We start from the raw sequence: 56,821 nt of genomic DNA on the forward strand, positions 1-56,821 counted from the left end.
GGGCGGGGCGGTCGGGGCGGGGGGTGCGTCGGGGAGGCGGGCGGAGGCAGGGGGGGGGGGCGGGGCGTCCTGGGCGTCCGGCCCGGGGGGTGCCGCGGGCCCGGCGGCGGGGCGGTCCGGCGCGGCGGCGGGCGCGTCGTCGGTCTCGGCCGCGCTGGAGTCGGCACCGGCGTCCGGCTCCGCCGCGTCCGCTTCCGCCGTGTCCGCTTCCGCCGTGTCCGCTTCCGCCGTGTCCGCTTCCGCCGTGTCCGCTCCCGCCTCAGCTGCTTCTGCCGTGTCCGCCTTCGCGGCCGCGGAGCGCGCGACCCGGTCGAAGGGCGCGAGCAGGTCCGCGACCGCGGCCTCGTGCTCGGCCGCGGCCGGGGCGTCGGGCCCGGTCGCGGGTTCGTCGGCGGCGTCCGGGGCCGGGCGGGGGCCGCTGAGCACCCAGTCGCGGTCCACGGGCGGCCGTACGTCGGGAAAGCGCGCGCTCGCGGGCGGCGGGGGCGGCTCGGCCGGGCCGGACGTGGTGGAAGCCTTGGGCGACTTGGACGCCTTGGGCCCGGCGGCCGCCTTGGAGCCGATGGACGGCGCGGACGGCGTAGGCGTCTTGGACGGCGGGTCCGGGGCGGCGGGCCCGCCGGGAGCGTCCGGGGTGCCGTCGGCCTGGGCGGGCAGCCGTGGCGGAGTGCCGGGACGTGGGGGGACGGGGGGCCGTCGCGCCTCCGTGCTCATGCACCCCCCGTTCCGTCGCGTCGCGCGCTCCCTGCGTGCGCGTCACTTTACGGGTTGACATGAGCCCCACGGGAACCGAGTCCGAGCCACCGGGCGATCTGCCCGGAACGTCCCCCTACCCTCGGGTAGCGGTGTCTGGCAGGCTGCGCCCATGACAGGCGGAGCCGCTGACTTCACCCGGGACAGGGCCGCGGACCGGGCCCGTTACGACCGGGCCACCGCGCACCTCGACGCGCCGCTGGCGATCGTCGACCTGGCCGCGTTCGACGCCAACGCCGAGGACTTGGCGCGCCGGGCGGGCGGGAAGCCCGTCCGGGTCGCGAGCAAGTCCGTGCGGTGCCGGGCCCTGCTCGAACGGGTCCTCGCCCGCGACGGGTTCGCCGGGATCATGTCGTTCACGCTCGCGGAGTCGCTGTGGCTCGCGCGCTCCGGCTTCGACGACGTGCTGCTCGCGTACCCGTCGGCGGACCGTACCGCCTTCGCCGAGCTCGCGGCCGACCCGAAGCTGGCGGCGGCCGTGACGGTGATGGTCGACGACCCGGCGCAGCTGCGGCTCGTCGAGGAGGCGCGCGGCGACGGGCGCGAAGAGGTGCGCGTGTGCCTGGAGTTGGACACGTCCCTGAAGCTGCTCGGCGGGCGGGTGCGGATCGGCGCGCGGCGCTCCCCGCTGCACGAGCCGACGCAGGTCGCCGCGCTCGCGCGGGCGATCGCGCGGCGGCCGGGCTTCCGCCTGGTCGGCGTGATGGCGTACGAGGGGCACGTCGCGGGCGTCGGGGACGCCGTCGCGGGGCACCCCGCCAAGTCCCGGGCGGTGCGGCTCATGCAGGCCGCCGCGCGCAGGGAGCTGGCCGTGCGGCGCGCGGAGACGATCCGGGCGGTGCGGGACGCCGTGCCCGGTCTGGAGTTCGTGAACGGCGGCGGCACCGGCAGCGTGCAGCACACGGCGGCCGAGGGCGCGGTCACGGAGGTGGCGGCCGGATCGGGCCTGTTCGTGCCGCGCCTGTTCGACAACTACACGTCATTCAGCGGGCGCCCGGCGGCGCTCTTCGCCCAGCCGGTCGTGCGCAGGCCGGGCCGTGGCGTGGTGACGGTGCTCGGCGGCGGCTATCCGGCGTCGGGGGCGGCGGGCACGGACCGGTCGCCGGTGCCGTATCTGCCCCAGGGGCTGCGGTACGACGCCCAGGAGGGCGCGGGCGAGGTCCAGACGCCGCTGCTCGGGGCCGCCGCGGACGATCTGCGCATCGGCGACAAGGTGTGGTTCCGGCACGCCAAGGCCGGTGAGCTGTGCGAGCGGTTCGCGGAGCTGCACCTGGTCGTGGGCGACCGGGTGACGGAGACCGTGCCGACGTACCGGGGCGAGGGCCACACGTTCCTGTGAGGCCGTGAGGCCTGGGGCCGTGCGGGCCTTGGGCCCTGTGACGGCCCGGGGCTACGGCGTCGGGCCCACGCTGCTGCCCACTCCCCCGCCCGTGCCGCTGTCCCCGATGGGCCTGATCCCGTCGACGACCTCGTCGATGTCGGACAGCGGGGGCGCGCCGTCCGCCGCGTCGATGCTGATGCGGACGACGACCATGGCCTCGGAGCCGCTGCTGGAGGGGAACGACACGGACTGCACGTACCCGCCTGGGCCCTTCTCGGTGTGGACGCGCCACCGTACGAAGTAGCCGCCGCGGCCCGCGACCGCGACGGTGCCGCTCTTCACCTGGGTGTGCCGCGCGATGCCGCCGAACGGCTCGCGGTCGAGCGCGTCGTGGTCGTACGCGGCGTCGGCGGCGTCCTTGATGTCGCGCCTGGCGAGCTTCTCCGGCGAGCGCTCGTCGGTGCCGGTCACCGTCCGCGTGGTGATGGTGCCGTGGCGGCAGAAGCCGGGGTCGCCGGGGCACTCGTAGGTGTTCGGGGTCTGGAGGGTCAGTTCGTCGCCGACGGTGTGTTCGGCCTTCTCCCAGCCGTCGGGCACGGGCAGCGTGATGCCGTTGAGCTCGTCGGTGAGGGTGTCCGGATCGTCCGTGGGGGACGCGGACGCGGTCGGCGACGCGGACGCGGTCGTCGGCTCGGCCGGCTCCGGCGCGGTGGGCGCGGGCCCGGCCGTGGGGTCGCCGTCGTCGTCCTGGAGGACCAGGAAGCCGGTGACGATCGACGCGACGAGGACGGCCCCGGCCGCGCCGAGCGCGACGGCCCTGGCGCGGCGCCCGCCGGTGCGCGCGGGCAGCGGCTGCACCGCCGTGGCGCCGAGCCCCGGCCGCGCCTGAGCCAGGTGGACCGTGGCGTCCGGCGTGCGCCGGTGCTCGGTCCACGCGGACCCGTCCCACCAGCGCTCGACGGCGGGGTGGGACGGGTCCGGGTACCAGCCGGGCGGGGGCGACATGCTCATCCCGGCACTCTAGGACGTGGCGCGCCGACCGGTACAACCAGCGGGGTCGGCGGGCCGGCGTCCGCGGGCGGAGCGGATCAGAACACGGTGTCCTGCTGGTCGGGGACCACGGAGCCGTCCTCGCGCAGGACGGGGCCCTTGCGTCCGTCGGGCTCGTTGTACGCGCCGGTCGCGCACGGGTAGGTGCCCGGCTTCTGCGGCAGCGGCTCGATGAACATGGGGTTCACGACCCAGCGGCCGTCGGCGTTGTCGTACGCGCGGCACATGAACTCGCCCTTGTTGCGGTTCAGCACGAGGTGCGCGCCGGTGGCGTCGCCGACGAACGTCACGTCGGTGTCGGCGTCGCCGCCGCCGACCGCGATGCGCTGGCTCCAGCGCTGCTTGTCCCAGGCCTTCTTGCCCTTGATCTTGTAGATCTCCTGGTTGATGAAGCAGCGCTTGCCGTCGATGTACGGGATGACGTCGCCCTTGTTGACGCCGACGCCGCCGCAGCCCTGGTTCCAGGTGGTGATGCGGCCCTTGCCGTCCAGGACGGAGCGGATCGCGATCGTGTGCTTGCGGTCGATGCCCACGCCGCGTGACCACACCTCGGCGACGGGCTCGGAGCCCGCGGAGACGATGTAGACGTCGAATCCGGCCTTCTTCAGGGTGCGGATCAGATCGCGCTGCTGCTCGTAGTAGCGCGCGTAGCCGGGCACGGTGTGGCTGCCGATGGTGCGGGTGGTGCCGACGGGCGCGGCGAGGGCCTCGGTGCGGGCCTTCTTCGCGTACGACTCCACCTCCTTGACGGTGTGTCCGGCGAAGAGCTGCGGCACCCAGGCGTACTGCGGGACGGTGCGGCGGTGGTGCCAGGTCCCGGCGAAGGCGGCGGCGCCGCCCATCGTGGTGCCGTCCTCGCGGATCTGGAGGATCTCGTCGGCGCAGTCGGTGTCGGTGGAGGTGGGCAGCGGCTTGCCGACGGGCACGGCGGTGCCGCAGGCCTTGGTGAGGGCGCGGTGGCCCGCGGCCGTCATCCACTTGCTGGAGGACTTCCAGCTCTTGGGGCGCAGGATCTTGTCGTGCCGCAGCGCCCAGCTGATGGTGGCGTCGGTGACGTCGTTCTTGACGACGGTGTTGTCCCAGTCGAAGGCGGCGACGGGACGCTTCTTGCCGTGGCCGAGGTGCGGGTTGGAGCAGGTGCCCCGCTCGTCGATGACCTTCTGCAGCCGGGCGCGGTTGTCGCCGTACCAGGTGAGCTTCTTCGACAGCTGGGGACAGTGGGCGCCGGTGTGCGACGCGGGCGCGGCCGTGGCGGCGGCAGCGGGAAGCGTGACGGGCCCGGCCACCAGGGTGGCGGCCGAGGCAAGGGTCAGCGCCAGAACGTTTCTGTTACGCATGTGCGTGGACGGTACAGCAGTCCCTAGGAGGTCGTTGAACCCCCGTACACCGTGTCCTGTTGATCCGTGATGACCGATCCGTCCGCGCGGCGCACCGGGGCCTTGGTGCCGTCGCGGCCGGTATAGCCGGTGGTGGCGCACGGGTAGGGCGCGGGCTGCTTGCCCTTGGGCTCGATGAACATGGGGTTGATCAGCCAGCGGCGGTCGCCGTTGTCGTAGGCGCGGCACATCAGCTCGGCCTTGTTGCGGTTCAGGACGAGCCTGAGGCCGGTGGCGTCGCGCAGGAAGGACACGTCCGTGTCGGAGTCGCCCGCGGCGAACACCTGGCGCTTCGCGGCCGGTTGGACCTTCTCTGCGGCCTTGCCGCGCACGCCGAGGATCCGCTCGTTGATGGCGCAGCGCTTGCCGTCGATGTACGTGATCATCGAGTCGGCGCCGTCCGCGACGGAGCCGCAGCCCTTGAGGCGGGCGGTGAGGCGGCCTTCGCGGGTGACGTTGCGGATGCCGATGGTGTGCCGGGCGTCGAGGCCCACGCCCTTCGCCCAGACCTCGGCGACGGGCTCGGGCGACGCGGAGACGACGTACACGTCGAATCCGGCCTTCTTCAGGGTGCGGATCAGATCGCGCTGCTGGTCGTAGTAGCGGGCCCAGGCGGTGACCTTGCCGGTGCCGACGCGCTGTTCGGCGCCGATGGGCGCGGCGAGGTTCTCGGCGCGGGCGGCGGCCGCGAAGTCCTTGACGCGGGCGGGGCTCCAGCCGCGCAGGAGCTGGGCGAGCCAGGCGTACTGCGGCTCCATGCGGCGGTGGTCGAATCCGGCGAAGGCGTCCTTGCCTGCGGTCGTGGTGCCCTCGCCGTACACGGCGGCGATCTCGTCGGCGCAGGCCGTGTCCGTGCGCGTGGGCAGGGTGCCGCCGGTGGCCGGGCAGGCCTTGGCCAGGGCTTTGGCGGCGGGCGCGGTGAGGTAGCGGCTGGTGGTGCGCCAGTCGCCGCGCTCGGGGGTGCGTATCTTGCCGTTGCGCAGCATCCAGAACATGGTGGCGTCGCCCACGTCGTTCCTGATGACCGTGTTGTCCCAGTCGAAGACGGCGAGGGGCTTGTGGCGCTTGTCGTACGCGTCCCCGCAGCGGCCGTAGGTGTCGAGGAGGCTCTGGAGGCGGTCCTTGTTGTCGGCGTACCAGCCCTTGGAGACGGTCAGGGCGGGGCACTTCGCGGCGGCGGCCCCGTGGGTGACCTGGGCGGCCTGGGCGGTGGCGGCGAGGCCGGTCCCGGCGACGGCGAGGGCGGCGGCCGCGGCGGCCACAGCGGCCGAGGGGCGCTTGATCTTCATGAACACGGTGCCTGTCTACGCAGGTCAGCCGGGCGCCTCACGACGCCCGGCTGACGGGTGGGTGGCCTCTGGGTGAACTACTGGGGCGTGACGTACGCCCCGGAGATTCCGCCGTCGACGAGGAAGTCCGTGGCGTTCACGAACGCGGAGTCGTCGCTGGCGAGGAAGGCGACCGCGGCGGCGATCTCCTCGGCCTCGGCGAAGCGGCCCACCGGGATGTGCACGAGGCGGCGCGCGGCCCGCTCGGGGTCCTTGGCGAACAGCTCCTGGAGCAGCGGGGTGTTCACCGGGCCCGGGCACAGCGCGTTCACGCGGATGCCCTCGCGGGCGAACTGCACGCCCAGCTCGCGGGACATCGCGAGCACGCCACCCTTGGACGCGGTGTACGAGATCTGCGAGGTCGCGGCGCCCATGCGGGCCACGAAGGAGGCGGTGTTGATGATGGAGCCCCGGCCCTGGCGCCGCATGTAGGGGATGGCGGCCTTGCAGCACAGGTACACGGAGGTGAGGTTGACCTCCTGGACGCGCTTCCAGGCCTCCAGGCCGGTGTCCAGGATGGAGTCGTCGTCGGGCGGCGAGATGCCCGCGTTGTTGAAGGCGATGTCGACGGAGCCGTAGGTGTCGAACGCCGTCTTGAACAGCGCCTCGACCTGGTCGGCGTCGGTGACGTCGACCTTCACGTACGTCCCGCCGACCTCCTCGGCGGCCTTCTTGCCCGCGGTGTCGTCGATGTCGCCGCACACCACGTCGGCGCCCTCGGAGGCGAGGCGGCGAGCGGTGGCGAGGCCGATGCCGCTGCCGGCGCCGGTGATGACGGCGGTACGTCCGACGAGGCGGCGGCAGACAATCTCTTCGGTCACTGGGCGGGCCCTTCCGTGCTGATGAAGACGTTCTTGGTTTCGGTGAAGGCGGCGAGCGCGTCCGGGCCGAGCTCGCGCCCGAGTCCGGACTGGCCGTAGCCGCCGAAGGGGGTCCAATAGCGCACGCTGGAGTGCGAGTTGACGGACAGGTTCCCGGCCCGCACGGCCTGGGACACGCGCAGCGCCCGGCCCACGTCCCGGGTCCAGATCGAGCCGGACAGGCCGTACTCGGTGGCGTTGGCGAGGCGGATGGCCTCGGCCTCGTCCTCGAAGGGCAGCACGACGGCGACCGGCCCGAAGACCTCCTCGACGGCGACCGGCGAGGTCGGCCCGGCGTCGGTGAGGACGGTCGGCGGGAACCAGAAGCCGGGCCCTTCGGGGGCGCTGCCGCGGATGCCCGCGCCCGCGGGGACGTAGGACCGCACCCGGTCCAGCTGGGCCCGGGAGATCAGCGGGCCCATCTGGGTCTTCTCGTCGGCCGGGTCGCCGACGACGTACGACTCGACCAGGGGCGTCAGGAGCTCGACGAAGCGGTCGTACACGGGGCGCTGCACGAGGATGCGGGTGCGGGCGCAGCAGTCCTGGCCGGAGTTGTCGAGGAAGGAGCCGGGCGCGGCGAGGGCGGCGGCCTCCACGTCGGCGTCGGCGAAGACGATGTTCGGGCTCTTGCCGCCGAGTTCGAGGGTCACGCGCTTCACGCGGTCCGCGCACCTGGCCATGATCTGCTTGCCGACGCGGGTCGAGCCGGTGAACACGATCTTGGCGACGTCGGGGTGCTCGACGAGCGCGTTCCCCGCGACGGCGCCCTCGCCGGGCAGGACCTGGAAGAGGCCCTCGGGCAGGCCCGCCTCCAGGGCGAGTTCGGCCAGGCGCAGGGCGGTCAGCGGGGTGGTCTCGGCGGGCTTGAGGACGACCGCGTTGCCCGCCGCGAGGGCCGGGGCGGTGCCCCAGGCGGCGATGGGCATCGGGAAGTTCCAGGGCGCGATGACGCCGATCACGCCGAGGGGTTCGAGGATCGTGACGTCGAGGCCGCCGGGGACGGGGATCTGGCGGCCGTTGAGGCGCTCGACCCCGCCCGCCGCGTAGTCGAACAGGTCCCGGGCGTTGCCCGCCTCCCAGCGGGCGTTGCCGATGACGTGCCCGGCCTCGCGCACCTCTAGCCGGGCGAGTTCTTCCACGTGGCCGTCGATGACGGCGGCGAAGCGGCGAAGGAGCCGGGCCCGGTCGGCCGGGGCGACGGCGGCCCACGCGGCCTGGGCGGTGACGGCACGGGCGACGGCCGCGTCGACGTCGGCGGGCGTCGCGGCGGGGACGGTCGCGACGACGTCCTCCGTCGCCGGGTTCAGCACCTGGAGAGACTGGAGTGACTGGAGTGTTTCGGGCAAGACGTGCCTCACATGCGTTCGAAGGAGCGGCGCAGCTCCCAGTCGGTCACCGCGGAGTCGAAGGCGTCCAGCTCGACCCGCGCCATGTTGCGGTAGTGCGCGACGACCTCGTCGCCGAAGGCGGCCTTGGCGACGGGGCTGTTCTCCCACAGCTCGGCGGCCTCGCGCAGCGTCGTCGGAACGTGTTCGTAGTCGGCCGTGTAGGCGTTGCCCGCGCACGCGTCGGGCAGCTCCAGCTGCTGCTCGATGCCGTACAGGCCCGCCGCGACCAGACCGGCGACGGCCAGGTGCGGGTTGACGTCCCCGCCGGGGAGGCGGTTCTCGAAGCGCAGCGAACGGCCGTGGCCGACGACCCGCAGCGAGCAGGTGCGGTTGTCGTAGCCCCAGGCGGCCGCGGTCGGGGCGAAGGAGCCCGGCTGGAAGCGCTTGTACGAGTTGATGTTGGGCGCGTACAGGAGGCTGAAGTCGCGCAGCGCGACGAGCTGGCCCGCGAGGAAGTGGCGCATGACGGGCGACATGCCGCCGGGTCCGTCCCCGGCCATGGCGTTGTTGCCGTCGGCGTCCTGGAGCGAGAGGTGGATGTGACAGGAGTTGCCCTCGCGCTCGTTGTACTTCGCCATGAAGGTGATCGACACGCCTTCCTGCGCGGCGATCTCCTTGGTGCCGGTCTTGTACAGCGCGTGCTGGTCGCAGGTGACGAGGGCCTCGTCGTAGCGGAACACGATCTCGTGCTGACCCGGGTTGCACTCGCCCTTAGCGGACTCCACCGTCAGGCCCGCGGCCGCCATCTCGTTGCGGATGCGGCGCAGGAGCGGCTCGATGCGCCCGGTGCCGAGGACGGAGTAGTCGATGTTGTACTGGTTCGCCGGGGTCAGGCCCCGGTAGCCCGCGTCCCAGGCCTGCTCGTAGGTGTCCTTGAAGACGATGAACTCCAGCTCCGTGCCGACGTGCGCGGTGTAGCCGTGCTCGGCGAGCCGATCCAGCTGGCGGCGCAGTATCTGGCGCGGGGCCGCGACGACGGGCGAGCCGTCGTTCCAGGCCAGGTCGGCGATGAGCAGCGCGGTGCCCTCGTGCCAGGGGACGCGGCGCAGCGTGGAGAGGTCGGGGCGCATGGCGAAGTCGCCGTAGCCCCGCTCCCAGGAGGACATCGCGTAGCCGTCGACGGTGTTCATCTCCGTGTCGACGGCCAGGAGGTAGTTGCAGCCCTCCGTGCCGTGCTCCAGGACCTCGTCCAGGAAGAACGGGGCGGCGAACCGCTTGCCCTGGAGCCGCCCTTGCATGTCGGGGAAGGCCAGGACGACAGTGTCGATCTCACCGCTCGCCACGAGGGCACGCAGCTCCTCGACGCCGAGCGGGGGTGTGCGGTCTGCCACGGGAAAAGCCTCCTTGGGTCAGCCGAGTGGCCATAAGGTATGGGCAAGAACCATTGCTTGGGAAGGGGGTACGGGCAGATGTCCCACGCGCGGGGCGAGGATCGCCTCAATCAGGTGCTGCGACCGGTCCGGGCGGGCAACGGCTTCGAGGAGGCCCTGGAGCAGATCCTCCAGGTGGTCCGCCTCGGCCTGGTGCCCGGCGGCGAACGGCTCCCGGCGGAGCGGGAGTTGGCCGATCTGCTCGGCATCAGCCGGGTCACGCTGCGCGAGGTCCTGAAGGTGCTCCAGGACCAGGGCCTGGTGGAGTCGCGGCGCGGGCGCTACGGCGGCACGTTCGTGCGCCCGCGCGCCACGGCGCCCGGCGAGGCCGAGCTGCGCAGGCGGGTCGCCGACGTCGACGTGGAGGACGCGCTGCGCTTCCGCGAGGTGCTCGAAGTGGGCGCGGCGGGCCTGTGCGCGACGCACGGCCTCACCGCCGGGCAGGCCGACCGGCTGCGCGAGGCCCTCGCCCGCACCCACGACGCGCCGCTCGCCGACTACCGCCGCCTGGACACCCTGCTGCACCTCACGCTCGCCGAGCTGTCCGGCTCCCCCACGCTCACCGCGCAGTACGCGGCGGTCCGCGCGACCGTCAACGACCTGCTCGACTGCATCCCGCTGCTCGTCCGCAACCTGGAGCACTCGCAGCGCCAGCACACCGCCCTCGTCGAGGCCGTGCTCGACGGCGACGCGGACGGGGCGCGGGAGATGATGCGGGAGCACTGCGCGGGGACGGCGGCGCTGCTGCGCGGATTCCTGACCTGAGGCGCGGGGCGGGCACCCCCCTCACGGGCCGGACGGGCTTGCGGGCCGGACGGTTAACCAGCACGTTACGCACGGGTCTTGATTTCTGTCCGCCCGCACCGCGAAGGTATGCCTCCACACCGCAAAGGTATGCCTTCAATCCATTGAATGCCGCAGGGGGAGCCCCGCATGAGCCTGGAGTCCACGGAGCCGACGAAGGCTCGCGCCGCCGAAGGCGACGACTATCTGGAGCGGCGCGCCCTGCGCCGCGGCAACGCCGGGTGGGTGCTGCTCACCGGCCTCGGCGTCGCGTACGTCGTCTCCGGCGACTACTCGGGCTGGAACTCCGGCCTGAAGGAGGGCGGCTTCGGCGGTCTGGCCATCGCGATGGTCCTGATGGGCGTGATGTACACCTGCATGGTCTTCTCGCTCGCGGAGCTGTCGTCCGTCCTGCCGACGGCGGGCGGCGGCTACGGCTTCGCGCGCCGCGCCCTCGGCCCCTGGGGCGGCTTCCTGACCGGCACGGCGATCCTCATCGAGTACATCCTCGCGCCCGCCGCGATCTCCATCTTCATCGGTGACTACGTGGAGTCGCTCGGCCTCTTCGGCCTGGAGTCGGGCTGGCCGGTCTACCTCGCCTGCTTCGTGATCTTCATCGGCATCCATCTGTGGGGCGTCGGCGAGGCCCTGCGGTTCAGCTTCGTCGTCACGGGCATCGCGGTGGCGGCGCTCCTGGTGTTCGCGGTGGGCGCGTTCATGGACTTCGACGGCTCGAAGCTCAACGACATCCCCGTGGACCACGACGCGTTCGGCGCCAACTCCTGGCTGCCGCTGGGCATCCTGGGCATCTGGGCGGCGTTCCCGTTCGGCATGTGGTTCTTCCTCGGCGTGGAGGGCGTGCCGCTCGCGGCCGAGGAGACGAAGGACCCGGCGCGCACGCTGCCGCGGGCGATCCGCTGGTCGATGCTCATCCTGCTCGCGCTCGCGCTCCTGACGTTCTTCGCCTCGGCCGGCGCGCGCGGCTCCGCCGCCATCCAGTCGACCGGCAACCCGCTGGTGGACGCGCTCCAGCCGGACGGCGAGCGGACGGGCCTGAGCCGGGTCATCAACTACGCGGGCCTTGCGGGCCTCGTGGCCTCCTTCTTCTCCCTGATCTACGCCGGTTCGCGCCAGCTCTTCGCGCTGTCCCGGGCGGGCTATCTGCCCCGCTTCCTGTCCCTGACGAGCAGCCGCAAGGCGCCCTACCTGGGCCTGCTCGTGCCGGGCGCGATCGGCTTCTCGCTCGCGGCCGCCACCGGCGACGGCGCGCGCATGCTGAACGTGGCGGTCTTCGGCGCGACCATCTCGTACGCCCTGATGTCGCTGTCCCACATCGTGCTGCGCCGCCGCGAGCCGGGCCTTGAGCGGCCCTACCGCACGCCCGGCGGCGTCCTGACCTCGTCGGTGGCGCTCGTCCTGGCCTGCGCCGCCCTGGTGGCGACGTTCCTGGTGGACGTCACGGCGGCGTTCATCGCACTCGGCGTGTACGGAGTGGCGATCGCGTACTTCGGCCTGTACAGCCGCAAGCATCTGGTGGCGCGGGCACCTGAGGAGGAGTTCGCGGCACTCGCCGCGGCAGAGGCCGAGCTGGACCGGAACTAGCGCGAAAGCAGAGGGAGTTCAAGGTGAACGGGAACGGCAAGCGGCCGCTGATCGGCGTGAGCACGTATCTGGAGGCCGAGGCGCGCTGGGGCGTGTGGACGCTGCCCGCCGCGCTGCTGCCCGCCGGGTATCCGCGCCTGGTGCAGGCGGCGGGCGGCCTCGCGTCGATGCTGCCGCCGGACGACCCCGCGTACGCGGCCGACATCGTGGCCCGCCTCGACGGCCTGGTCGTCGCGGGCGGCCCCGACGTGGAACCGGCCCGCTACGGCGCCGCGCGCGAGGAGCGCACCGGCCCGCCCGCCGAGGCACGGGACGCCTGGGAGCTCGCGCTGATCCACGCGGCCCTGGCCGCGGGCACGCCCCTGCTCGGCATCTGCCGCGGCATGCAGCTGCTCAACGTCGCCCTCGGCGGCACCCTGGTCCAGCACCTGGACGGCCACGCCAAGGCCCCCGGCGTCTTCAGCACGCACGCGGTCGAGCCGGTCCCCGGCACGCTGTACGCCGCCGTCGTGCCCGACGCGTCCACGGACGTGCCCACGTACCACCACCAGGCGGTGGACCGCCTCGGCCGGGGCCTCCTGCCCTGCGCCCACGCGGACGACGGCACGGTCGAGGCCGTCGAACTGCCGGGCCCCGCCTGGGTCCTGGGAGTGCAGTGGCACCCGGAGGCGGGCACGGACACACGGGTGATGGAGGCACTGGTGAGGGCCGCGGCAGCGCCCCAAAGGGGCGCGGGGAACTGCGCGACCAGCCACGACCCAGCCGCAGACGTCTCACGGCAAAGGGCGGCAACCCCAGGGACGCTCAAGCCCCGTCGCGCGTAAGCCCCAGCAGCTCCCGCGCGGGCCCGGCGGGCACCTGCCCCATGGGCCACACGGCCCGCAGCTCACGGCGCAGCCGCACCCCCTCCACCGCCACCCGCACCAGGCGACGGGCGGCCAACTCATCGCCAAGGGCCAACTCACTGACCACAGCGGGCCCGGCCCCGCTCACCGCGGCGGACTTCACCGCGGTGGTGGAGGACAGCTCCATGAGCGGCGCCGCGAGCCCGCCGAGGGCCGTGTCCAGGACCTGCCGGGTGCCGGAGCCCTGTTCGCGCAGGATCAGCGGCGTCCCGGCGAGCTCCGGGGCGCCGAGCGGCGCCCGCCGCCGCGCCCAGGGGTGGCCCGGCGCGACCACCACGATCAGCCGGTCGTGCCCGACCACCACCGCGTCCAGGCCCGTCGGCGCCGCGAGGCCCTCCACGAACCCGAGGTCCGCGTCGCCGCCGAGCAGCCGCTCCGCGACCTCCGCGGAGTTCCCCGCGAGCAGCGAGACGGCCGTGTCCGGGCGCCGGGCGCGCAGCGCGATCAGCCAGCCGGGCAACAGGTACTCGGCGATGGTCATGCTCGCCGCCACCCGGAGGCGCGAGTCACGGCGGTCCCGCAGCGCCTGCGCGCCCGCGTCGAAGGCCTCGGCCGCCTCCACGATCCGGCGCGCCCAGTCGGTGACGAGGGCGCCCGCCTCCGTCAGGCGCGAGCCGCGCGGGGAGCGGTCCACCAGGGCCACGCCCAGCTGCCGCTCCATGGACCGGACGCGCCCGCTCGCCGCGGGCTGGGTGATGCCGAGCTCCCGTGCCGCCCGGCCGAGGCTGCCGAGCCGGGCGACGGCAAGCAGCAGCTCCAGAGCGGCCAGGTCCGGCACCCGGTGCGCGAGCGGCACCCCCGAGGGGCCGGGCGTCGGACTCCACGGACTGGGCGTCGGGCTCTGCGGACCGTGCGGGCTCTGCGGCCGTTGGGGGCTCTGCGGACTCTGCGGAGCGGAGGTCATAAGTTCAGGTTATGCCCTCATAGCTCCAGGATCTCTGGTGGCCCCGGCGGCCCGGGCGCACCGTGGAGTCATGGTCACCGCAGCACACAGTCGCCCCCGGGCACACCCCCGCACCCCGCTCGCCGCCGTCCGGCACCTCGGCCCCAACTGGTACGCCTCCGTCATGGGCACGGCGATCATCGCCAACGCGGGCGTCACGCTGCCGTACGACATACCGGGCCTGCGCACGGCCTGCGCCGCCGTGTGGGCGCTGTCCCTGCTGATGCTGACCGCGCTCCTGCTCGCGCGCGCCGCGCACTGGGCGCACCACCGGGACCAGGCCCGCGCGCACCTCCTCGACCCGGCCATGGCGCCGTTCTACGGCTGTCTGTCCATGGCCCTGCTGGCGGTCGGCGGCGCCACCGTGCTCGTCGGCCGGGACTGGATCGGCGTCGACGCGGCGGTCGCCCTCGACACCGTCCTGTTCACCGCCGGTACGGCGATCGGCCTCGCGGCGGCGGTCGCCATCCCGTACCTGATGGTGGTCCGGCACCGGATCGCGGCCGACCAGGCGTCCCCGGTGTGGCTGCTGCCCGTCGTGGCCCCCATGGTCGCCGCGGCCCTCGGCCCGCTGCTCGTGCCCCATCTGCCGGCCGGGCAGGCCCAGCGGACCCTGCTCTACGCCTGCTTCGCGATGTTCGGGATCAGCCTGCTCGCCACCCTGGTGATGCTGCCGCTGATCTTCGCCCGCCTGGTCACCGGCCCCCCGCTGCCCCTCGCGCTCACCCCCACCGTGTTCCTGGTCCTGGGCCCGCTCGGCCAGTCCACCACCGCCGTCAACAAGTTCGCCGACGTGGCCAAGGGCGTCCTGCCCGCCCCCTACGACCAGGGCTTCGCCGTCTTCGCCGTGCTGTACGGCGTCCCGGTGCTCGGCTTCGCCCTGATGTGGCTGGCCCTCGCGACCGCGATGGTGGTCCGCGCCCGGCGCGCGGGCATGGGCTTCGCGATGACCTGGTGGGCCTTCACCTTCCCCGTCGGCACCTGCGTCACCGGCGCCGCGGGCCTGGGCCGGCACACCGGAATCGCCGCCTACGACTGGCTGGCCGCGGCCCTCTTCGCCGTCCTGGTCACCGCGTGGTCGGTGGCCCTGCTCCAGACGACCCGCGGCCTGCTCAGCGGCCGGCTGCTCGCAGCGCCGCGCTGAGTACCGCCGGTGCCTCGCGCAGCGACGGGCCGTACCAGGTGAGGTGGCGGCCGCTGACCAGGGCGGCGAGCAGGCCCGGGAACGCCTCGGGGCCGTCCTCGCGGGTGAAGCGGTACGGCTCGTCCGGCAGCACCACCAGGTCGGGCCCGGCGGCGCGCAGCTCGTCGAGCGGGACGCGCGGGTAGCGCTCGGCGTGCGTCGCGTACACGTTGTCGACGCCGAGGCGCGCGAGCAGGTCCGCCGCGAACGTGTCCCGGCCGAGCACCATCCAGGGCCGCCGCCAGATCGGCACGGCGGCCCGCAGCCGGGGTCCCGGGCGCGCCGGGTCCCGCCAGGCGTCCTCGGCCTCGGCGAGCCAGCCGGGGCGGGCGGGCCCGCCGCAGGCGGCGAGCACCCGGGACAGCTCGGGGAAGGCCTGGTCGAGCCCGCGCACCTCGGTGACCAGGACTTCAAGGCCCGCGGCGCGCAGGGCCGCCAGGTCGGCGGGGCGGTTCTCCTCCTCGTTGGCGATCACCAGGTCCGGGGCGAGCGCGACGACCGCGGCGACGTCCGGGTTCTTGGTGCCGCCGATCCGGGCGACGCCGAGGCCGTCGAGGTCCGCCGGGTGGCTGCACCAGTCGGTGGCGCCGACCAGGGCGCCCGGCACCGTCACGGCGACCGCTTCGGTCAGGGACGGCACCAGGGAGACCACCCGGGCGGCGGGCATCGCTCAGCGCCGCCCGGCGTCCACGGCCTCGATGTGGTCGCCCACCGCGACGACGAGTACCCGCGCGTCGGCGGCCGTGGCCCGCCACCGGTGCCGGACGCCGCCCGTCAGATACAGGGAGTCCCCGCGCCCGAGGCGGTACGCGCGGCCCTCGGCCTCGACCTCGACGGCGCCCGCGATGACGTACATCAGCTCGTCGTTGCGGTGCTGGAACTCGCGGCCCTCGTCGTGGTCGCCCACGTACTCGAAGGCGTGCAGCTGGTGGTGGCCGCGCACCAGGTCCCGTACGTGCGTCTCGCAGGTGCCGCCCGCCAGGCTCACCTCGTCGTCGGCGCGCACCAGGTCGACCGTGCCGGTCGGGTCGGCGGCGGCGAGCAGCTCCACCGCGGTGGTGCCGAGCGCGTCCGCGACCCGCTCCAGGGAGCGCATGCTGGGCCGGGCCCGCTCGTTCTCGATCTGGCTCAGGAACGGCACCGACAGGCCGCTGCGCCGGGAGACGACCGCGAGGGTGAGCTCCAGCTGACGGCGGCGCCGCCGCACGGCCGAGCCCACCCGGAGATTTTCCTTGTGCTCGTCCATCGCCTCGGCTCCCTTCTTCTCCTGCGCGCTTCGGCCGACTCGCGCGAGCCCGTGCCTTCACCCTGATGGGTTTTCTGCACCCTACGCATGTTCGCCAAACGGTTTTACCCAGTTGGGCGGTCCGTGCGCAGGTTCCAGCCGGGCGCCGGGGCGCGCGCCGTCGCGGGTTCGCCGCGCCGCACGCTCGTCGTACAACCCCTGACGTGCCCGAAATCGTCGCCGGACGGGCGGACGAGCCGCAACTCCGGCACCTTCCCGGCCCGCCCGACGCAGATTCTCGGCGGCCCCGGCCCGTCCCGAGCACACGTCCGCCCGCCCACCCGTCCCGGAGCGGGAGGGGTGGGCGGGCGGAATCCGCCGCGAACGGGCGGAGGGCCGCGACGGCGCGAACGACTTCAAGCCGTCGGGCGGTCCCGAGGCGAAGGCGCCCCGGCTACTGCGGAGCCATCCGGTCCGGAACCTCCGGGTGCTCCTTCAGCCAGGCGGCGACGGCCTGCTCCTCATGGCCCTTGCCGCGCTTCTTGATCTCGTTCTCCAGGCCCGCGAGCTCCGACTCGCTCATCTTGAACTTCTTGAACCACTTCGTGAGCTGCGGGTACTGCTCGGGGAACTTCTTGCTGGTGATCGTGCGGATCGTGTCGCCCTTGCCGAAGGCGCCCTTGGGGTCCTTCAGCTTGGTCAGGCCGTACTCGCTGTACGCCCAGTGCGGCGACCACAGCAGCACCGCGACCGGCTCCTTCTTGGCGTAGGCCCGCTTGAGCTCGGCGAGCATCGCGGGCGTCGAACCGCTGGCGATCTCGTACTCGTCCTTCAGGCCGTAGCCCGGCAGGACCTCGTCCTTGAGCTTCTGCATCACACCGGTGCCCGGCTCGATGCCGACGATCTTGCCGTCGAAGGTGCCGCCCTTGCCCTTGAGGTCCTCCAGGGACTTCACGCCCTTCACATAGGACGGCACGGCGACCTCGAGGGAGGTCGGGCTGTACCAGGTGCCCATGTCGACGAGGTTGTCCTTGTGCTTGTCCCAGTAGTTCCTCTGCGTACTGGGCAGCCAGGCGTCGAAGTTCACGTCGATGTCGCCCTGTGCGAGGCCGGTGTAGACCGGGCCCACGTCGGACTGCGACAGCTTCATCTTGTAGCCGCGCCGCTCCAGGACGTTCTTCCACAGGTACGTGACCGCCACGTCCTCGTCCCAGGGGAACCACGCGACGTTCAGGGTCCGCTTGGCCTCGGCCGGAGCCGCGCCCTTGCCCGCGGCGGCCACCGGGGCCCACTTGTCGACGAGGCCGGGGTTCTTCTCCAGCCAGGAGCGCACGGCCTGCTGCTGCTTGCCCTTGCCCGCCTCGTTGATCTCCGCCTCAAGACCCGTGAGCTGCTTCTCGGTCATCTTGAAGTTCTTCAGCCACTTGGCGACCTCGGGGTGGTCGCCGCCGAATCCCTTGCGGGACAGGGTGTGCACGCCGTCGCCCTTGCCCCAGGCGCCCTTGGGGTCCTTCAGCTTCTTCAGGTCGAAGTCGCTGTACGCCCAGTGCGGCGACCACAGGGTCACGACGATGGGCTGCTTCTTGGCGTACGCGCGCTTGAGCTCGGCGAGCATCGCGGGCGTGGAGCCGTCGACGACCTCGAAGTCCTTCTCCAGGCCGTACTCCTTGAGCACCTTGTCCTTGAGCAGCTTCATCATGCCGGCGCTGGACTCGATGCCGATGATCTTGCCCTTGAAGGTGCCCTTCCTGCTCTTGAGGTCCTCCAGGGAGTTGACGTCCTTCATGTACGAGGGGACGGTCAGCTCGAGGGACGTCGGGCCGTACCAGCGGCCGAGGTCGTCCAGCTTGTCGCCGTACTTCTTCCAGTACGAGGCGTGCGTCGTCGGCAGCCAGGAGTCCGTCTGGAAGTCGATGCCGCCCTGGGCGAGCGAGGTGTAGAGCGGGCCCGCGTCGAGCTGCTTGGCGTTCACCTTGAAGCCGCGCTGCTCCAGGATCTCCTTCCAGAGGAAGGTGGAGGCGACGCCCTCGTCCCAGGGGATGTAGCCGATGTCGAGTTCCTTGCCGTGGCCGACGTTCTTGCCGTCCGCGACGGTGGTCTCGTCGTCCGAGCCGCCGAAGACGCCCATGCCGCCCGCGACGAGCGCGAGGACGACGACGCCGATCACGGCGAAGGCCGGGCGCGGCCGGTAGTTCCACAGCTTCAGGCCCTGCGCGGCGCGCGCCTTGGCGGCGGCGCGGCGGCCGAGCGGCGACACCTGGGTGCCCAGGGACGCGGTCATGCGGTCCAGGTAGATCGCGAGGATCACGATGGAGACGCCCGACTCGGCGCCGAGGCCGACGTCGAGCTGGCCGATGGACTCGTTCACGTCGGCGCCGAGGCCGCCGGTGCCGACCATGCCCGCGATGGCGGCCATGGACAGGCCGAGCATGATGACCTGGTTGACACCGGCCATGATCGTCGGGAGCGCCAGCGGCAGCTGGACGCGGAACAGGACGTTGCGCGGCGTCGTGCCGAACGCCTCGGCCGCCTCGACCAGTTCCTTGTCGACCTGGCGGATGCCCAGCTCCGTCATGCGCACGCCGGGGGCGAGGGCGAAGATCAGCGTCGCCACGATGCCCGCGGGGCCGCCCATGCCGAAGAACAGGATGGCCGGAATCAGATAGATCATCGCGGGCAGCGTCTGCATCAGGTCGAGCACCGGCCGGATCAGCGCGCTGACCCGGTTCGAGCGCGCCGCCCAGATGCCCAGCGGCACGGACACGACCAGGGCGATGATCGTCGCCACGAGCACCAGGGACAACGTCACCATCGCGTCGTCCCACAGTTCGAGTGAGTCGATGAACGCGAAGCCGACGAAGGCCAGCGCCCCCGCGGTGAGCCCGCGCAGCCAGAACGCGACGACGGCGAAGATGCCCGCGAGGAGCAGCGGCTCGGGCGCCTGAAGGACATCGATGATCGTGTCGTTCATGCCGCTGAGCACGGACTCGATGAAGTCGAACAGCCAGTCGAGGTGTTTCGTGAGCCAGTCGACCGCGTCGTTGACCCAGTCGCCGAGATGAATCCTAGGCACCGCTGCTCACCTTGCCCACGCTCTTGCCGCCGTCGTCCCCGGCGTTCCTCGCGTCCTCGACCGCGTCCTTGACGGAATCGGCGGTCTCGGCCGCGTCCTTGACCTGCGCCGGGATGACGGCGCTCGGGGCCGCCTCCTGCTGCGTGGTCGGCTCGCCGAGCACGGCGAGCAGCCGCGCCCGCGGCACGACGCCGACGAGCTCGCCGTCCGCGCCGGTCACCGCGACGGCGACGCCGCTCGTGGAGCACGGCGTGAACAGCTCGATGATCGGGGTGTCCTCGGCCACCGTCGCGGGGGCGGCCGCCAGCACGTCGGCGGCCGTCCGCAGCTCGGTGCCGTCGGACGTCGTGGTCCCGTACGCGGTCTCCGGGTCGGCCATGACGGCGCCCGCCGTCAGTACCCGGGCCCGGTCGACGTCCTGGGTGAACGCGGCGACGTAGTCGTTGGCCGGGGTGACCAGGATGTCCTCGGCGCTGCCGGTCTGGACGATGCGGCCGTCGCGCATGACGGCGATCTGGTCGCCCAGGCGCATGGCCTCGTTCAGGTCGTGGGTGATGAAGACGATGGTCTTCTTCAGCGTCTTCTGCAGTTCGAGGAGCTGGTCCTGCATGTCGCGCCGGATCAGCGGGTCGAGGGCGCTGAACGACTCGTCCATGAGCAGCAGGTCGGCGTCCGTGGCCAGGGCGCGGGCCAGGCCCACGCGCTGCTGCATGCCGCCGGACAGCTCGTCGGGCCAGGACTTCTCCCAGCCCTTGAGCCCGGCGAGCTCGAGCGCCTCGGTGGCCCGCCGCTCGCGCTCGGCGCGCGGCAGGCCCTGGACCTCCAGGCCGTACGCGGCGTTCTCGAGCACGCTGCGGTGCGGGAACAGCGCGAAGTGCTGGAACACCATGCTGATCTTGCGGGACCTGACCTCGCGCAGCTCGCGCGGGCTGAGCTTCGTCAGGTCCTGGCCGTCGAAGAGCACCTGCCCGGCCGTCGGGTCCGAGAGCCCGTTGAGCATGCGCAGCAACGTGGACTTGCCGGATCCGGAGAGACCCATGACGACGAAGATCTGGCCCGGCTCGACGGTGAAGGACGCGTCGACCACCGCGGCGGTGGTCCCCTCGGCGCGCAGTTCCTCACGGTCGGCTCCGGCGCGGAGCCTGGTCACCGCGTCGTCGGGTCGTCTGCCGAACACTTTGTACAAGTGCTCGGCTTGCAGCCTGGACACATACACCTCTCGGGTCGAACGAGGACGGCCCGCCTCCCCCGCCGGCGGGCCGTGGAGCGACACGGGATCGCCCGTTGCCCGGCCGGTTGACGTCAAGAAGTTGAAGACGCGACCGGGTCCGCTCCGCGTGCGCGCCTGCCCCCGCTGAAGCGGAGCAAACCAGACGTGTCCCAGGTCACAGGCGCCTCGCCCGGGCGCTCCCGGCGCCACGCCACGCCCCTGTCACACCCGTGCGGCAAGATGCACCCGTGACCCACCAAACCCGACGGCTCATGCTGCTCGACACGGCGTCCCTGTACTTCCGGGCCTACTTCGGCGTCCCCGAGTCCGTGAAGGCCCCGGACGGCACCCCGGTCAACGCGGTCCGCGGCCTGCTCGAATTCATCACCCGCCTCGTCCAGGACCACCGCCCGGACGACCTGGTCGCCTGCATGGACGCGGACTGGCGCCCGCACTGGCGCGTGGAGCTGATCCCCTCGTACAAGGCGCACCGCGTGGCGGAGGAGTCCCCCGAGAGCTCCACGGACCCGGACGTCGAGGAGACCCCTGACACCCTCTCCCCCCAGGTGCCGGTGATCGAGGACGTCCTGGACGCCCTCGGCATCGCCCGCGTCGGCGTCCCGGCGTACGAGGCGGACGACGTGATCGGCACCTACACGGCCCGCGCCACCGGCCCCGTCGACATCGTCACGGGCGACCGGGACCTGTTCCAGCTGGTGGACGACGCGCGCGGCGTCCGCGTCCTGTACCCGCTCAAGGGCGTCGGCACCCTCCAGATGACGGACGAGGCCCTGCTGCGCGAGAAGTACGGCGTGGACGGCCCCGGCTACGTGGACCTGGCCCTGCTGCGCGGCGACCCCAGCGACGGCCTGCCCGGTGTGCCCGGCATCGGCGAGAAGACCGCGGCGAAGCTGCTCGACGCCTTCGGCGACCTGGCCGGGATCATGGCGGCGGTGGACGACCCGAAGTCCAGGCTGACGCCGTCGCAGCGCAAGCGGCTCGACGAGGCCCGCCCGTACGTGGCCGTCGCGCCGAAGGTGGTGCGGGTCGCCGACGACGTACCGCTGCCGGATGTGGACCTCGCGCGTCCGCGTACGCCACGCGATCCGGCGGCCCTGGACGCGCTCGCCGCCCGCTGGGGCCTCGGCGGTTCGCTCGGCCGGCTCCTGACGACGCTCGGGGCGTGAGCGGGGCCAGGGTGTTAGGTTAGGTAAACCTAACAAGTTGTGGATCAGGGGAGGCACACCATGGCAGAGCGGCCCGCACGCAGGAGCCCCACGCCTCACGTCGCGCAGGTCGTCCGCACCGAGCGGCTCACCCCTCACATGCAGCGGGTGGTCCTCGGCGGCGAAGGACTGGCGGAGTTCTCCGCGGGGGACTGCACCGACCACTACGTGAAACTCCTGTTCGCGCCCCCGGGCGTGACCTACCCCGAGCCGTTCGACCTGCAGCGCGTCCGTGAGGAGCTGCCGCGCGAGCAGTGGCCCGTGACCCGTACGTACACGGTGCGCTGGTGGGACCCCAAGACCCGCGAGCTGGCCCTGGACTTCGTGGTCCACGGCGACCAGGGCCTGGCCGGGCCCTGGTCCCTGCGCGCCGCGCCGGGCGACACGGTGCGCCTGCTCGGCCCCGGCGGCGCGTACGCCCCGGACCCGACCGCCGACTGGCACCTGATCGCCGGTGACGAGAGCGCGCTGCCCGCGATCGCCGCCGCCCTCGAAGCCCTGCCGGAGGGCGCAGAGGTGCGTGCCTTCGTGGAGGTCGAGGGCCCCGACGAGGAGCAGCCGATCGCCACCGGCGCGGAGGTCGTCTGGCTGCACCGCGCGGGCCGCCCGGTCGGCCAGGCCCTGGTCGAGGCCGTCCGCTCGCTCGACTTCCCCGCGGGCACCCCGCACGCCTTCGTGCACGGCGAGGCGGGCTTCGTGAAGGAGCTGCGCCGCCTCCTGCGCGTCGAGCACCAGGTCCCGCGCGAGCGCCTGTCCGTCTCCGGCTACTGGCGCCTCGGCCACAACGAGGACGGCTGGCAGGCGTCCAAGCGCGAGTGGAACGCACAGGTGGAGGCCGAGCAGGAAGCGGCCTGACCGCCGGGCTCCGCTTGCTGCTCCGACACCGGGGCCGTACCCCACTCCCGCGGGGTACGGCCCCGGGCTACGCGCGGATCCGCGCGTGCAGGTGCATGTCGTGCCAGCCGTCCTCGTGCAGGACCGCGCTGCGCTGGGTGCCCTCGGCCGCGTACCCCGTCCGCAGGGCGACGCGGCAGGACGCCTCGTTGTGGGTGGAGTGGCGCAGTTCGAGGCGGTGCAGGCCGAGGCCGTCGAAGGCCCAGGAGGTCAGCGCCGTCACCGCGCGCGTGGCCACGCCCCGGCCACGGGCGCGCGGCATGGTCCAGTAGGCCATCTCCGCCTGCCCGTCGGCGAGGTTGATCATGCGAAGGGCGACCCGGCCGAGGACCTCGTCGGTACCGGCGTCGACGGCCGCCCACTGCGCGTTGGTCTCCTCCTCGTACTCCTTGTGCCAGGCCGCCAGCCACTGGCGGACCTCGTCCTCGGAGTCGGCCACGCGCGCGTGCCAGCGCTGGATGACGGGGTCCTGGAAGGCTTCGTACACGGCGGGCGCGTCCTTGCCGGCCCAGGGGCGCAGGAGCAGGTCACCGGAGGCGGGCAGCGTCGGCTGCTGGCGGCCCGCGAGGGCGCCGGGCTCGACCACGTCGGAGATCTTGAAAGGCATGCCCCTCATGGTGCTGCCGGAGGCTGTCGGAGCCCAGCGGTTTTCGCCCCCAGCCTCCGCCCCAGGGCCATCGGCCCCCGCACCCACCCCACGACCACCGGCCGCCCGGCGCCACGGCCCCCGGCCGCCCCGTACGCTGGTCCGCCGTGACACGAAAACCCCGCGTGCCCCCGGCCCCGCTCCCCCAACGCGACGGCGTCGACCCGGTGCGGGTGCGCCTCCCGTTGGACGACGGCACCTGCGCGACCGTGCGCGAGCACCTCGTGGCGCGGCTCGCGGCCGGGCCCGGCGTCGTCGACCGGATGCTGCGCGAGGGCCGGATCGTCGGCGCGGACGGCGCCCCGCTCACACCGGACACCCCGTACGCGACGGGCCTGTACGTGTGGTTCCACCGGGAGCTGCCCGCGGAGCCCCGGGTCCCGGGCACCCTCGACGTCGTGTACCGCGACGAGCACATCGTCGTCGTCGACAAGCCGCACTTCCTCGCGACGATGCCGCGCGGCAGCCATGTGACGCAGACCGCGCTCGCCCGGCTGCGCGCCGACCTCGGCGTCCCCGCGCTCGGCGCCGCGCACCGCCTGGACCGGCTCACCGCCGGGCTGCTGCTCTTCACCGTGCGGCCCGAGGAGCGCGGGGCGTACCAGACGCTGTTCAGCGACCGCCGGGTGCACAAGGAGTACGAGGCCGTGGCCGCGTACGACCCGGCCGTCGCGCTGCCCCGCACCGTCCGCAGCCACATCGTCAAGGAGCGCGGCGTGCTCGCCGCGTACGAGGTGCCGGACGCCGAGCCGAACAGCGAGAGCCGGGTCGAACTCCTCGCGCACGACGGCCGACTCGGGCGCTACCGGCTCGTCCCGCACACCGGCCGCACCCATCAGCTGCGCGTCCACATGAACGCCCTCGGCCTGCCCCTGCTGGGCGACCCGCTCTACCCCGAGGTGCTGCCGCCCGTGGCGCCGGACGACTTCCGGCGCCCGCTGCAACTCCTGGCCCGCGCGCTGGAGTTCACGGATCCGCTCACGGGCGCGGCACACCGCTTCGTCAGCGGGCGGACCCTGGACGCCTGGACGTCGCCCGGGGCGTGGGCCGACGGCTAGAGGGGCCGCCGCGGGTCTAGTAGCCCCGCCACCACTCCAGGAAGCGCCGCCAGGCGCCCTTGCGGCGGACCGGGGCCGGAGCGGCCGCCGGGGCACTCGCCACGGGCTGCGGCTCGGGGGCCGCGGGCGGCGCGAGCGCCTCCGGCATCGGCGACGACACCTCCCAGCTCTTGCGCGGCGTCGGCACCTGCGCCACCGGCCGGGCGGTGACGTCCTGCGGCGGACGCTTGCCGAACGCCACCGGCAGCGACACCAGGTGCCGGGACAGGATCGACGAGCGCCAGGCCAGCTCGGACTCGTCCACGGACAGTTCGACGTCCGGGAGCCGCATCAGGAGCGCGTCCACACCGGTGTCGGCGATGGCGCGGCCGATGTCCTGGCCCGGGCACTCGTGCGGCCCGCCGCTGAAGGCGAGGTGGGAGCGGTTGCCCTGCATGTTGGCGGCCAGGTCGGGGCGCACGACCGGGTCCACGTTGCCGGGCTGGATGCCCAGCAGGAGGCCGTCGCCCGCCTTGATCTGCTGGCCGCCGAGCTGGGTGTCCTGCTTGGCGAAGTACCCGACCATCGCGCTGAACGGCGGCTCGTCCCACAGCGACTGCTCGACCGCCTCGGGCACGGTCATCTGGCCGCCGCTGAGCTGGGCGCGGAACCGTGGGTCGGTGAGCACCATCCGCAGCACGTTCGCGATCAGGTTCGCCGTCGCCTCGTACGCGGCGATGAGCACCAGGCGCAGATGCTCCGCCATCTCGTCGTCGGTGAGCTGCTGCGGCTGGGCGATCAGGGCGCTGGTGAAGTCCTCCTCGGGCTGCGCGCGACGGCGCACCACGTGCCGGGTGAGGGCCTCCATTACGTACGCGTTGCTGGCGATGGCCGTCTCGGTGCCCTTGATCATGTCGCGGGCGGCCTGCACCATGCGGTCGCTGTAGTCCTCGGGCATGCCGAGCACGTGCAGCATCACCATCATCGGCAGGTGCTCGGCGAACTGGCTCACCAGATCGGCCTCGCCCTTTTCGCAGATGCTGTTGAGGAGCTTGTTGCTGTAGCGGTTGATGTGGCGGCGGATGCCGCGGTGGTCGAGGCCCGCCATGGCGCCGGTGACCGCGCCGCGCAGCCGCTGGTGCTCGGCGCCCTCGGCGAAGCTGCACATCGGCTGCCAGGTGAACACGGGCGCGAGCGGGTGGTCGGGGCCCGCGGTGCCGTTCTTGACGGCGCTCCACACGCGGGAGTCCCGGGTGTACTGCGAGGGCGTGCGCACCATGTGCAGGTTCTCGCTGTGGCCGAGCACCGCCCAGACGCGTACGTCGTTGTGGATCAGCGCCGGCGCCACGGGGCCGTGCTCGGCCCGCAGCTTCTCGTACACGCCCGCGAGGTCCTCGTCGGCCTCGGGTCCGTACAGGCGGCGCAGCCCGCCCGCGCCGAGGGACGCTCCCCGGTGCGCGGGGCAGCCGGGCGGCGCGGCGGCGTCGGCGGTGAGGCCGGACGAGGCGGGAGAGGAGGGTGAGGAGGGAGTCGTCACGGTGGTCGCTCCGGGGTCGCGAAGGGTCGTGCGGCCGGGCCTAGGCCCGGGCCATGGCGAGGGAGTGCAGATAGTGCATGAGGGTGAGGAGCGCGTCGCGGCTGGAGGAGCGCTGCCGTGCGTCGCAGTGCACGATCGGCACCTCCTTCTCCAGGTCGAGGGCTGTGCGCAGGGCCTCGACGGGGTGCCGGGGCGCGTCCGGGAAGTCGTTCACGGCGATGATGAACGGGACGCCCCGCTCCTCCAGGCGGCCTATCACGTCGAAGCTGACTTCGAGGCGGCGCGTGTCGATGAGCACGACCGCGCCGAGCGCGCCTTCGAAGAGGCCGTTCCACAGGAACCAGAACCGCTCCTGGCCCGGGGTGCCGAACAGATAGAGGACCAGTTCGTCGGAGATGCTGATGCGCCCGAAGTCCATGGCGACGGTCGTGGCGGTCTTGGTCTCGGAGCCGTAGTTGTCGTCGACGCCGATGCCGGCCTGCGTCATGGTCTCTTCGGTGGTCAGCGGACGGATCTCGCTGACGGAGCCCACCATCGTGGTCTTGCCGACCCCGAAGCCGCCCACGATGACGATCTTCACGGCGGCGGTGGCCGTGGCCGGCAGGACGTCCTGCTCCCGCGGCCCTGCGAACGCGCCGGAGGTGAGCGTGTCAGAGCTTTTGAAGTCCATGCATCACCGCTTCGAGGAGGGAACGGTCGGGGAGCGCGGAGCGCACGAGCGGAGCGCGCGCCTGCACTAAGTCCGCCGCGAGCAGCTCCGTGAGAAGCACGGTCACCACGCTGAACGGCAGCACCAGATAGGCCGAGAGCTCCGCCACGGACAACGGGGTCCGGCACAGGCGCAGCAGGGCGGAGTGCTCCGGCTGCGCCGTCGGCGACGGCTCTCCCTTGGCGACGATCAGCGTGACCAGGTCGAGCGGTGCACGCTCGGAGTCCTCACCGGTGAGGATGTAGAGCCTCGCCGGGTTCGTGGCGGTCTCCGGGCTGCGGCGCTCCCGCTGGGCGGCCACCTCGGCCTGGAAGCGGGGGTCGTGGATATCGTCGTACGGGAGGTCTTGCGGATGAGTCATACGGCCTGCCCGTCTCGCCGCGGCGGGCTCGTCAGGTGGGCGCCGATGCGGACGACGAGGTCCCGCATGCGGTTGCCGATCAGGCCCGCGTCCACGGTCTCGTCGGCGAGCACGGCCAGATAGGCTCCCGCGCCCGCGGCCATCATGTAGAAGTAGCCGCCGTTGACCTCGATGATGACCATGCGCATGTTGCCGTCGCTCTCCGGGATCTCGGTGGCGACGGCCGCGGCGAGGCTCTGCAGTCCGGCGCAGGCGGCGGCGAGGCGGTCGGCGCCGTCGGGGTCGCCGCCGTGGCGCGCGATGCGCAGGCCGTCGGCGGAGAGCACCACGATCTGCCGGGTGCCGTGCACGCCGTCGGCGAGCTCCTTGAGCATCCAGTCGAAATTGGCTCGCTGCTGGATCACTTCCAGCCCCCCTCGTCGGCGTGGTCGGTGCTGCCGTGGTCGTTCTCGGTGCGGACCTGCTGCGGGGCCGCCGGGTCGGTGGGCTGGTCGCCCGCGGTCGGGTCCTCGCCGTTGACGCCCTTCATGAAGGCCTCGATCCACAGACCGGGCTCGGGTTCCTCCTTCTTCGGGGCGGGCTGGCTGACGGCCTGCGGTGGCCCGGCGGACAGGGCCGCCTCGGCGCGCCGCTGTGCCTCCGCCTCCTGCGCGTAGCGCTGGCTGAGGGGCATCTTGACTCGACTCCTGCGCTGTGGAAGGCCGTTGGCCGTCCACTCGGTGACTTCGGGGATCTCGTCCTCCATGGACGCGCTGAACGGCATGGAGGGGCGCGGCACGGTGGTGACCTTGCGCGGCTTCTTGCGCCGGATGTCGCGGGCCTCCTCGATGATCGTGCCGTCGGCGTTGACGCGCGGTACGGCGGAGGCGCCGATGCCGTGCGCGAGGCCGTGCGCGGGCGCGGCGGTGAGCATGTCGCGCGGCACGATCAGGACGGCGCGCACGCCGCCGTAGGCGGACTGCCGCAGGGAGACCTGCATGTTGTACATCTGCGAGAGCCGTCCCACGACCGCCATGCCGAGCCGGGGGGTCTCGCCGAGGTCGTTCAGGTCCATGCCCTGCTGGGCCTGTTCGAGCATGCGCTCGGCGCGGCCGCGGGCCTCCTCGCTGAGGCTGACGCCGCCGTCCTCGATCTCGATGGCGATGCCCGTCTGCACCTCGACCGCGGTGACGTGCACGCGGGTCTGCGGCGGCGAGTAGCGGGTGGCGTTGTCCAGGAGCTCGGCGCAGGCGTGGATGAGCGGCTCGACCTTGGTGCCGTGGATGGCGACCTTGGCGATGGAGTGCAGGTCGACGCGCTGGTACTCCAGGATGCGGGACATGGCGCCGCGCAACACACTGAACAGCGGCACCGGCTTGGGCCACTGCCGGCCCGGCCGGGCGCCGCCGAGGACCGTGATCGAGTCGGCGAGGCGGCCGATGAGGGCCGTGCCGTGGTCGATGCGCAGCAGGTCGTCGAAGACCTCGGGGTTGCGGCCGTGGAACTCCTCCATCTCGCGGAGTTCGGCGGCCTGTTGGTGGACGATGGACTGCACGCGGCGGGCGATGTTGACGAAGGCGCGCTGGGCGTTCTCGCGCATCGCCTCCTCGCGGTCCAGGATGTCCAGGATGGAGCGCAGCAGCACGCGCTGCGAGAGCGGAAGCCGGCGGTTGGTCTCGTCGCCGTCGATGACGTGGCGGATGACCTCGGAGGGCGCCTCGCCCTGCCGGACCCGGTAGAGGGTCTCGGGAAGGAGCTCCTGGCCCAGTCGTTCGGTGTCCGCGTCGAGGGCCGCGATGCGCCGCTCCAGGTGGGCGACCCGCTCGGCGTGACTCCTGCGCAGCTCCCGGACGGCACGGCCGCGGCGCGCGGCCTCGGCGCCGACAGCGATCACCACGAGCGTGGCGACGGCGCCGCACCAGGCCACGGCGGTCCGGGCCGGCACCGCGACGGCGGCGACGGCGGCTCCGGTCGCCGCCGCCATCACCATGGCGGGCAGCAACAGCACGCGTGCGTAAGGGACTTCTCGGCCACCGGGAGGCGATTGAACACTCACCATGTATGCCCTCTGAACACTCGTCTTGGGGGGGAGGAAATCGGGGGGAAGGGGGATGTGCACGGGGTGGTGTGCGGGGTTCGGGTGGTGCCTGCGAAATCTGGTGGTGCGCGGGGGTTCAGGTAGTACCTGGGAGAACGACGTGGTGCGCGGGGAGTTCGCCATGTGGGGGGTGTGCGTGGGGAGTTCTGTACGTGAGGGTGGAACTCAGGGGTGGTACGTGGGGGTTTCGACGCGTACGGGAAAGCGAAGTATCGAATATCAGACACAAAGCGCGAACAAGTGCGCGAATCTGTCGCAACTCGTTCAACTCGTCGCGCTCCGGGCGAGCTTAGTCCGCCCGCATCACGCTGGAGTCATATTCGGCAACCCTCTGCGAGCGCCCGCCAACACGCCTACACTCAGCTTTATTTACACGCATCGCGATCATTCGAACGCGTGGTGTGACCCCTTCGAACGGCGGAGTGCGAGCGCCATCACCCCGCCCACGACCGCGCCCCCGCTCCCCGTACGAGCCCGGGCCGCCCCCGCGTGTACGAGACCGGCGTCAACTCCCGGCGGCCGCAACGGCCCCGGCCGGCACGCGTGTGGCCCCCGCCGAGTCACCCGGCGGGGGCCACACCTCATGAGCCGTCCGCGCGGACGGCGCCGCGCTCAGCCGACGGAGCTGTACGCCACCACTCCGCGAAGGAGCTGGTCGACCGCCTTGCGGGCGTTCCTGGCGACGGTGCCGCCCTCGCCGGAGGCCGCCGCGGAGATCTGCCCGAGCACGTCGATGACCTGCTTGCACCAGCGCACGAAGTCACCGGCGGGCATCTCCGCCTCGCGCAGCACCTCGTCGAGGCCCTTGCCGCTCGCCCACATGTACGCCGCCCAGGCGAAGCCCAGGTCGGGCTCGCGCTGCCCCACGCCCTCGGTCTGGCTGATCCGGAACTCCTCCTCGAGCGCGTCGAGGCGGCCCCAGATGCGGACCGTCTCGCCGAGCGCGGCCTTGGCCTTGCCGGAGGGCAGCTTGGGCGCGAGCGCGTCGTCGCCGACGCGTGCCTCATACACCAACGCCGAGACGCACGCGGCCAGTTCGGCCGGGTCCAGGCCCTCCCAGACGCCGGCCCGCAGGCATTCGCTCGCCAGCAGGTCCAGCTCGCCGTACAGCCGGGCGAGGCGCTTGCCGTGCTCGGTGACGTCGTCGCCGCGCAGATAGTCCAGCTCGGTGAGGAGGGCGACGATGCGGTCGAAGGTGCGCGCGACGGTGTTCGTCCGGCCCTCGATGCGGCGCTCCAGCTGGTGCGTGTCGCGCTTGAGGCGGTGGTAGCGCTCGGCCCAGCGGGCGTGGTCCTCGCGCTCGTCGCAGCCGTGGCAGGGGTGGGCGCGCAGCTCGGTGCGCAGCCGGGCGATCTCGCGGTCGTCGGCGGCGGCCGCGCGGCCCTTGCGGTGCCGCTCGGCCGGGATGTGCCCGGCCTTGGTGCGCAGCGCCGACGCCAGGTCGCGACGCGACTGCGGGGAGCGCGCGTTGAACGACTTGGGGATGCGCATCCGCTCCACGGGCTCCACCGGCACCGGGAAGTCCATCGCGGCGAGGCGCTTGACCTGCCGCTCGGCGGTGAGCACCAGGGGGCGCGGGCCGTCCTGGTGGTCGAAGCCGCGGTGGCCGTTGGCCCGGCCTGCGGGCAGGCCCGGGTCGAGGACCAGGGCGAGGCCCGCGTACTTGCCCGTCGGCACGTGGATCACATCGCCCGGCTTGAGCTTCTCCAGGGCGGCCGCGGCGGCGGACCTGCGCTGCACCGCGCCCTGCTTGGCCAGCTCGGTCTCGCGGTCCTTGAGATCCCTGCGCAGCCGCGCGTACTCCTCGAAGTCGCCGAGGTGGCAGGTCATGGAGGCCTTGTAGCCCTCAAGACCCTCCTCGTTGCGCTGGACCTGGCGGGAGATGCCGACGACCGAGCGGTCGGCCTGGAACTGCGCGAAGGACGTCTCAAGGAGCTCCCGCGAGCGGTGGCGGCCGAACTGCGCGACCAGATTCACCGCCATGTTGTACGACGGCTTGAAGCTGGAGCGCAGCGGATACGTGCGCGTGCCCGCGAGGCCCGCCAGGTGCTCGGGGCTCATGGCGCGCTGCCAGAGCACCACCGCGTGGCCTTCGACGTCGATGCCTCGGCGCCCGGCGCGGCCGGTCAGCTGGGTGTACTCGCCCGGGGTGATGTCGGCGTGCTGCTCGCCGTTCCACTTCACGAGCTTTTCCAGGACCACGCTGCGCGCGGGCATGTTGATGCCGAGGGCGAGGGTCTCCGTGGCGAAGACGGCCTTGACCAGGCCCCGGACGAACAGCTCCTCCACGACTTCCTTGAAGGTGGGCAGCATGCCCGCGTGGTGGGCGGCGATGCCGCGCTCCAGGCCCTCCAGCCACTCGTAGTACCCGAGGACGTGCAGGTCCTCGTTCGGAATGGCGGCCGTGCGCTCCTCGACCAGTTCGCGCACCGCCAGGCGCGCCGCGTCGTCGTTCAGCCGCAGGCCCGCGTACAGGCACTGCTGGACGGCTGCCTCGCAGCCGGCGCGGCTGAAGATGAAGGTGATGGCGGGCAGCAGGCCCTCGGCGTCGAGCCGCTCGATGACTTCGGGGCGCGAGGGCGTCCAGATCCGGGACCGCTGGCGGCGCTCGCGCTCACGGTCGGCCTCGCGGACCATCTTGCCCTTGCGGCGGTCGCGCGGGTTGTACCCCCGGCTGGCCTCCATGCGGGCCATGCGGGTCAGGTCGGGGTTGACCGTCTTGCGGCGGCCCTCCTCCTCGAAGAGGTCGTACATCCGCCGTCCGGCGAGGACGTGCTGGAACAGCGGCACCGGCCGGTGCTCGGAGACGATCACTTCGGTGTCGCCCCGGACCGTGTCGAGCCAGTCGCCGAACTCCTCGGCGTTCGACACGGTGGCCGAGAGGGAGACCAGGGTGACCGACTCCGGCAGGTGGATGATCACTTCCTCCCAGACGGCGCCGCGGAAGCGGTCCGAGAGGTAGTGCACCTCGTCCATGACGACATAGCCGAGGCCGAGCAGCGACTGCGAGCCCGCATACAGCATGTTCCGCAACACTTCGGTGGTCATGACGACCACCGGTGCCTCGGAGTTGACGCTGTTGTCACCGGTGAGCAGGCCGACCTGGTCCGCGCCGTAGCGCTTGGCGAGGTCGGCGTACTTCTGGTTGGAGAGCGCCTTGATCGGCGTGGTGTAGAAGCACTTCTTGCCCTGCTGGAGGGCGAGGTGCACGGCGAACTCGCCGACGATCGTCTTGCCGGAGCCCGTGGGCGCGGCGACCAGCACGCCCTTGCCCGCTTCGAGCACCTGACAGGCCTCGATCTGGAAGGGGTCGAGGCCGAATTCGTACATCGCGCGGAAGGACGCGAGCGCGGTGGCCTGCTCGGCAGCGCGCTGCCGCGCTGCCGCATATCGCTCGGCCGGTGAGAGGTCCTCTGTCATCGTGCTTTCGAGCCTACCGGCCACCGCTGACATCGGACGATCATTATCGGGACCCCCAGGTCAGGGGCCCCGGCTCCCGGCCGGGAGCCGGTTCAGGGCCCGAGCACGCGGACGGCCGCGGGGACGCACTCCGCGGTCAGGGGCAGCGGCCCGAGCCGCTCCCCGTCGGCATACCCGGTGACGTCCGCGGCCACAAGCTCGACCTTCGCGGCGCGGTGCACGGTGACCTTGGGGTGGTCCAGGTGCGTGCCCTTGTAGACGCGCGGGAACACCGTCAGGAGCGTGCTGCGGCTGCAGTCGCCGACGACCGTGACGTCGAAGAGGCCGTCGCCCATGTCGGCCCCGGCGCAGATCCGCATCCCGCCGCCGTACGAGGAGCCGTTGCCGACCGCGACCAGTGTGGCCTCGACCTCGCGCGCCTCGCCGCCGTCGAGCGTGAGGCGGTACGGGATGGGCTTGAAGGCGGCCAGTTCGGCGATCATCGCCAGGTCGTACTTGAAGCGTCCGGTGGGCCAGCGCATGCGGTTGCCGCGGTCGTTGACGCGCGAGTCGAAGCCGGAGGCGAGCACCGTGCCGAACCAGGTCTCCCCCACCCGGCCGAGGTCGACGTCCCGCGTCCGGGCGCCCTTGAGCGCGTCGGCGACCAGCGCCCCGGCGGCCGCGGGCTCGCGCACGGGCAGGCCGAGGGCGCGCGCGAAGTCGTTGCCGGTGCCCACCGCGATCACACCGAGCGGGGTGCGGGTCCCGGCGACGGCCTGGAGGGCGAGGTTCGCCATGCCGTCGCCGCCGACGGCTATCAGCGCCCCGGTGCCGCCGTCGACGGCGGCGCGGGCCCGGCGCAGCGCGTCCCCGGCGTCCTCGCCGATGACGGTGCGCACGGAGAACCCGGACGCGCGCAGCGCCGCGGCGGCGGGCTGGGCGGCGTGCGCGCCGCGGCCGCGGCCCGCGGTGGGATTCACGAAGAGGGTGATCTCGCTGGTCACGGGGCGGACCCTACACAGCGCGCCGCCCGCCAACCAGAAGGGGCCGGACGCGATGGGCGTCCGGCCCCTGTGCTCTGGCGCGCTCGCGGCGGCGCTCGGCGTCAGGTGACGTCGTCGTAGCCGTTGTACTTCGACGAGCGGCCGCCGTCGCCGTTCACCTGCTCCGGTACGGCCTTGGCCGCGGGGACGGGCTCGATGTCGTCCACCGGCTGCGGCGTCAGGTCGAGGTCGGAGGCCTCGTCGTCGTCCAGCTCCGCGTCCGGGTCGGAGCGGCGGCGACGCTTGTCGTTGAGGATGGAGAAGCCGACGGCCAGGAAGTACAGGACCACGATGGGACCGGCGAGGGCGATCATGCCGAACGGGTCGGTCGTCGGGGTCGCCACGGCGCCGAAGACGAACACGCCCATCACGACGCCGCGCCACCAGGTGAGCATGCGGCGTCCGGTGACGATGCCCGTCATGTTCAACATGACGAGCAGCAGTGGCAGTTCGAAGGAGACACCGAAGACCAGGACCATCCGGACGCTGAAGTCCAGGATCTTGTCCATGGGCAGGATGTTCTCGGAGCCGTCCGGAGTGATGCTCAGCAGCACCCGCATGCTGATGGGCATGATCTCGTACGCCAGCCAGGCACCGCCGAGGAACAGCGGCACGGCCGCGGCGACGAAGGCATAGGTGTACTTGCGCTCGTGCTTGTGCAGCCCGGGCGCGACGAAGGCCCAGAGCTGGTACAGCCAGACGGGGCTGGCCACCACGACGCCGACCATGAGGGACACCTTCACCGTCGTGGTGAACGGCGAGAGCAGGTCCATGTACGCGACCTTGGCGCAGACGCCGCCCGTGGTGGGCTTGCCGTCCTCGCAGCGCGGCACCGGGTCGGAGAGGAACTCCATGAGTTCCTCGCTGTAGAACGCGGCGACGATCGACACGACGACGATCGCCAGCATTCCCTTCGCGAGCCGGTTGCGGAGCTCACGCAAATGGTCCGCGAGAGGCATCCGCCCCTCGGGGTCCCTCTCCTTCTTGCGGGCAGACTTGAGCAACCCACGTCCTCATCTCGTGCGGCAGGCCGACCGTCGGGGCCGGCCTTGGGTCAGCGCTTCGTCGTGTGGTCGGTCGGCTCGGCGACCGGACGGGAGCTGCTCACATCGCCGGGAGCCGCCTGGATGGTGCGCTGCTGCGGAGCGGACTTGTCGGCGGGCGGGTCGGCCGGGGCGGCCTCGTCCTGCTTGCCGTCCGACTTCATCGCCTTGGCCTCGCTCTTGAGGATGCGGGCCGACTTGCCGAGGGACCGGGCCATGTCCGGGAGCTTCTTCGCACCGAAGAGCAGGACCAGGATGACGAGGATCAGGATGATCTCGGTGGGGCCGAGCCTACCCATAGCTGTCTACCTTCTTCACCGAGGCGTCAGATTTCGGGACCGGCTGTCGGACAGTCGTCCGACCACCGGGCTTGGCAGCGATCGTAACCCCCTGGAGTAAACGCGGGGCAATCCCCGTGCATACTCCCAGTTGCGGCCCGCGCCTCACATTTCGGACCACTTCAGCAGCGTACCCGGACGGTCGGGGCAGGCGGCAGGCCGCATGGCGGTGGGCGACGGCCACCTCGGCAAGTCGCCCCGGGGCCCGGGGCGACATCCCCGGACGCTCAGACGACGTCCCGGCTCGCCTTGGCCACACCGGCCGCGGCCCGCTCCAGGTCCTCGGCCGCACGGTTGATCCGCCGTGTGGTCTCGGTCACTTGGCGCCCGAGCCGCTGGGCCTCCACGAAGACCTTGATCGCGAACACACCCAGAACGGCGAGACCGCAGAATCCCACGGTCACCGCCAGCATCGCCCAGAACATGCGTCGAGCCTAGACGGTCGAGTGCAGGCGCAGCGTGCGTACCCCGCCGCCGGTGAGGAGTTCGACGATGCGCTCCCCCGCGGGCTTGCGGACGGCGGTGCCGCACTCGGGGCAGGTGAAGGAGTAGAACGTGGTGCGGCGGCTGGCACCGATCGCCAACCGCAGCGCGCCCGCCGCCAGTTCGAAGCGCGCGCGGCAGTCGGGGCAGGCGGCCTTGAAGAGGACGGCCACCGGGCGGGGCGTAAGGGGCATCAGTGACATACTGTGCAAGTCTCCTCGGCTCTGTTCTCCGCGCTCTCGACCTTCCACCGCGCGGGTTCCCACGCACCACCGCGCGGGCGCTGCGACCTCACCCCGGTCGGCCGCGGCCCCGTCCCGCGTCGCGCCTCGCCGTCGTGCCTCGGCACACGGTCGCATCCCGGCCCGCGCCACCGCTTCGGCGCACGGTCGTGCCCCGGCGCACGGCCGCGCACGGGCACGCGGTCGCACACCGCAGAGGGGTCGCGTCGGGGGCCGGGGCCGCGCCCCGGCCGGAACTGGTCCGATGACCCACGGTCAGGCCTGGGCGCGAACCTGCCCGACGACGCACGGTCACGCCCTGACGAGAACGGCGTCCACCCCGCGCCCCCGTCCCCGGTCGCGGCCCCCGGCACCTCCGCGCGCACAAATCGGCCTGCACCACTCCCCCGGGCCCGGCCGCGCCCGCCGTCGCCTGGCGTCCGCGCCCCACGGGAGCCCCGGCCACGGGCGCCGGCTGGCGGACGCCCCGCTTCCACGCGCTCCCTCACCGTGCCCCGCGCCCTCACGCCCCACGCTCACCCGACGCGCCGGGACCCGGCGCGAGGGGCGCACGCCCGTCCCGCTCGTCCCCGTACGGCATCCCGTCGTAGGCGGACAGCGCCTCCCGGGCGGCCTGGCGGGCACTGTCCGCGAGGTCCTGCGGCGAGACGATGCGGCCGTCGCCGCCCAGGCGCAGCGCGAGACGGCGCAGCGACGCCGGGTCGGGGGTGCGCAGCGTGATGCGCAGACCGCCGTCGGGCAGCTCCTCCGCGCTGTCGTGCGGGTAGTACTCCGCGACCCAGCGGCCGCCGGGACCGACCTCCACGACCACCTCGGGGTCCTCGGCGGCGGGCTGCACCAGCGCCTCCGACAGGTCCCGCAGCTCGATCTCGGGCGGCGCCGACGGCTCGTCCAGGACCTTGATCTCGGCGACCCGGTCGAGCCGGAAGGTGCGCCGCGCCTCGGAGCGGCGGCACCACGCCTCCACATAGGTGTGGCCGACGCTCACCAGGCGGATCGGGTCGATCTCGCGCTCGGTGAGCTCGTCGCGCGCGGGCGAGTAGTAGCGGATCCACAGCCTGCGCCGCTCCGAGATCGCCCGGTCCACATCGGCGAAGACACCGCCCTCGGACTCGAAGGTCACCGAGAGGCGCGAGCTGGCACCGGCCGCCTCACCGGCCGCCGCCTCCAGCTTCGCGGTGGCCCGCAGGAGCGCGAGCCGGTCGCTCTCGCGCAGGCCCGGCAGGGTCGCCACCGCGCGCGCCGCCACCAGCAGCGCCGTCGCCTCGTCGGCGGCGAGCCGCAGCGGCTCCGCCGCGTCCGCCCCGAGCGCGTCCGGATTGTGCCACCAGATGCGGTCACCGTCCGTGTCGATGTCGAGCAGATCGCCCCCGCGGAAGCTGGTCCCGCACAGCGGAAGCACGTCCAGGTCAGAGATCAGCTCGTCCTGGCTGATGCCGAAGGCCCGCGCGACATCCGCGACGCGCGCCCCGGGGCGCTCGCGCAGATACGTCACCAGGGACAGCATCCGCCGGGTCTGGTCGATGGCGTTCGCGGCCATTGCTCGCTCTCGTCCCCTCAGCCCTTGGCCACGGCACGCAGCCGGTCCACCACGTCGGCCCGCAGCTCGGCGGGCTCGAGCACCACCACGTCGGGCCCGAACTCCACCAGCCAGGCATCGAGCCCGTGCCCGTACGGAATCTCCAGCTCGTCCCAGCCGCCGTCCAGCTCCCGCGCGCCCACGGCCCGGGCGCGCAGCGGATAGCCCGCGCCCTTGCGCAGCCGGATCAGCGCGGTGCGGTCCGCCTTCTCACCCGCCCAGCTCGCCACGGTCTCCCGCACGGTCACCACGTCGGGCACCTCGGCCCTGAACTTGCCCGCCCGCGAGCGGACCTTGCCCGTGATCCGGGACAGCCGGAAGACCCGCTCGTCCTCGCGGTCCCGGTCCCAGCCCGCCAGGTACCAGTGGCCGCGCCAGCACTCGAGGGCCCACGGCTCGACATGGCGCTGCTCGGGCCGGGCCGCGGTCGCCTTGCGGTAGTCGAAGACGACGGGCCTGCGGTCACGGCAGGCCAGCATCAGCGGCTCGAACGCGGCCTCGTGCACGGGAATGCGTGGCTCCAGGGCGCCGTGCGCCTCGTACGGGTCGACGCCCTCGGGCAGACCCGCAGCCCGCAGCTTGTGCAGCGCGCCGCTCGCGGCACCGGCGAGCCTCGCCTGCTGCCACACCTTCGCCGCGAGCCCGAGCGCCGCGGCCTCCTCGGCGTCGAGCGTGATCGGCGGCAGCCGGTTGCTGTCGCGGCGGGCGAGATAGCCCGTCTCGCCGTCCAGGTTCTCCACCGTCTCGATGACGAGGCCCAGCTCCCGCAGATCGTCCTTGTCGCGCTCGAACATGCGGTTGAACGACTCCTCGGCCGCCGACGCGGCGGCCCCCGGCCCACCGGCCGCGGCCCGACCGGACCCGGCAGCGCTCCGCCCGGGCCCGAAGGCCACGCCTCTTCCCGGCCCGAAGGCCTCGACGTATGCCTCGATCGACTCCCGGAGCTCACGCTTGCTGAGCGGACGCCTCGTCCCGAGCAGACACAGCGCCAGACTCATCAGCCGCTCGGCCTTGGCAATGGCCATCGACGCCCTTTCTCGGCCCTGCTCCCCGGTGGACGACCGACCGCCGCCACCAGGTGCCCCGCTCACCAGTGCTTCCGAACGATGACCGTACCGCTACGGCGTGTCGTGGCAAAAGCCGAGGGCACGGCGCACGCCCCCGGCGGAAGCCGGCCGGGGACGGCGGAAGAAGACGGGAGGGCCCGCGCCGACACCGGCGCAGGCCCTCCACGGACACCTCCGGCCGGACGGCGAAAGCCGCCGCGGCCATGTCAGCCGTCTCAGACGAACCAGACGGATCAGACGGATCAGACGGACACGAGGTCACAGACGAAGATCAGCGTCTCGCCCGGGGCGATGCGGCCGCCACCGGCACCGCGGTCGCCGTACGCCAGGTGCGCCGGGATGGTCAGCTCGCGACGGCCGCCGACCTTCATGCCCTGCACGCCCTGGTCCCAGCCGGCGATGACCTGTCCGGCGCCGAGCTGGAACTCCAGCGGGTTGCCGCGGTTCCAGGAGGCGTCGAACTCCTCACCGGTGGAGAAGGCCACGCCCACGTAGTGGACCTTGACGAAGTCGCCCGCCTTGGCGACGGCGCCGTCACCCTCCCAGAGGTCCTTGACCTGCAGCTCAGTGGGGGGCTCACCGACGGGGAAGTCGACCTCGGGCTTGTCGATGCTCACGAAAAACTCCTGCTCATGTGCGTGATGGGCAACCGGGACAGTCTGCCATCCGTCCCAGGGGTGATCACATCTTGGCGAGGATGTCCACGGAGAAGACCAGCGTGGAGTCCTTCTTGATGGGGCTGCCCTGCGGCGGCTTGTCCGCGTACCCGTCCTTCGGCGGGACGACGACCAGGACGCGGCTGCCGACCTTCTTGCCGACCAGACCCTGGCGCCAGCCCGGGATGACCTGAGCGAGCTGGAACTGCGTGAGCTGACCGCTCTTGTACGAGGAGTCGAACTCCTTGCCGTCCGCCCAGAGCACGCCCTTGTACTGGCACAGGAGCGTGTCGCTCTCCTTGACCTTGTCGCCGTCGCCCTCGATGACGTAGGTCGCGACGACCTTCTTGGGGGCGGCCGTCTTCGGCACGTCGACCTTGGGGGCCTTGCCGTCGGTGTTCGTCCCCACCTTCGGCAGGTCCTTGTTGTCCTGCGCGACGTCGTCGCCCTTGGCGGAGCTCTTCGGGCCGTACGTGTTCACGATGTCGACGACGAACACCAGGGTGTCCGTGCCCTTGATGCCCGCCTGCTTGTTGCCCTCCTTGCCGTACCCGAGGACCGGGGGGATGGCGAGCTCGACGCGGCTGTCGACCTTCTTGCCGACCAGGCCCTGGTCCCAGCCCGGGATGACCTGGCCGACGCCGATCGGGAAGATCGTGGGCGCCTTGCGGTCGTAGGAATTGTCGAAGACCTTCGCGGAGTCCCAGATCTGGCCCAGATAGTGGGCCTGGAGATAGTCGCCCTTGGCGACCTCGACGCCCTTGCCCGCGATGATCGTCTTCACCGCGAGGTCGGCGGACGGCTTGCCGGAACCCTTGGCCACCGTCGGCTTCTCGCCGAACTTCGTGCCCTTCGTGATCTCGGGCACAGGGCCGTCGACGATCTTGCCCTTGGGGGGCGTCGAGTTCGTCGGGGAGCTGCTGTCCTTGGACTTGGCCTTGTCGGACTTGTCGTCACCACATCCGGCCAGGGTCAGCAGGCCGGCCGGAACGGCCAGGAGGAGTGAGCGTCGGCGCACGGTGGGGGCCTCGTATCGTTCGATCTTGTCAGTTGGCGTGCGCGCAACTCTACGCAGTGAGAAGGGCGCCGCACGAGGAACGTGCGGCGCCCCGCGTTGCGTTCCCGCCACGCACTGACGTCTCACCGGTCCCGGGGACCGGCCGAACGGCGGCGGGCCGGGCCCGCCGCTCCCTCACATCCCGGCGATGAGCTTCTCCACCCGGTCGTCCACCGAGCGGAACGGGTCCTTGCACAACACCGTGCGCTGCGCCTGGTCGTTCAGCTTCAGGTGCACCCAGTCCACCGTGAAGTCGCGGCGCTGCTCCTGCGCCCGGCGGATGAAGTCACCGCGCAGCCGCGCCCGGGTGGTCTGCGGCGGCACCGACTTGCCCTCGAAGATCTTCAAGTCGTTGCAGATCCGCGCGGCTTGTCCCTTCCGCTCCAGGAGGTAGTACAGGCCCCGGCGGCGGTGGATGTCGTGGTACGCGAGGTCTATCTGCGCGACCCTCGGGTGCGACATCGTCATGTTGTTCTTCGCCCGGTACCGCTCGATGAGCTTGTACTTCATCACCCAGTCGATCTCCGTGGCGATGCGGTCCAGGTCCTCGGACTCGATCGAGTCGAGGGTGCGCCCCCACAGCTCCAGGACCTGCTCGACCGTGCCCGTGCGGATGCCGCGGCGCTCGACGAAGTCGACCGCCTTCTCGTAGTACTCGCGCTGGACCTCGAGCGCCGAGGCCTCCCGGCCGCTGGCGAGCCGGACCTTGCGGCGGCCCGTCGTGTCGTGGCTGACCTCGCGGATCGCCCGGATCGGGTTCTCCAGGGTCAGGTCGCGCATCACCGTGCCCGCCTCGATCATGCGGAGCACCAGATCGGTCGCGCCGACCTTCAGGAGCATCGTCGTCTCGGACATGTTCGAGTCGCCGACGATCACGTGCAGACGGCGGTAGCGCTCGGCGTCCGCGTGCGGCTCGTCACGCGTGTTGATGATGGGCCGGGAGCGCGTCGTCGCCGACGACACGCCCTCCCAGATGTGCTCCGCCCGCTGGCTCACGCAGTAGACGGCGCCCCGCGGCGTCTGGAGCACCTTGCCCGCACCGCACAGCAGTTGTCGGGTGACGAGGAACGGAATCAGGATGTCCGCGAGGCGCGAGAACTCACCATGGCGGGCCACGAGATAGTTCTCATGGCAACCATATGAGTTTCCCGCCGAGTCGGTGTTGTTCTTGAACAGATAGACGTCGCCCGCGATTCCCTCCTCGTGCAGGCGGCGCTCGGCGTCGACGAGCAGGCCTTCCAGAATGCGCTCGCCGGCCTTGTCGTGGGTGACCAGCTCGGTCACGTTGTCACACTCGGGTGTTGCGTATTCCGGGTGTGAGCCCACGTCCAGATACAGACGGGCGCCGTTCCGCAGAAAGACGTTGCTGCTGCGGCCCCATGACACAACACGGCGGAAGAGGTAGCGCGCCACTTCGTCAGGCGACAGACGGCGCTGTCCCCTGAACGTGCACGTGACACCGTACTCGTTCTCCAGCCCGAAAATGCGGCGGTCCATGCCAGAACATTACGCCCGATGCCCCGCACTGAAACCGGGTTCGACAGTACCGTTTCGATCAGTTTCCGAAGAGCTCACACCTGTATCGGCCGCGACGACCACACCCGCACCACTCACCGTGAGCACCCTCCTGGTGCACAACAGCACCACCACCGCGGCCGCCCCGGCGAGGCCCGGCACCGCGAACGCCCACTCCGTGCCGCCCCGCTCGACCACCGGGCCGCCGACGGCCGTGCCCACCGCCGTGCCCACCGTGAACGTCGTCACCAGCCACGAGAACGCCTCCGTGACCGTGCCCCGCGGCGCGTGCCGGTCCACCACGATGAACGCGCACGCGAGCGCCGGCGCCAGGAACACGCCCGCCAGCGACGTCAGCGCCACCATCCCCACCGCGCCCGGCGTGAGCACCAGCGGCAGATAGAAGACCGCGAGGAGCGCCACCAGGACGACCAGGCGCCGCTCCGGCACGCCGCTCCACTGCCGCGCCCCGTAGACCACACCGCCGAGCAGGGCGCCCAGGCCCAGGCCCGCCATCATCCAGCCGTACACCGCGTCGCCGCCGTGCCCGTCCGCGTAGCTGACCCCCGCCACCGTGATCGCCCCGAGCGCCGTCCCCACGCACAGGAACGCCGCGAGCAGCGCGAGCAGCCCCGGCGAGCGCAGGGCACCGAGCCAGTGCGCCTCCCGGGGCGCCGAGCGCCAGGCGCGCGAGGGCCGCGACACCACCACCGAGAGCGCGCCGAGCACCCCGATGGCGTTCACCACCAGGAGCGCCGCCTGCGCCGACCACAGCGACACGATGCCCGTCACCAGCAACGGCCCGACCGTGAACATCACTTCCTGCGCCACCGCGTCCATCGCGTACGCCGTGTGGACCTGCTCCTCCTTGCCGAGCACATCCGGCCACAGCGCCCGCAGACCGCCCTCCAGGGGCGGCGTGAACACCCCCGCGATCACCATCGCGGTGTACGCGGCGACCGGCGCGTCCGGCCCGGTGACCGCGAACAGCGCCATGCCGAGCGCCGACGCCACCGCCGCGGGCAGCATCACGCGCGGCTGCCCGTACAGGTCCACCAGGCGTCCGAGGAGGGGCTGCCCCACCGCCGTCGCGACGGCGTACACCGCCGCGAGCGCGCCCGCCAGGCTGTACGTCCCGCCCTCCGCGCGCACGAAGAGGACGATGGCGATCGCCGCCGTCGCATTGGGCAAACGGCCCACAAGTGTGCCCGCGAGCAATCGCGTCGCGTACCGCGCGCGCAGGATCTCGCCGTAACCGGAAGCCATCAGTGAGCTCTCCTCGCCCGCCCGTGCGCCACAGCGCCCCAAGTGTTACGTATAACGTCGCGCGTCATACGTACCATGAGCGCTGTTCCCAGTCCACCAAGCACCCCGCCCCACGGCGGCGACCACCCCACCAGGAGACGTCCGTGGCCACGCCCCCGCACGACACCACGGCCCCCCGCCCCACCAGCCGCGACGTCGCCCGCGCGGCCGGCGTCTCGCAGGCCACCGTCTCCCTCGTCCTCGGCGACAAATGGCACGGCCGCGTCGCCGAGCGCACCGCCGAACGCGTCCGCGCCACCGCCCGCGAACTCGGCTACCGCCCCAACCTCGCCGCCCGCAACCTCCGCCTCGGCCGCACCCGCACCGCACTCCTCGTCGTCCCCGCCCTCACCAACGAGTTCTTCGCCCGGCTGCACACCGGCGCCGCCCGCGTCGCCGCCCGGCACGGCTTCAGCGTCGTCCTCTACCCCTCCCCCGACAGCGTCGGCCCCAGCGGAGCCACCACCCAGGCCCCCCGCGTCAGCGACCCCTTCAGCTCCGCCCGCGCCGCCCTCGACGGCGTCCTCGCCTCCTCCATGGCCTCCGACGCCCTCGCCACCCTCCGCGGCGACGCCCTCCCCCTCGTCATGCTCGACAGCGACCCCGCCCACAGCCTCGGCGCCGCCACCGTCAACCTCGACATCGCCGACGGCACCCGGCAGGCCGCCGAACACCTCCTCGCCCTCGGCCACCGCGACCTGCTCCACCTCACCGCCGACATCGACTCCTGGACCTTCGACGTACGCCGCGACACCCTCGCCACCGCCCTGCACGGCACCGGCGCCCGGCACCGCACCGTCAAGGCCGCCCTCACCGTCGACGACGCCCGCACCGCCACCGAAGCCGCCCTCACCGCACCCGGCCCCCGCCCCACCGCCCTCATCTGCGACGACGACGTCCTCGCCGCGGGCGCCTGCAAGGCCGCACGCCGCCTCGGCCTGCACGTCCCCGACGACCTCAGCGTCACCGGCTTCGACGACCTCACCCTCGCCACCGCCGTCGAACCCGAACTCACCACCGTCCGCCTGCCCGCCGAGGACTTCGGCGAACTGGCCATGACCACCCTCCTCGACGTCCTCGCCGGACGCACCCCCGAACCCACGCCCCTCCCCGTCCAGCTCGTCGTCCGCGGCTCCACAGCACAAAGCCCCGCACCCCGGCGCTGACGCACCGGAGCACGGGGCCTCGGCAAACCCGTGAACTACTCCTCGGACCGCGGACTACTCCTCCGCCGCACCGTCCCCGGAGCCCTCGCCCGACTCGGCATCTGCCTCCGCGCCCGAAGACGCCTCCGCCGCGTCCTCGCCGCCGAGCAACCGCTCCAGCTGACCGCCCACGATCCGCTTGAACTTGCGCTGCTGCGGCCGCGTCCGGTCCAGAACCGCCACTTCGAGGCGCTCCGCCGGAATCTCCCGCTCGCTGCCGTTCGTATCCCGCGACAGCGACTGCACCGCGAGCTTCAGCGCCTCCGCGAGCGTCATCCCGTCCCGATGCCGCTGGTCCAGGTACGTACTGATCTGCTCCGCATTGCCGCCCACCGCGACCGAGCCGTGCTCGTCCACGATCGAGCCGTCGTGCGGCAGCCGGTAGATCTGGTCCCCGTCCGGAGTCGTACCGACCTCCGCGACGACCAGCTCCACCTCGTACGGCTTCTCCGCGTTGGAGGAGAAAATCGTGCCCAGCGTCTGCGCGTACACATTCGCCAGACCACGGGCCGTCACATCGTCACGGTCGTAGGTGTACCCCCGCAGATCCGCATAGCGGACACCGCCGATACGGAGGTTCTCGTACTCGTTGTACTTACCAGCCGCCGCGAAACCGATCCGGTCATAGATCTCGCTGAACTTGTGCAGCGCACGGGACGGGTTCTCACCGACGAACACAATGCCGTCGGCGTACTGCAGCACAACCAGACTGCGACCGCGAGCGATGCCCTTGCGGGCATACTCCGCCCGGTCGGCCATGGCCTGCTGGGGTGAGACATAGAACGGCGTCGACACCGGCTATCCGTCCCTTTCTGTCAAAACTTCACAACAACAACGGAGTACTCAGAGCAGTGCTGCGCGGGGTCCGTCCGGCTGCTCGAGACGCCGCTCCAGAATCGAGCGCGCGATCGCGGAGGACTCCTCCTCCGACAGCCTCCGGAAACCCTCCTCGGAGATCACCGTCACGATGGGATAGATCCGGCGCGCCACGTCCGGGCCGCCCGTCGCGGAATCGTCGTCCGCCGCGTCGTACAGCGCCTGCACGACCAGCGTCGTCGCCTGCTCCTCCGTCAGGTCGTCGCGGTACAGCTTCTTCATCGAGCCGCGCGCGAACACCGAACCGGAGCCCGTCGCCGCGAAGCCGTGCTCCTCGCTGCGGCCACCCGTCACGTCGTACGAGAAGATCCGGCCCCGCTCGCGGTCCACGTCGTACCCCGCGAACAACGGGACCACGGCCAGGCCCTGCATCGCCATGCCCAGATTGCTCCGGATCATGGTCGACAGGCGGTTCGCCTTGCCCTCGAGGGAGAGCTGGGCGCCCTCGACCTTCTCGAAGTGCTCGAGCTCCAGCTGGAACAGCTTGACCATCTCCACGGCCAGACCTGCCGTACCGGCGATGCCCACCGCCGAGTACTCGTCCGCCGGGAACACCTTCTCGATGTCGCGCTGCGCGATGACGTTCCCCATCGTCGCGCGGCGGTCGCCGGCGAGCACCACGCCGCCCGGAAACGTCGTCGCGACGATGGTCGTGCCGTGCGGCGCCTCGATCACGCCCTGCGTCGGCGGCAACGTCCGCTTGCCCGGGAGCATTTCCGGCTGGTGCGAAGCGAGGAAATCCACGAAGGACGAGGACCCAGGCGTCAGGAAGGCAGCCGGTAGACGCCCGGTGCTACGAGTGTTGGCTTCCACGGGTTTCCTTCCAAGTAGCTGATGGCCCGACGGAGAGCGTCGGGATCATCTCCCAACTTGCCGATGGCCGAATTGCAGTTGAAGCACAGTACGCCACGGACCCTACCCGTCTCGTGACAGTGATCCACGTGCGCGGGCGGAGCCTTGAGACAGATCACGCAGAGCCACTTCTGCTCGGCGATCATCTCGTCGCGCTCTTCCATGGTGAGCCCGTACTTGCGCTTGAAGTAGCTCTGCTGATTCCGCTCGGCCCGGCACGGCTTGCAATAGCTGGCGTAACCGTCCGACGAGGTGGGGTTGAGCTCCCACTCGGCGTGAGGTTTGACCTCTCCACACTGAGGGCAACGCTTGTGTCCTTCCGGCACCGGCACCTTGACTCGGACGGACTTACCCTTGGCCTCCTGGCGCTGCCGGTAGTACTCGGCGGAGCACTCTCGGCAATAGGCCTGGAGGCCATCAGGCATCGACTTATTGCTGGCGAAGGCAGCTCGAGGCCGGAACTCCTGGCACCGCGAACACCGCCTCGCACACACCTCTTCGGACACTCGCCCCGACCCCTATTAGCCTTCGATTCGAAGGGAAATCTACTCCCCACCCTTCTGAACGAAGGACCTCACGAAGTCCTCGGCGTTCTCTTCGAGTACATCGTCAATTTCGTCAAGAACCGAGTCGACGTCGTCGCTCAGCTTCTCCTGGCGCTCCTTGAGGTCCTCGGAAGCCTGCGCGTCCTGGGTCTGCTCCTCGACCTCCTCGGTGGAGCGCGTCGCCTTCTGCTGTCCGCCGCCGGTGTCCTTGGTCGCCATCTACCTCACCCCGCTCGGTTAGACGTTCTTGATCAGACCCTACAATCCGGGTCCGACATCGGCCCCGCACTTGAGGGAACGTGCGGGGCCCACCTCTGTGATTCCCCGGCCGTCGCGCTTTCAGCCGCGCTTCAGCCTCCGGAGAGCACGCGGACCAGATCTTCCGCCGTGCGGCACCGGTCGAGCAGCTCCTTCACGTGATTACGCGTTCCGCGAAGGGGCTCCAGGGTCGGGACCCGCTGGAGGGAGTCCCGGCCGGGAAGGTCGAAGATCACCGAGTCCCAGGAGGCCGCCGCGACGTCGTCGGCGTACTGCTCCAGACAGCGGCCGCGGAAGTAGGCGCGGGTGTCCTCGGGGGGCTTGGTGCGGGCCCGCTCCACGGCGGGCTCGTCCAGGAATCGCTTCATCTTGCCGCGGGCCACGAGGCGGTTGTAGAGGCCCTTCTCGGGGCGCACGTCGGCGTACTGGAGGTCGACCAGGTGCAGCCGGGCGGCGTCCCAGTCGAGGCCGTCGCGGCGGCGGTAGCCCTCCATGAGTTCCCGCTTGGCGACCCAGTCGAGCTCTCCGGAGAGGCTCATCGGGTCGTGCTCCAGGCGGTTGAGGACGTCCTCCCAGCGGGCCAGGACGTCCTTGGTCTGCTCGTCGGCGTCGGCTCCGAAGCGCTCTTCGACGTACTTGCGGGCCAGCTCGAAGTACTCCATCTGGAGCTGTACGGCTGTCAGAGTGCGGCCGCTACGGAGAGTGATCAGGCGCTGGAGGGACGGGTCGTGGGAGACCTGGTGGAGGGTGCGGACGGGCTGGTCCACGGCGAGGTCCACGGCGATGAAGCCGTCCTCGATCATGGCGAGGACGAGGGACGTGGTGCCGAGCTTCAGATAGGTGGAGATCTCGGAGAGGTTGGCGTCGCCGATGATCACGTGGAGGCGGCGGTACTTCTCGGCGTCGGCGTGGGGCTCGTCGCGGGTGTTGATGATGGGCCGCTTGAGGGTGGTCTCCAGGCCGACCTCGACCTCGAAGTAGTCGGCGCGCTGACTGATCTGGAAGCCGTGCTCGTGGCCGTCCTGGCCGATGCCGACGCGCCCCGCCCCGGTGACGACCTGGCGGGAGACGAAGAAGGGCGTGAGGTGGCGCACGATGTCCGAGAAGGGGGTCTCCCGCTTCATCAGGTAGTTCTCGTGCGTGCCGTAGGAGGCGCCCTTGTTGTCGGTGTTGTTCTTGTAGAGGTGGATCGGCTGGGCGCCGGGGAGCTGCGCCGCGCGCTCGGCGGCCTCGGCCATGATGCGTTCGCCGGCCTTGTCCCAGAGGACGGCGTCGCGCGGGTTGGTGACCTCGGGCGCGCTGTATTCGGGGTGTGCGTGGTCGACGTAGAGCCGTGCCCCGTTGGTGAGGATGACGTTGGCGAGGCCGATGTCCTCGTCGGTGAGCTGGCTGGCGTCGGCGGCTTCGCGGGCGAGGTCGAAGCCCCGGGCGTCCCGCAGCGGGTTCTCCTCCTCGAAGTCCCAGCGGGCGCGTCGCGCCCGGTGCATCGCCGCTGCGTAGGCGTTGACGATCTGGGACGAGGTGAGCATGGCATTGGCGTTGGGGTGGCCGGGGACGGAGATTCCGTACTCCGTCTCGATGCCCATTACTCGCCGTACGGTCATGCGGCCCTCCTTGCCCGGCGGCGCCCTCGGTCGGGGGCGCAGCTCAAGTACCGCTGGTGCTCCGGTGCGTGTGCGGTGCCCGTCCCCGCACTGCGCGACTCGGCGGTAGGAAAGAGCCTAGAACGCCTATGCGCTGGTGGGGAGATCATTTTCTGCTTTGCTCTCGCTGGGTTGCGGACGCGGCCGCGAGGTGTCCGCGAGCGGCGGAAAACAGTCGGCTGCGGGTACCCCTGGAGGGCACCCGCAGCCGCCCTTTTTCCTACAGGTACTGACCGGTGTTGGCCACCGTGTCGATGGAGCGTCCGGTGTCGGCGCCCTGCTTTCCGGTGACGAGGGTTCGGATGTATACGATCCGCTCGCCCTTCTTTCCGGAGATGCGGGCCCAGTCGTCCGGGTTGGTGGTGTTGGGCAGGTCCTCGTTCTCCTTGAACTCGTCGATGCAAGCCTGGAGGAGGTGAGCGACCCTGAGGCCCTTTTGGTTCTGTTCGAGGAAGGCCTTGATGGCCATCTTCTTGGCGCGGCCGACGATGTTTTCGATCATGGCGCCCGAGTTGAAGTCCTTGAAGTAGAGGACTTCCTTGTCGCCATTGGCATACGTGACTTCGAGGAAGCGGTTCTCCTCGGATTCGGCGTACATCTGCTCGACGACGGACTGGATCATGGCGTGCACCGTCGCGCTCTTGTCGCTGCCGTGCTCGGCGAGGTCGTCGCCGTGCAGCGGGAGGCGCTCGGTGAGGTACTTGGCGAAGATGTCCTTGGCCGCCTCGGCGTCCGGGCGCTCGATCTTGATCTTCACATCGAGGCGTCCGGGGCGCAGGATGGCCGGGTCGATCATGTCTTCGCGGTTGGAGGCGCCGATGACGATGACGTTCTCCAGGCCTTCCACGCCGTCGATCTCGGCGAGCAGCTGCGGGACGATGGTGTTCTCCACGTCCGAGCTGACGCCGCTGCCGCGGGTGCGGAAGAGGGATTCCATCTCGTCGAAGAAGACGATGACGGGGGTGCCTTCGCTCGCCTTCTCGCGGGCTCGCTGGAAGACCAGGCGGATGTGGCGCTCGGTCTCGCCGACGTACTTGTTGAGGAGCTCGGGTCCCTTGATGTTGAGGAAGAAGCTCTTTCCGGCGGGCTGGCCGGTGACCTCTGCGACCTTCTTGGCAAGGGAGTTGGCGACGGCCTTGGCGATGAGCGTCTTGCCGCAGCCGGGAGGTCCGTAGAGCAGGACGCCCTTGGGGGGCCTGAGTTCGTGCTCCTTGAAGAGGTCGGGGTAGAGGTAGGGGAGCTCGACGGCGTCGCGGATCATCTCGATCTGACCGCCGAGGCCGCCGATCTTGTCGTAGCTGATGTCCGGGACCTCTTCGAGGACCAGTTCCTCTACTTCGCTCTTCGGTACGACCTCGTAGACGTAGCCGGAGCGGGGTTCGAGCAGGAGGGCGTCGCCGGCGCGGATGGTCACGTCCAGGAGCGGCTCGGCGAGCCTGACCACCCGCTCTTCGTCGGTGTGCCCGAGCACGAGGGCCCGTTCGCCGTCCTCGAGGATCTCCTTGAGGGTGACGATGTCTCCGACGCGCTCAAATTCCATGGCCTCGACCACGTTGAGCGCTTCGTTGAGCATGACTTCCTGGCCGCGCCTGAGCTCTTCGAGCTCGACGCTTGGGCTGACGTTCACGCGGAGTTTGCGACCGCCGGTGAAGATGTCGGCGGTGCCGTCCTCATTCGCCGTGAGGAAGACTCCGAAGCCTGCCGGGGGCTGTGCGAGCCGGTCGACTTCTTCCTTGAGGGCCACGATCTGGTCGCGGGCCTCGCGGAGCGTGTTGGCGAGCCGTTCGTTCTGTGCCGATACGCCGGCCAGGTTGGTCTGCAGCTCGACGATCCGCTCTTCGAGAATCCTCGTGTGCCGCGGAGAGTCGGCGAGCTTGCGTCGCAGGACGGCGATTTCCTGCTCGAGATAGGCAACCTGACCGGCTGGGTCATCAGACCCTCGCCCCGGCCGGATGCCGCGGTTGATGTCGTCGTCGTGGGCTGCCACGGTCCTCACCTCCTCCAAGGGGAGCTGGACGCTTCCTGACCCTACCTGGGTGGGTGCTGATTGAAACCCCTAGATCACAAAGACGGTGGGGGTGTGTCCGATCTTCACCCTTGCGCTCTCCCTCACGCCAGGGGAATACCCACCGAACAACATCGGAAAGCTGCCGGTTGTAGGGTCGAACTGTTCAACACCCGTCAGGGGTGGCCGGACTTGCTGCAAAGTCGGCCGGGCCTGGCGCAGTTTCGGCAGGAGAGATGACCGTGGGGCACGACGCTCGGACCGTCGGTGAGGGGCTGGACCCTCTGGAGGTCTGGATCGATCAGGATCTGTGTACCGGGGACGGGATCTGCGCCCAGTACGCGCCTGAGGTCTTCGAGCTGGACATTGACGGTCTGGCGTATGTGAAGGATGCGGACGACGAGCTGTTGCAGGCTCCTGGGGCGTCGACGCGGGTTCCGCTTCCGCTGTTGCGGGATGTGGTGGACTCGGCGAAGGAGTGCCCGGGCGACTGTATTCACGTACGTCGGGTTTCGGACAAGGTCGAGGTCTATGGGCCCGACGCAGAGTGACCGAATAGCTTCGCTGTGTTAGCGACCACGTGTCACCTGGGCCCGTATCCGCCGTGTGAGGCGGATGCGGGCCTTCTTCGGTGTCGCCACGTTTCGCCGGGCGGGGCGGGTGGTGCCCGGGCCCGGGCCGTTACACGCTGCGCGCCTCGCCGCTTGTCGAGCGGGTGAACGCGCCGTTCTTCCAGCGCCACTTGGTCTCGTCGCGCCGGTCGGGGCAGCAGCGGGGCACGTCGGGCGAGGAGTAGCCGAGGAGCGTCGCGGAGACGGTGGTGCCGCGCACGCGCAGGTCCTGGGCGGTGACGCGGTCCTTGGGGTCGAGGAGGGTGGCCACGATGCGCGGGGTGCCCTGGCGGGACCGGGTGAGGACGTAGACGCCGTCGGGCGGGGTGCCGGAGCCCGCCTGGCAGTGGACGGCGGCGACCGCTTCCGGGCGGCCGTCGCCGTCGAGGTCACCGGTGGCCTTCTGCGCCACGACGGGCTCGGCGGTGCCGCAGTCCAGCGGGTAGTCGACGGTCGCCGGGTCCGGCGCCGGGGCGGCGGCCTTGGATTCCGTTTTGGTGCGCGTCTGGGCGGCGGTGGCCGGGTCGGGCTGCAGGAAGGCGGAGGCCGCGACGACGGCGGCGAGGGCGGCCGCGGTGGCGACCCAGTGGATGGGGCGCGTGGCCCACGGCTGGTTCACCGCGTGAGCCAGTTCCGGGACGGCGGGGTGCTGCACGAGGAGTGTCTCCTGTGAGGGCTGTGCCGGTGGAGGTGGGGTGGCCAGCATCGTGTCACACCTCACAGGGGCGCGGAACACCGGGGTACGGCCTGGTGGCGGGCGCTCAACAGGACGGCGCCGCCGCCGAGTTCCCGTGCTACTTGGGGAACTCGGCGGCGGCGCCGGTGCGTTGGAAACGGCGGGCGTGGCCGCCGGGGGTGCTGACGCGCGGCCCGTCGGGGGCGGGCGGGTCAGCGGGGGTTGCCGCCGTCGGCGTTCGGGCCCGTGTAGTCGTCGCCGTAGGCGCCCTTGGCGGGGCGGCGGCGGCGCATGGGCGGCTCGACGCCGTCCGCGAGGCGGCGGGCGGTGAGCAGGAAGCCGGTGTGCCCGATCATGCGGTGGTCGGGGCGGACGGCCAGGCCCTCGATGTGCCAGTTGCGGATCATCGATTCCCACGCGGTCGGCTCGTTGAAGCCGCCGAGCTCGCGGATGGACTCGACGGTGCGGGCCAGCTGCGTGGTCGTGGCGACGTACGCGCACAGGATGCCGCCGGGGACGAGCGCCTTGGAGACGGCCTCCAGGCACTCCCAGGGGGCGAGCATGTCGAGGATGACGCGGTCGACCTCGGTGTCGGACAGGTTGTCCTGGAGGTCGCCGACGGTGAGCTGCCAGGCGGGGTGCGGGCCGCCGAAGTAGCGCTCCACGTTCTGCTGGGCGATCTCGGCGAAGTCCTCGCGGCGCTCGTAGGAGTGCAGCATGCCCTGGTCGCCGATGGCGCGCAGCAGGAAGGCGCTGAGCGAGCCGGAGCCCACACCGGCCTCGACGACGCGGGCGCCGGGGAAGATGTCGGCGAAGGCCAGGATCTGCCCCGCGTCCTTGGGGTAGACCACGGCGGCGCCGCGGGGCATGGACAGGACGTAGTCGGGGAGCAGGGGGCGCAGCGCGAGGTACGCGACGTTCCCCGTGGTGCGGACAACACTGCCCTCGGGTGCGCCGATCAGCTCGTCGTGCGGGAAGGAACCCTTGTGGGTGTGGAAATTCTTCCCGGCTTCGAGCGTGAACGTGTAGTGGCGTCCCTTGGGGTCGGTGAGCTGGACCTGGTCCCCGACCTTGAAGGGCCCGCGACGGCGGGCGGCACCGGTCGGTTCGGACATGTGACCAGCCTACCGGCCGTGGCGAGTGCCGCCGACCACCTCGGGGCCGCGTGTGCTCAGGTGGGGCGGGCCATGGCCTTGACGAAGGCGCGCTCGACGTCGGCCGCGGACAGGACGCCGTAGATCTCGCCGGAGGTCTCGACGACGAGGTACTCGGTGGCGGGGGTGGCGCGGAGGCGGTCGAGGAGTTCCTCGCCCGCGAGGTCGGCCGGGATGCGCATGCCTTCGGTGATGTCCTGGGCGAGGCCGCTGACGGTGACCCAGGGGCGGCGGTGCTCGGGCACGCCGACGATGGCGGCCTCGCGGACGACGGAGAGGGGGTCGCCGTCGGTGTCGACGACGACGAGGGCGCGGGCCCCGGCGGCGTTGGCGCGGCGCAGCGCCTCGGACAGCGGGGTGTCGGTCTCGACGGGGACGGCGCGGCGGGTCAGGGCGCGGGCGCGCAGTTCGGGCAGGTGCTCGCGGAGGCGGGCCATGCGCAGGCTGTTGCCCGCGCCGGTCCAGATGATGGCGGCGAGGATCGCGGCCAGCAGGGCGTCGGTGACGGTGTCCATGCCGCCGAGGTCCTGGGCGTCGCCGCCGAGCGCGCCGGACTGGTTGAGCACGGGCAGTCCGACGAGGACGGAGATGGCGAGGGCGCGGCCGACCCAGGCGGCGGCGACGGTGCCGCTCATCGGCCTGCCGGTGATCTTCCAGACGACGGCGCGGAGCATGCGGCCGCCGTCCAGGGGCAGGCCGGGCAGCAGGTTGAAGACGGCGACGATGAGGTTGGAGATCATCAGGCCCGCGAGCAGGACGCCGGGCACGGTGTCGGGTTCCACGGCGCGCATGGCGACGTAGAAGACGCCGGCGAGGACGAGGGAGAGCAGGGGGCCGACGAAGGCGAGGACGAACTCGCGGCCGGGGGTCTCGGACTCCTTCTCGATCTCGCTGACGCCGCCGAAGAACTGGAGCTGGATGCGGCGCACCGGCAGCTTGAAGCGGAGCGCGGCGACGGTGTGGGCGAGTTCGTGCACGAGCACGGAGGCGTAGAAGGCGACGGCGAAGAACAGCGAGACCAGGTAGCGGGCGCCGCCGAGCTCGGGCAGGACGCGGTCGAGCTGGTCGCCGAAGACCCAGGTGATGAGGGCGGCGACGAGGAACCAGCTGGGTGCCACGTACACGGGTACGCCGAAGGGGCGGCCCATGAGGAGGCCGCCGCCGGGGTTCTTGGGCTGTTCCTTGGCGGGGTCGCCGCCGGAGGTGCCGGTTCCGCCGGGGCGGCCGGTGCTCGCCGCGGGGCGCGGCTCGGCGGTGTCGACGCGGGGGCGGTCGTCGGGCTTCTCGGGCGCCGGGGCGGTCGCGGGGCCGGGTTCGGGGGGCGTCGGCGTGGCGGTCTCGGGGGCCGCGGGCTCGAAGGCGTCGCGGTCGGGCTCGGCGCCCGGCGCCGTTCCCTGCTCGGGGGTCACGGGCTTCGAGAGCTGCGGGCCCGTCGGCTTCGAGGGCTGGGGGGCCGTCGGCTTTGAGGGCTGCGGGACCGCCTGGTTCGGGGGCTCCGCGGGCGTGCCGTCCTTCGGGGGCTCCGCGGGCTCGTCGTTGTTCTTCGCAGGCTCTGGAGCCGTGCCGTCCGTCGTACGCTCCGGGTTCCCGGCCGTGGGGCCCGGCGTCGGCTCGGGGCCGGGACCGTCCGCTTCCGGGCGTGCCGGATGGGCGCCCGCCGGATCGCGCTCGGGCGTGCTGTCGGACTGCGGCCTGCCGCTCCCGCCGCTTTCGTCCACGGTGTCCCCTCGTTCGAAGCGTCCCCCGCTCCTGCCGTGGGCGTGGGTACACGCACGATCATGCAGGGCGAGAGGGTCTGTCGTCGATGGTATGCGGCGGTTGTCAGTGGTGGGTCGTAGGGTCTGTCGTCATGGAGACCAGGACCGACGCCGCCGTGGCGGCCGTGACGGCCGCGCGCCCGAATTCGCTGTCGCCCTCGCGCGCCAGCGACTTCATGCAGTGTCCGCTGCTGTATCGCTTCCGGGTGATCGACAAGCTGCCGGAGAAGCCGAGCGAGGCGGCCACGCGCGGCACCCTGGTGCACGCGGTCCTGGAGCGGCTCTTCGACGCGCCCGCGGCGGAGCGGACCGCGCCGCGCGCCAAAGCCCTGGTGCCGGGGCAGTGGGACCGGCTGCGGGAGGCGAAGCCGGAGCTGGCCGAGCTGTTCGCGGACGACTCCGAGGGCGAGCGGCTCACGCGCTGGCTGGCGGACGCGGAGCGCCTCGTCGAGCGGTGGTTCACCCTTGAGGACCCCACGCGTCTGGAGCCCGCCGAGCGGGAGCTGTTCGTGCAGGCCGAGCTGGAGTCCGGGCTGAAGCTGCGCGGGATCATCGACCGGGTGGACGTCGCGCCCACGGGCGAGGTCCGGATCGTGGACTACAAGACGGGCAAGGCGCCCCGTCCTGAGTACGCGGAGGGCGCGCTGTTCCAGATGAAGTTCTACGCCCTGGTGGTGTGGCGCTTGAAGGGCGTGCTGCCGCGCCGCCTCCAGCTGGTGTATCTGGGCAGCGGCGATGTGATCACGTACGACCCGGTGCCGGCGGATCTGGAGCGGGTCGAGCGCAAGCTGCTCGCGCTGTGGGAGGCGATCGTCGCCGCGACCGAGTCGGGTGACTGGCGGCCGCGGCCGACGAAGCTGTGCGGCTGGTGCGACCATCAGGCCGTCTGTCCGGAATTCGGCGGCACTCCCCCGCCGTATCCCCTTGCGGTGAGGCCGCCCGAGTCGGGCGACGGCGAGCAGGGCAGAATGGGCCCGGGCTAGGCGAAGGAGAGTTACGTGGCCATCCGCGTCCTACTGGTTGACGACCAGCCGCTGTTGCGCACGGGTTTCCGGATGATCCTGGAGGCCGAGCAGGACATCGCGGTCGTCGGCGAGGCCGGAGACGGCCTGCAGGCTCTGGATCAGGTGCGGGCCCTGCAGCCCGACGTGGTGCTCATGGACATCCGCATGCCGCGGATGGACGGGGTGGAGGCCACCCGGCAGATCACCGGGCCCGGCCGGGACGGCCCGGCCAAGGTGCTTGTCCTGACCACGTTCGACCTCGACGAGTACGTGGTGGAGGCGCTGCGCGCGGGCGCGAGCGGCTTCCTGTTGAAGGACGCTCCGGCGAACGAGCTGGTGCAGGCCATCAGGGTGGTCGCGGCCGGTGAGGCCATGCTGGCGCCGAGCATCACGCGGCGGCTGCTCGACAAGTACGCGGGGCATCTGCCCTCGGGCGACGAGCCCGTGCCGGACACGCTGCACACGCTGACCGAGCGGGAGGTGGAGGTCCTCAAGCTGGTGGCTCGGGGGCTGTCCAACGCGGAGATCGCCGCTGACCTGTTCGTGAGCGAGACGACCGTGAAGACGCATGTGGGGCACGTGCTGACGAAGCTGGGGCTCCGGGACCGGGTGCAGGCCGCGGTGTACGCGTACGAGAGCGGTCTGGTGCGGCCCGGCGCCCAGTAGGCGCCGGGCGCTTGCGGGCTGTCCCGCTCACGCCTTGAACATGCCTCGGACATGACGATGAGGCCCTGCTTCCCTCCAAGGGGAAGCAGGGCCTCATCGTTTCTGCTGCCGCTGGCTCGGTGCTAGTCCTTGCTCAGTTCCCAGAAGCGGAACACCGTCGACGCGTCCAGGCAGGACTCCACGCCGTAGACGTTCTCACGGACGACCGCGTACTGCTTGGCCTGCCAGACCGGGAGCAGCGGGACCTCGGCGGCGACGATGTCCTGGAGCCGGCCGTAGTCCTTGTCGGTCGAGGTGCGGTCGCTCTGCGCGGCCGTGTCCGGGATGATCTTGCCGGTGATCGTGTCGTTCTCGTAGCGGTTCGACAGGACGTTGCCCTTGCCGAAGAACGGCTGCGTGAAGTTGTCCGGATCCGGATAGTCCGGCACCCAGCCCTTGACGTACACGCCGTACTTGCCGGCCTTGATGTCCTTCTCGTACTGCTCGAACTCGACGGACTTCACGTCCGCCTCGAACAGACCGCTGGCGTTGAGCTGCTTGGCTATGGCGCGCAGCTCCTGGTCGGTGGCCGGGCCGTAGCGGGACGGCGTGGACCACAGGGTGAGCCGGACCTTGCCGTCATAGCCCGCCTGGTCCAGGGCCGCGGCGGCCTTGGCGCGCTGCGGGCGGGCGCCGTAGGTGTCGAAGAACGCGGTGTTGTGGCTGCCGATGCCGGCCGGGACGATCGAGTACAGCGGCGTCGCCGTGCCCTGGTACACCTGGTCGACGAGCGCCTCGCGGTCGATCAGGTAGGCCATGGCCTTGCGCACGCCGGGCTTGCCGACGACCGGGTCCTTGACGTTGAAGACCAGGTGCTGGACCTCGGCGCTGGTGCCCTCGACGACCTCGAGCTTGCGGTCGGTGTCCTGCTGGATGTCGGAGATGTCCTCGGCGGCGAGGCCTCGGTAGGCGACGTCGATCTTCTCGTCGGTGATCGCCTGCTTGA

51 protein-coding genes and 1 pseudogene (1 of these 52 cut by a window edge) are annotated in these 56,821 nt (G+C 71.7%); 12 read left to right on the top strand and 40 right to left on the bottom strand.

Annotated elements, in window-relative coordinates; translation table 11 throughout:
- Window positions 1-714 (bottom strand): annotated as a pseudogene (locus IG74_RS46400) (hypothetical protein); the annotation flags it as partial.
- A 151-nt stretch (window positions 715-865) separates the two neighbouring features.
- Here IG74_RS46400 and IG74_RS0131400 point away from each other — a divergent pair.
- On the top strand, window positions 866-2,092 hold the full coding sequence (locus tag IG74_RS0131400) for an amino acid deaminase/aldolase (protein ID WP_030684247.1): 1,227 nt from the start codon (window positions 866-868) through the stop codon (window positions 2,090-2,092).
- A 51-nt stretch (window positions 2,093-2,143) separates the two neighbouring features.
- On the opposite strand, the gene IG74_RS0131405 is transcribed toward IG74_RS0131400, so the two are convergent.
- From IG74_RS0131405 to IG74_RS0131430, 6 genes are all read right to left on the bottom strand, one after another.
- Window positions 2,144-3,085, bottom strand: a complete 942-nt coding sequence (locus IG74_RS0131405; RefSeq protein WP_030684248.1) for a DUF2510 domain-containing protein — start codon at window positions 3,083-3,085, stop codon at window positions 2,144-2,146.
- Window positions 3,086-3,162: 77 nt separating this feature from the next.
- Window positions 3,163-4,461: a hypothetical protein gene (locus IG74_RS0131410; protein ID WP_030684250.1), complete on the bottom strand. Its 1,299-nt coding sequence runs from the start codon at window positions 4,459-4,461 to the stop codon at window positions 3,163-3,165.
- A 23-nt stretch (window positions 4,462-4,484) separates the two neighbouring features.
- Window positions 4,485-5,789 (bottom strand): HAD family hydrolase, encoded by a 1,305-nt coding sequence (locus IG74_RS0131415; RefSeq protein WP_030684252.1) that lies wholly within the window; start codon window positions 5,787-5,789, stop codon window positions 4,485-4,487.
- 77 nt (window positions 5,790-5,866) lie between these two features.
- Complete coding sequence (locus tag IG74_RS0131420; RefSeq protein ID WP_030684254.1) at window positions 5,867-6,649, bottom strand: 3-oxoacyl-ACP reductase; 783 nt, start codon at window positions 6,647-6,649, stop codon at window positions 5,867-5,869.
- Window positions 6,646-8,034, bottom strand: coding sequence for an aldehyde dehydrogenase family protein (locus tag IG74_RS0131425; RefSeq protein ID WP_030684256.1), 1,389 nt, complete (start codon window positions 8,032-8,034; stop codon window positions 6,646-6,648). The genes IG74_RS0131420 and IG74_RS0131425 overlap by 4 nt, the downstream gene beginning before the upstream one ends.
- A gap of 8 nt (window positions 8,035-8,042) precedes the next feature.
- Window positions 8,043-9,407: a glutamine synthetase family protein gene (locus IG74_RS0131430; RefSeq protein WP_030684258.1), complete on the bottom strand. Its 1,365-nt coding sequence runs from the start codon at window positions 9,405-9,407 to the stop codon at window positions 8,043-8,045.
- Window positions 9,408-9,485: 78 nt separating this feature from the next.
- Here IG74_RS0131430 and IG74_RS0131435 point away from each other — a divergent pair, with 78 nt between their 5' ends.
- From IG74_RS0131435 to IG74_RS0131445, 3 genes are all read left to right on the top strand, one after another.
- On the top strand, window positions 9,486-10,211 hold the full coding sequence (locus IG74_RS0131435; RefSeq protein WP_030684260.1) for a FadR/GntR family transcriptional regulator: 726 nt from the start codon (window positions 9,486-9,488) through the stop codon (window positions 10,209-10,211).
- Window positions 10,212-10,379: 168 nt separating this feature from the next.
- Entirely contained in the window at window positions 10,380-11,831 is a 1,452-nt protein-coding gene (gene eat / locus IG74_RS0131440; RefSeq protein ID WP_030684261.1) for an ethanolamine permease, read from the top strand.
- Between the two features lie 23 nt (window positions 11,832-11,854).
- Window positions 11,855-12,655 (top strand): gamma-glutamyl-gamma-aminobutyrate hydrolase family protein, encoded by an 801-nt coding sequence (locus tag IG74_RS0131445; RefSeq protein ID WP_078869167.1) that lies wholly within the window; start codon window positions 11,855-11,857, stop codon window positions 12,653-12,655.
- Here the strand turns inward: IG74_RS0131445 and IG74_RS0131450 are convergent.
- Window positions 12,636-13,640 carry a LysR family transcriptional regulator gene (locus tag IG74_RS0131450; RefSeq protein WP_078869168.1) on the bottom strand — a complete coding sequence of 335 codons (1,005 nt, stop codon included), beginning with the start codon at window positions 13,638-13,640 and terminating at the stop codon, window positions 12,636-12,638. The two genes, IG74_RS0131445 and IG74_RS0131450, sit on opposite strands and share 20 nt — an antisense overlap.
- Window positions 13,641-13,710: 70 nt before the next feature.
- On the opposite strand from IG74_RS0131450, the gene IG74_RS0131455 reads away from it, so the two are divergent.
- Entirely contained in the window at window positions 13,711-14,823 is a 1,113-nt protein-coding gene (locus IG74_RS0131455) for a TDT family transporter (protein ID WP_030684268.1), read from the top strand.
- Here the strand turns inward: IG74_RS0131455 and IG74_RS0131460 are convergent.
- The 4 genes from IG74_RS0131460 to IG74_RS0131475 all read right to left on the bottom strand — a co-directional run bounded on the left by IG74_RS0131460 (window position 14,792) and on the right by IG74_RS0131475 (window position 20,370).
- Window positions 14,792-15,529 carry a helical backbone metal receptor gene (locus IG74_RS0131460; RefSeq protein ID WP_030684270.1) on the bottom strand — a complete coding sequence of 246 codons (738 nt, stop codon included), beginning with the start codon at window positions 15,527-15,529 and terminating at the stop codon, window positions 14,792-14,794. The two genes, IG74_RS0131455 and IG74_RS0131460, sit on opposite strands and share 32 nt — an antisense overlap.
- Window positions 15,530-15,532: 3 nt before the next feature.
- On the bottom strand, window positions 15,533-16,108 hold the full coding sequence (locus IG74_RS0131465; protein WP_030684272.1) for a helix-turn-helix domain-containing protein: 576 nt from the start codon (window positions 16,106-16,108) through the stop codon (window positions 15,533-15,535).
- Window positions 16,109-16,541: 433 nt separating this feature from the next.
- A complete protein-coding gene (locus IG74_RS0131470) occupies window positions 16,542-19,160 on the bottom strand; it encodes an ABC transporter permease/substrate binding protein (protein WP_030684274.1) in 2,619 nt (872 codons plus the stop codon).
- Window positions 19,153-20,370 carry a quaternary amine ABC transporter ATP-binding protein gene (locus IG74_RS0131475; protein ID WP_037826353.1) on the bottom strand — a complete coding sequence of 406 codons (1,218 nt, stop codon included), beginning with the start codon at window positions 20,368-20,370 and terminating at the stop codon, window positions 19,153-19,155. Before IG74_RS0131475 ends, IG74_RS0131470 begins: the two co-directional genes overlap by 8 nt.
- A gap of 272 nt (window positions 20,371-20,642) precedes the next feature.
- Between IG74_RS0131475 and IG74_RS0131480 the strand changes: the two genes are divergently transcribed.
- Entirely contained in the window at window positions 20,643-21,557 is a 915-nt protein-coding gene (locus IG74_RS0131480) for a 5'-3' exonuclease (protein ID WP_030684278.1), read from the top strand.
- A gap of 60 nt (window positions 21,558-21,617) precedes the next feature.
- Window positions 21,618-22,451 carry a siderophore-interacting protein gene (locus IG74_RS0131485; protein ID WP_030684280.1) on the top strand — a complete coding sequence of 278 codons (834 nt, stop codon included), beginning with the start codon at window positions 21,618-21,620 and terminating at the stop codon, window positions 22,449-22,451.
- 67 nt (window positions 22,452-22,518) lie between these two features.
- Here the strand turns inward: IG74_RS0131485 and IG74_RS0131490 are convergent, their stop codons facing one another.
- A complete protein-coding gene (locus IG74_RS0131490) occupies window positions 22,519-23,097 on the bottom strand; it encodes a GNAT family N-acetyltransferase (RefSeq protein WP_030684282.1) in 579 nt (192 codons plus the stop codon).
- Between the two features lie 146 nt (window positions 23,098-23,243).
- Here IG74_RS0131490 and IG74_RS0131495 point away from each other — a divergent pair, with 146 nt between their 5' ends.
- Window positions 23,244-24,194 carry a pseudouridine synthase gene (locus IG74_RS0131495; protein ID WP_030684286.1) on the top strand — a complete coding sequence of 317 codons (951 nt, stop codon included), beginning with the start codon at window positions 23,244-23,246 and terminating at the stop codon, window positions 24,192-24,194.
- Between the two features lie 16 nt (window positions 24,195-24,210).
- Here IG74_RS0131495 and IG74_RS0131500 read toward each other — a convergent pair whose 3' ends face one another.
- The 17 genes from IG74_RS0131500 to IG74_RS0131580 all read right to left on the bottom strand — a co-directional run bounded on the left by IG74_RS0131500 (window position 24,211) and on the right by IG74_RS0131580 (window position 42,545).
- Complete coding sequence (locus IG74_RS0131500) at window positions 24,211-25,710, bottom strand: cytochrome P450 (RefSeq protein ID WP_030684288.1); 1,500 nt, start codon at window positions 25,708-25,710, stop codon at window positions 24,211-24,213.
- 40 nt (window positions 25,711-25,750) lie between these two features.
- Entirely contained in the window at window positions 25,751-26,380 is a 630-nt protein-coding gene (locus tag IG74_RS0131505) for a GTP-binding protein (protein ID WP_030684291.1), read from the bottom strand.
- Window positions 26,361-26,780, bottom strand: a complete 420-nt coding sequence (locus IG74_RS0131510) for a DUF742 domain-containing protein (RefSeq protein WP_078869169.1) — start codon at window positions 26,778-26,780, stop codon at window positions 26,361-26,363. Before IG74_RS0131510 ends, IG74_RS0131505 begins: the two co-directional genes overlap by 20 nt.
- Entirely contained in the window at window positions 26,777-27,184 is a 408-nt protein-coding gene (locus IG74_RS0131515) for a roadblock/LC7 domain-containing protein (RefSeq protein ID WP_030684294.1), read from the bottom strand. Before IG74_RS0131515 ends, IG74_RS0131510 begins: the two co-directional genes overlap by 4 nt.
- Window positions 27,181-28,818 (bottom strand): ATP-binding protein, encoded by a 1,638-nt coding sequence (locus tag IG74_RS0131520; protein ID WP_107059072.1) that lies wholly within the window; start codon window positions 28,816-28,818, stop codon window positions 27,181-27,183. Before IG74_RS0131520 ends, IG74_RS0131515 begins: the two co-directional genes overlap by 4 nt.
- 651 nt (window positions 28,819-29,469) lie before the next feature.
- A complete protein-coding gene (locus IG74_RS0131525) occupies window positions 29,470-32,277 on the bottom strand; it encodes a DEAD/DEAH box helicase (RefSeq protein ID WP_030684298.1) in 2,808 nt (935 codons plus the stop codon).
- Between the two features lie 92 nt (window positions 32,278-32,369).
- The gene (locus IG74_RS0131530) at window positions 32,370-33,260 is read right to left on the bottom strand and encodes a diacylglycerol kinase (RefSeq protein WP_030684300.1); all 891 of its coding nucleotides are present in this window, start codon (window positions 33,258-33,260) and stop codon (window positions 32,370-32,372) included.
- 101 nt (window positions 33,261-33,361) lie between these two features.
- Window positions 33,362-34,258 carry a twin-arginine translocase subunit TatC gene (gene tatC / locus IG74_RS0131535; protein ID WP_051855719.1) on the bottom strand — a complete coding sequence of 299 codons (897 nt, stop codon included), beginning with the start codon at window positions 34,256-34,258 and terminating at the stop codon, window positions 33,362-33,364.
- Window positions 34,259-34,353: 95 nt separating this feature from the next.
- Complete coding sequence (gene tatA / locus IG74_RS0131540) at window positions 34,354-34,641, bottom strand: Sec-independent protein translocase subunit TatA (RefSeq protein WP_030684304.1); 288 nt, start codon at window positions 34,639-34,641, stop codon at window positions 34,354-34,356.
- A gap of 266 nt (window positions 34,642-34,907) precedes the next feature.
- On the bottom strand, window positions 34,908-35,105 hold the full coding sequence (locus IG74_RS0131545; protein ID WP_030684306.1) for a hypothetical protein: 198 nt from the start codon (window positions 35,103-35,105) through the stop codon (window positions 34,908-34,910).
- Between the two features lie 9 nt (window positions 35,106-35,114).
- Window positions 35,115-35,357 carry a phage terminase large subunit family protein gene (locus tag IG74_RS0131550; RefSeq protein WP_225987050.1) on the bottom strand — a complete coding sequence of 81 codons (243 nt, stop codon included), beginning with the start codon at window positions 35,355-35,357 and terminating at the stop codon, window positions 35,115-35,117.
- Between the two features lie 550 nt (window positions 35,358-35,907).
- Entirely contained in the window at window positions 35,908-36,945 is a 1,038-nt protein-coding gene (locus tag IG74_RS0131555; protein ID WP_030684310.1) for a helix-turn-helix transcriptional regulator, read from the bottom strand.
- A gap of 17 nt (window positions 36,946-36,962) precedes the next feature.
- Window positions 36,963-38,009, bottom strand: coding sequence for a helix-turn-helix transcriptional regulator (locus IG74_RS0131560; protein ID WP_030684313.1), 1,047 nt, complete (start codon window positions 38,007-38,009; stop codon window positions 36,963-36,965).
- A 284-nt stretch (window positions 38,010-38,293) separates the two neighbouring features.
- Entirely contained in the window at window positions 38,294-38,668 is a 375-nt protein-coding gene (locus tag IG74_RS0131565) for an FKBP-type peptidyl-prolyl cis-trans isomerase (RefSeq protein ID WP_030684314.1), read from the bottom strand.
- A gap of 64 nt (window positions 38,669-38,732) precedes the next feature.
- Window positions 38,733-39,725 (bottom strand): FKBP-type peptidyl-prolyl cis-trans isomerase, encoded by a 993-nt coding sequence (locus tag IG74_RS0131570; protein WP_030684316.1) that lies wholly within the window; start codon window positions 39,723-39,725, stop codon window positions 38,733-38,735.
- A 174-nt stretch (window positions 39,726-39,899) separates the two neighbouring features.
- Entirely contained in the window at window positions 39,900-41,261 is a 1,362-nt protein-coding gene (gene pafA / locus IG74_RS0131575) for a Pup--protein ligase (protein ID WP_030684318.1), read from the bottom strand.
- Window positions 41,262-41,270: 9 nt separating this feature from the next.
- Complete coding sequence (locus IG74_RS0131580; RefSeq protein ID WP_030684321.1) at window positions 41,271-42,545, bottom strand: MFS transporter; 1,275 nt, start codon at window positions 42,543-42,545, stop codon at window positions 41,271-41,273.
- Between the two features lie 143 nt (window positions 42,546-42,688).
- On the opposite strand from IG74_RS0131580, the gene IG74_RS0131585 reads away from it, so the two are divergent.
- Window positions 42,689-43,750 (top strand): LacI family DNA-binding transcriptional regulator, encoded by a 1,062-nt coding sequence (locus IG74_RS0131585; protein WP_030684323.1) that lies wholly within the window; start codon window positions 42,689-42,691, stop codon window positions 43,748-43,750.
- Window positions 43,751-43,804: 54 nt separating this feature from the next.
- Here IG74_RS0131585 and prcA read toward each other — a convergent pair whose 3' ends face one another.
- The 6 genes from prcA to arc all read right to left on the bottom strand — a co-directional run bounded on the left by prcA (window position 43,805) and on the right by arc (window position 49,950).
- Window positions 43,805-44,584 carry a proteasome subunit alpha gene (prcA, locus tag IG74_RS0131590; protein ID WP_030684325.1) on the bottom strand — a complete coding sequence of 260 codons (780 nt, stop codon included), beginning with the start codon at window positions 44,582-44,584 and terminating at the stop codon, window positions 43,805-43,807.
- Between the two features lie 48 nt (window positions 44,585-44,632).
- Entirely contained in the window at window positions 44,633-45,478 is an 846-nt protein-coding gene (gene prcB / locus IG74_RS0131595) for a proteasome subunit beta (RefSeq protein WP_030684327.1), read from the bottom strand.
- Window positions 45,430-45,942: an endonuclease VII domain-containing protein gene (locus tag IG74_RS49840; RefSeq protein WP_078869170.1), complete on the bottom strand. Its 513-nt coding sequence runs from the start codon at window positions 45,940-45,942 to the stop codon at window positions 45,430-45,432. The genes prcB and IG74_RS49840 overlap by 49 nt, the downstream gene beginning before the upstream one ends.
- 120 nt (window positions 45,943-46,062) lie before the next feature.
- On the bottom strand, window positions 46,063-46,281 hold the full coding sequence (locus tag IG74_RS0131605; RefSeq protein WP_006350198.1) for a ubiquitin-like protein Pup: 219 nt from the start codon (window positions 46,279-46,281) through the stop codon (window positions 46,063-46,065).
- A 131-nt stretch (window positions 46,282-46,412) separates the two neighbouring features.
- Window positions 46,413-47,924, bottom strand: coding sequence for a depupylase/deamidase Dop (gene dop, locus IG74_RS0131610; protein ID WP_420709970.1), 1,512 nt, complete (start codon window positions 47,922-47,924; stop codon window positions 46,413-46,415).
- Window positions 47,925-48,183: 259 nt separating this feature from the next.
- Window positions 48,184-49,950, bottom strand: a complete 1,767-nt coding sequence (arc, locus tag IG74_RS0131615) for a proteasome ATPase (protein WP_030684337.1) — start codon at window positions 49,948-49,950, stop codon at window positions 48,184-48,186.
- 254 nt (window positions 49,951-50,204) lie between these two features.
- On the opposite strand from arc, the gene IG74_RS0131620 reads away from it, so the two are divergent.
- Window positions 50,205-50,519 carry a ferredoxin gene (locus tag IG74_RS0131620; protein ID WP_030684339.1) on the top strand — a complete coding sequence of 105 codons (315 nt, stop codon included), beginning with the start codon at window positions 50,205-50,207 and terminating at the stop codon, window positions 50,517-50,519.
- A 130-nt stretch (window positions 50,520-50,649) separates the two neighbouring features.
- Here the strand turns inward: IG74_RS0131620 and IG74_RS0131625 are convergent, their stop codons facing one another.
- The 3 genes from IG74_RS0131625 to IG74_RS0131635 form a co-directional block, all read right to left on the bottom strand.
- Window positions 50,650-51,234, bottom strand: coding sequence for a hypothetical protein (locus tag IG74_RS0131625; RefSeq protein ID WP_030684341.1), 585 nt, complete (start codon window positions 51,232-51,234; stop codon window positions 50,650-50,652).
- A 233-nt stretch (window positions 51,235-51,467) separates the two neighbouring features.
- The gene (locus IG74_RS0131630) at window positions 51,468-52,370 is read right to left on the bottom strand and encodes a tRNA (adenine-N1)-methyltransferase (protein ID WP_030684343.1); all 903 of its coding nucleotides are present in this window, start codon (window positions 52,368-52,370) and stop codon (window positions 51,468-51,470) included.
- A gap of 56 nt (window positions 52,371-52,426) precedes the next feature.
- Window positions 52,427-54,127, bottom strand: a complete 1,701-nt coding sequence (locus IG74_RS0131635; RefSeq protein ID WP_030684345.1) for a site-2 protease family protein — start codon at window positions 54,125-54,127, stop codon at window positions 52,427-52,429.
- A 131-nt stretch (window positions 54,128-54,258) separates the two neighbouring features.
- On the opposite strand from IG74_RS0131635, the gene IG74_RS0131640 reads away from it, so the two are divergent.
- Together IG74_RS0131640 and IG74_RS0131645 are read left to right on the top strand one after the other, a co-directional pair.
- Entirely contained in the window at window positions 54,259-55,149 is an 891-nt protein-coding gene (locus IG74_RS0131640) for a RecB family exonuclease (RefSeq protein ID WP_030684346.1), read from the top strand.
- A gap of 15 nt (window positions 55,150-55,164) precedes the next feature.
- Complete coding sequence (locus tag IG74_RS0131645; protein ID WP_016639462.1) at window positions 55,165-55,836, top strand: response regulator; 672 nt, start codon at window positions 55,165-55,167, stop codon at window positions 55,834-55,836.
- Window positions 55,837-55,958: 122 nt separating this feature from the next.
- On the opposite strand, the gene IG74_RS0131650 is transcribed toward IG74_RS0131645, so the two are convergent.
- Window positions 55,959-56,821: the 3' portion of an ABC transporter substrate-binding protein gene (locus tag IG74_RS0131650; RefSeq protein ID WP_030684349.1), read on the bottom strand. It continues 715 nt past the right edge of the window; 863 of the gene's 1,578 nt are visible here — the last part of the coding sequence; its start codon lies beyond the right edge, outside the window; its stop codon occupies window positions 55,959-55,961.

It is taken from the genome of Streptomyces sp. NRRL B-1347, assembly GCF_000720325.1.
Classification (GTDB): Bacteria; Actinomycetota; Actinomycetes; order Streptomycetales; family Streptomycetaceae; genus Streptomyces.

Bases quoted from the DNA above. Each gene is read 5' to 3' on its own strand.
- IG74_RS0131455 (WP_030684268.1), top strand. From the start codon at position 13,711: ATGGTCACCGCAGCACACAGTCGCCCCCGGGCACACCCCCGCACCCCG.
- IG74_RS0131510 (WP_078869169.1), bottom strand. From the start codon at position 26,780: ATGACTCATCCGCAAGACCTCCCGTACGACGATATCCACGACCCCCGC.
- IG74_RS0131525 (WP_030684298.1), bottom strand. From the start codon at position 32,277: ATGACAGAGGACCTCTCACCGGCCGAGCGATATGCGGCAGCGCGGCAG.
- IG74_RS0131465 (WP_030684272.1), bottom strand. From the start codon at position 16,108: ATGGACGAGCACAAGGAAAATCTCCGGGTGGGCTCGGCCGTGCGGCGG.
- IG74_RS0131560 (WP_030684313.1), bottom strand. From the start codon at position 38,009: ATGGCCATTGCCAAGGCCGAGCGGCTGATGAGTCTGGCGCTGTGTCTG.
- tatA (WP_030684304.1), bottom strand. From the start codon at position 34,641: ATGGGTAGGCTCGGCCCCACCGAGATCATCCTGATCCTCGTCATCCTG.
- IG74_RS0131505 (WP_030684291.1), bottom strand. From the start codon at position 26,380: ATGGACTTCAAAAGCTCTGACACGCTCACCTCCGGCGCGTTCGCAGGG.
- IG74_RS0131405 (WP_030684248.1), bottom strand. From the start codon at position 3,085: ATGAGCATGTCGCCCCCGCCCGGCTGGTACCCGGACCCGTCCCACCCC.
- dop (WP_420709970.1), bottom strand. From the start codon at position 47,924: ATGACCGTACGGCGAGTAATGGGCATCGAGACGGAGTACGGAATCTCC.
- IG74_RS0131640 (WP_030684346.1), top strand. From the start codon at position 54,259: ATGGAGACCAGGACCGACGCCGCCGTGGCGGCCGTGACGGCCGCGCGC.
- IG74_RS0131400 (WP_030684247.1), top strand. From the start codon at position 866: ATGACAGGCGGAGCCGCTGACTTCACCCGGGACAGGGCCGCGGACCGG.
- IG74_RS0131410 (WP_030684250.1), bottom strand. From the start codon at position 4,461: ATGCGTAACAGAAACGTTCTGGCGCTGACCCTTGCCTCGGCCGCCACC.
- IG74_RS49840 (WP_078869170.1), bottom strand. From the start codon at position 45,942: ATGCCTGATGGCCTCCAGGCCTATTGCCGAGAGTGCTCCGCCGAGTAC.
- IG74_RS0131555 (WP_030684310.1), bottom strand. From the start codon at position 36,945: ATGGCCGCGAACGCCATCGACCAGACCCGGCGGATGCTGTCCCTGGTG.
- eat (WP_030684261.1), top strand. From the start codon at position 10,380: ATGAGCCTGGAGTCCACGGAGCCGACGAAGGCTCGCGCCGCCGAAGGC.
- IG74_RS0131545 (WP_030684306.1), bottom strand. From the start codon at position 35,105: ATGTTCTGGGCGATGCTGGCGGTGACCGTGGGATTCTGCGGTCTCGCC.
- IG74_RS0131450 (WP_078869168.1), bottom strand. From the start codon at position 13,640: ATGACCTCCGCTCCGCAGAGTCCGCAGAGCCCCCAACGGCCGCAGAGC.
- IG74_RS0131490 (WP_030684282.1), bottom strand. From the start codon at position 23,097: ATGCCTTTCAAGATCTCCGACGTGGTCGAGCCCGGCGCCCTCGCGGGC.
- tatC (WP_051855719.1), bottom strand. From the start codon at position 34,258: ATGCCTCTCGCGGACCATTTGCGTGAGCTCCGCAACCGGCTCGCGAAG.
- IG74_RS0131620 (WP_030684339.1), top strand. From the start codon at position 50,205: ATGACCGTGGGGCACGACGCTCGGACCGTCGGTGAGGGGCTGGACCCT.
- IG74_RS0131605 (WP_006350198.1), bottom strand. From the start codon at position 46,281: ATGGCGACCAAGGACACCGGCGGCGGACAGCAGAAGGCGACGCGCTCC.
- IG74_RS0131480 (WP_030684278.1), top strand. From the start codon at position 20,643: ATGCTGCTCGACACGGCGTCCCTGTACTTCCGGGCCTACTTCGGCGTC.
- IG74_RS0131550 (WP_225987050.1), bottom strand. From the start codon at position 35,357: ATGCCCCTTACGCCCCGCCCGGTGGCCGTCCTCTTCAAGGCCGCCTGC.
- IG74_RS0131630 (WP_030684343.1), bottom strand. From the start codon at position 52,370: ATGTCCGAACCGACCGGTGCCGCCCGCCGTCGCGGGCCCTTCAAGGTC.
- pafA (WP_030684318.1), bottom strand. From the start codon at position 41,261: ATGGACCGCCGCATTTTCGGGCTGGAGAACGAGTACGGTGTCACGTGC.
- IG74_RS0131520 (WP_107059072.1), bottom strand. From the start codon at position 28,818: ATGGTGAGTGTTCAATCGCCTCCCGGTGGCCGAGAAGTCCCTTACGCA.
- IG74_RS0131580 (WP_030684321.1), bottom strand. From the start codon at position 42,545: ATGGCTTCCGGTTACGGCGAGATCCTGCGCGCGCGGTACGCGACGCGA.
- IG74_RS0131485 (WP_030684280.1), top strand. From the start codon at position 21,618: ATGGCAGAGCGGCCCGCACGCAGGAGCCCCACGCCTCACGTCGCGCAG.
- IG74_RS0131415 (WP_030684252.1), bottom strand. From the start codon at position 5,789: ATGAAGATCAAGCGCCCCTCGGCCGCTGTGGCCGCCGCGGCCGCCGCC.
- IG74_RS0131460 (WP_030684270.1), bottom strand. From the start codon at position 15,529: ATGCCCGCCGCCCGGGTGGTCTCCCTGGTGCCGTCCCTGACCGAAGCG.
- IG74_RS0131435 (WP_030684260.1), top strand. From the start codon at position 9,486: ATGTCCCACGCGCGGGGCGAGGATCGCCTCAATCAGGTGCTGCGACCG.